The following is a 56,008-nucleotide window of genomic DNA, read 5'->3' as shown; positions in this document are numbered from 1 at the left end:
TCAGATGTATCACGGCGGACTCAATTGCTGACATCACTGCTAATTGGACAGGCTCGTTAGCTGTAATCCCTGCCTCGGCTTCTAGCAAACGGCTAAAGTCGATAAATCGATACACACCAGCACGCAACTCTTTGGAGTAAATGGTTTTGGTGGTGGTGACGTTGGCTAATATTTCACCGGTTGATATTTCTACCGCGCGTAAATTAACCGTGACTTGATCTACCTGGTACTGACCAGACGCCCCAATGCCAAAATATTCTGCCCCAGCGCCGCCAGTACGTACGTTTGATTCGTAGGCAATAATGCCGCCTTCTAACATAACCGATGCAGCCCTCAACGATGGCAGCGTATCGGGTTGGCCAAAGCGTTCAAATTCCGCACGGATAATACGCCGCTCGGTTAATAAGTTTTGTAGACCGACACGCTCAAGCGGTGTGAACCAGCCAGAATCAGCCAGTGATCCCGTGAGCATTGCGGCTGCTCCTTGTGTTACCGCGGTAGAAAAGGTGCTCGCGGGCGCGGGGCGGTATTGGCCCGTTTGGTCGCGAAAATCATACACAGAGACAAAAATCTTACCGGCGGGTGCAGGGAGCGATATAAGATCTTGATACGTAGCCCCCCTTGGGGTGAGTGTGGCTTCAGCGCCTTCTAAATTCTCTGATGTTGCCACCATTCCTGCACAGCCACTCAGCAGGCTAGCGATGACAATTGAGGCAATAATTTTCATGTTGATCCCCTGACAAACTGAGAGCGGTAGTCGTTATTTTGCTCATTAGTGGTCGATGCTTTTTAATGTTAAGGGTTGAATAGACCACCAACGCTGATCTCCGTTACATCTCCTGTGAGCTTATCAACGACCCTAACAACCAACTGTCCGCTGGTATCACTAACCACAACGCCAAACTCATCGCTGTCGAAACTTCCCTCACTAACTTCACCCCGGCTTACATCAGAAATGAGTTGCGATATTAATCGGCTTTCTAGGCTTTGTAATAAGCGTTCAGTTGAAGAGATTGTTTGGCCACTTCGTACATTGGGATCAGTAGTGGTGTCTTGTGTTTGCGCTTTACCTAGTAGATAACTTCCTACAAATGGGTCGCCACCAAAAGAGGGATTAATTGGCTGATAGATCAATTCACCCGCATGCGCATTAGTTGCTATTCCCATTACGGCGGCAAAAGCTGCGCAGCTAATCTTTACGCTAGTTTTCATTAGAATAACTCCTCTCTTCCCAAGTCTTTGTCTGGAGTGAGGGTAGCTGCCAGCTGCTGCCGGATGAGAGCTTCCTCAACTGTTTGCACGGCTTCTCCCGCGACCCGATCAGCTTCGCTAATTTTGGGAGAAAGCTGCGTTCTGAAGTACATTCGATTGCCTTCCATAATGGCTATTTGACTACCCCAACGGGCGTCGGGGCGTTCTTGAATAGTGATCGTGGCATTACCGATAATGAGGTTATCCATAGCCCGCTGACTAAAGGCGCGGTAGAAGGTCTTGCCTGCCATGGTGATGGTGCGATCAACCATGACACCGGTTAATTCGCTACCGCCTGGAGTAGGTTGTTCTGCTTCGGCGCCATCAGGACCAGAAAGCTGATTGATTGCATCTATAGCCGCTTGTTCTTTGGCAGCAGATGCTTGCTCACCGGCAGAGGGAGATACAGGCTCTGTGTTTTCTTCGGCAGATGTAGGTAATACATATACCCCAAAAAAGAAATAACAGAAGATATAGCGCAGTGTTTTCATAATCCTCCCCCCAGCTACGCTCTATGCATGACGTTGTAAACTTCGCGCGGTTTCAACATTGGGCAAAATGGGGCCCAAGTTTTGATGAATCCAATTGAGTGCCTGAATACGGTTATGAACGTTGATTTTGCGAAATATATTGTAAAGATGAGACTTAACGGTGTGTTCGCTTACAAATAGCTTTTCAGCAATTTGTTGATTGGATGAGCCGGCGCTGAGTAGAGAAATAATCTCCATCTCCCGGTTAGTTAGCCCGCAGGCTGGACGGAAAGCATTACTTTGGTATTTGCGATAAAACAGAATCAAACGGGCCATTAAATCACGCGACATCCATAGCTCCCCTTCGAGCAACGCGTGTATACCTTTACAGATGACCTCCAGACTTTCATTGCGATAAAACACGCCTTTTAACTGAGCGCATGAAAGTGCTTCGAGGGCATGATCCATATCATGAATATTGAAGGCTGCCAGGGGCGTTTTAGTTAACGCATCGGGTAAGTTGTCTTGCCACTCTGGCAGTGCATCAATCCCAATATGATCACTATCAATAAGGATCAACACGTTGCCGGACACGGAAACAGGTAATATCACTTGGGGGGAATGGATACTAATTTGACAGCCGGTTTGCTTGTTCAAGTACTCAGCAAATAGTTGAACTTGCGGACTTTTTTCGGTAACCAAATACACCGCACCGATAGGCTTTTCCTGCGACATTGATTGATCCTCGTGAACAGAAAGAGTGAGCAGGTAACTCTTTAAGTGTTGCTCATAAGATACGTTTCGTAAAGTTTTGTTATTAGAAAATTGGTAATAAAATGCTCTAGACTCGTCAGCATTCGCGCTTAAATTATATAATTTCATTTAAAACAAATGCTTATATTTTAATAAGCATAAAGTTAAGTAGCATATCAAGATACACTTAGTAACATTTTGGCAGCTTTTGATACGATCTATGAGCGCGTAGACTGGAGGTCTTCTGTTTGGAGTACGTACTATGGCTGCCGTCAATACCTTTGTTCTTGCCAGTGGAAATGCTGGAAAATTGAGAGAATTCAATCAACTACTCTCTCCTTTAGGTTTCGATGTCCGGGCCCAGGCGGATTTTGGTGTTATCGAAGTAGAAGAAACGGGGTTAACCTTTGTCGAGAACGCACTGTTAAAAGCCCGCCAGGCGAGCCTTGTTAGCGGTTTACCAGCTCTCGCTGACGATTCAGGGCTCGAGGTGGATGCGCTGAACGGCGCACCAGGTATCTACTCGGCGCGTTATGGCGGCGAGCCTAGAAGTGATGAAAAAAATAATCAGACACTGTTAGCTGCATTAAGCGATTGCGCAGAAGGACAGCGTAGTGGTCGATATTGGTGCGTACTTGTTTATTTACGTCACCCGAAAGACCCAGTGCCGGTGATTGTGCAACGCAGTTGGGAAGGCGAAATTCTCGCCCATCCACGGGGGAAAGAGGGGTTTGGTTATGATCCGCTTTTCTGGCTACCCGACCAGGGCATGAGCGTTGCCGAGTTGCCGAGTGACAGTAAAAATCGCCTTAGTCACCGTGGACGCGCGCTGCAAGGCTTGGTGGAGTTACTGCAGGTGGCGCATGGTTGATACGTTGCCGCCGCTATCTCTTTATATCCACACACCCTGGTGTGTACGTAAATGCCCGTATTGTGATTTCAACTCCCATGAGCCGGGTACACACGGTTTTACGCCTCGCGATTTACCTGAAGCCGCTTACCTTGACGCATTGTTACAAGACCTGGATAGCGATCTAGCCTTAGCGGCTGGGCGAGAAATTCAGACAATCTTTATCGGTGGCGGGACACCCAGCCTGCTGTCGCCTTGGTTTTATGAGCGTTTACTGAGCGAGATTGAAGCCCGTTTGCCGTTTGCTGATGACATCGAGATTACCTTGGAGGCAAATCCCGGCACCACGGAACAGGCGCGATTTATCGGTTACCGACAGGCAGGCATTAATCGTTTATCGCTAGGTATTCAAAGTTTTCAGCCCGATCAACTGCATGCCCTGGGACGCATTCATAGCGGTGACGAAGCGGTCACTGCGGTCACGCAGGCGCGCCAAGCGGGTTTTACAAATATTAACATTGATCTTATGCATGGCTTGCCTGGTCAGACGCCTCAACTGGCGATGGATGATATTGTCCAAGCGCTGTCGTTAGCGCCGGAGCATCTCTCCTGGTACCAGCTTACCCTCGAGCCGAATACGGCCTTTCACTCCCATCCACCGACGTTGCCTGAGGAAGAAGCACTCTGGGATATCCAAGACAGCGGTCATCGGCTTTTGGAGCAGGCCGGGTTTAAGCGCTACGAAATTTCGGCCTATGCAACCGCTGGTCGTCAGAGTCTGCATAACCTTAATTATTGGCAGTTTGGCGACTACCTTGGGATTGGCGCCGGGGCCCATGGCAAGCTAAGCCATATTGACCCAGATGGTGAGTGGCGTATTGAGCGGCGTTGGAAAACCCGCCAGCCGGATGCTTATTTAAAGCGCATGGATGACCTGCGTGGCTTTATAGCGGGTAAGCAGGTTATATCAGCGGACGAGCTACCGTTGGAGTTTGCTATGAATGCTCTACGACTCACTGACGGGGTGTCGCTAGAGACATGGAACGCCAATACCGGGCTCTCTTCTGATATGTTACTTACGCGTTTACAAAGCGCCGAGAAAAAAGGACTTTTGATGCAAATGCCTGAAAAACTGCGTGCATCGCCTCAAGGTCTATTATTCTTGAACGAGTTGCTGGCTTTAATTAGTGAAGATTGACCAGTAATGGATAAACAGATGTCCCGAACATAAACAAGGAGTGAGTGATGCGTATTTCTCGACTACTGACACCGCTGGCAGCCGCTATTTTATTAGCAGGTTGCGCCACATCGGACCCTTACGGTGGCCAAACGCAGCGCTCCAGCACCGCGATGGGCTCTGGTATTGGTGCTGCTGTGGGTGCCGCTGCCGGTGCGCTGTCTGGCGACGGTAGTACTAGCCGCCGTGACCGTGCACTGATTGGTGCGGCTGTCGGTGCGGCAGCCGGTGCTGGCATTGGTGTTTACATGGATCGCCAAGAGCAGCAACTGCGTGAAAACTTGCAAGGATCGCGCATTGAGATTGATCGCCGTGGCGACGATATCGTGCTCAATATGCCCAGTGGCGTTACCTTTGGCTTTGATTCTGCTGAGCTGACCAGCGAAGCGCGCGGCTCTCTTAATGAAGTCGCTAATGTTCTTACTCAGTACCAAGACACCCGCGTTAGTATCGCAGGCCACTCCGATAGCACCGGCGATGCTAGCTACAACCAGCGTCTCTCCGAGCGTCGCGCTCAAGCCGTATCGAGCTACCTCACCCAGAATGGCGTTTCGTCCACGCGTCTTAATACCTCGGGCTATGGCGCTACTCAGCCAGTGGCCAGTAATGACAATGAGCAGGGTCGTGCCCAGAACCGTCGCGTTGAAATTACCCTAACCCCTACCGGTAATGGTCAAGGTTAATACGTTCTTGAATTAACCTGGCTGTTGCCGACTAAAGCCCGCTATGCTCACATAGCGGGCTTTTTTATTCACTTTCTGATGAGTCTCCATGCTGTCCTATCAACATGCCTACCATGCCGGTAATTTTGCGGATGTGCATAAACATCTGACACTTTACGCGGTGATTGATTATTTATTACGTAAAAAAACGGCTATTACATATATCGATACTCATGCGGGACGAGGGCTCTATCCCCTTAATGCGCAAGAGACACAACGCTTGCAAGAGTATCGCGAAGGCATAGGGCCGCTGTGGCAAGCCCGCAATGAGCTAAACGATCCGTTGCTGATAGAGTGGCAAGCAGCGATAGCCTCTGCTCAAGGCTCCTCAGCAACCCTGACGCACTACCCAGGCTCTCCCTGGTGGCTGAGTCATTCGTTGCGTGAGCAGGATCAACTGCGGCTGTTTGAGCTGCACCCCGGCGAGCACGAGCAACTTTCTACCCAGGAGTTGCCAGCTAACGCCCAGCGTGTGTTTGGCGATGGACTGGCGGGGCTGGAGGCCATGTTGCCCGCGATAACGCCACGGCTATGTGTGCTCATCGACCCCAGCTATGAGCGCAAAGTGGAATACCTGGAAGTAGCCGATACCGTCGCTTATACGCTGGAGAAAGCGCGCCATGCCGTAGTATTGATCTGGTATCCGCTGCTACCCGCTGGTCACCATCACACGCTATTAGATGCCTTGCAAGAGAGCGGTCAGCGCAAAATATGGCGCAGCGAACTGCTGCTGCGTGAATCCGGTGAGCAGGTTCACGGTATGTTTGGCAGCGGTATGTTGGTGATTAACCCACCCTGGGGTTTGGATGAACGACTAGCCGCAGCAATGGCTGAAATTACCCCGTTACTAGGTTCTTCTAGTCGCTATCAGGCGGATTGGTGGGTGGGAGAGTAGTGTTGGTAACGAGAGTAAAGAGCAGTTCTCTTATTTACCGATGCAGAAACTGCCGAAAATCTCGCCCAATAAATCATCGGCGCTGAATTCACCGGTGATTTCGCCCAATGCCTGTTGGGCGTCGCGCAGATCTTCCGCTAACAGCTCGCCTGCGCCGTAGCCATCAAGCTGAGTGCGGCCTGTATCAAGGGCTGCCATAGCACGATCTAAGGCATCTAAATGCCGTCGGCGGGCAGAGAAGCGACCCTCGGTGGTGGCGGCAAAGCCCATGACATCTTTTAAATGTGCTTTTAAGTTATCCACACCCTCGCCCGTTTTAGCGGATAAACGTACGGTGAGCGGCGTTGTGGATAAATCTAATCCAGGCGGTTCAGCACTGGTATCAATCTTATTGCGTACTAACGTCAAGCGCTTCTGATCGGGCAGGCGAGCGACAAACTCGGGCCAGATGGCCATGGGGTCGGTCGAGGCGGTCGTGCTGGCATCCACTAACAGCAGTACGCGATCAGCTTTCTCTATCTCGGCCCAGGCGCGTGCTACACCGATCTTCTCAACAGCATCGGGTGTATCGCGCAGTCCGGCGGTGTCGATGATATGCAGCGGCATACCGTCAATATGGATATGCTCACGGAGTACGTCCCGGGTCGTGCCTGCGATATCCGTCACAATGGCGGTATCTTGTTCGGTCAGCGCATTCAGCAGGCTCGACTTACCCGCATTGGGCCGCCCGGCAATGACTACGCTCATGCCTTCGCGTAACAGTGCGCCTTGGCCTGCTGCCTGGCGCACGTCGATTAACGTTTGCTGAACATTGTTCAAGTGCTCAGCCACATGGCCGTCGGCAAGAAAGTCGATCTCCTCTTCAGGGAAATCAATCGCCGCTTCAACGTAAACACGTAGCTCGATCAGCCGCTGCACCAACGCTGACACGCGCTTCGAAAACTCCCCCTGGAGCGAGCGCACGGCATTTTCGGCCGCTGAACGGGAAGTGGCATCGATCAGATCGGCGATAGCTTCTGCCTGGGCCAGATCAAGTTTGTCGTTGAGAAAAGCCCGTTCAGAAAACTCGCCAGGGCGCGCTAGACGTGCGCCGAGAGCCACACAGCGCTCCAACAGCATATCCATAATAATGGGGCCGCCGTGGCCCTGTAATTCCAGGACGTCCTCACCGGTAAACGAATGGGGCCCATTGAAGAACAGGGCGAGGCCTTCATCAATAATGCTGTCAGCGCCCTGGAAGGGGCCGTAGTGGGCGTAACGCGGTGAGGGGCAGTGACCGAGCATGGCCTCGGCGATAGCGCGGCAGGCAGGCCCTGAGACGCGAATGATACCAACACCACCGCGTCCAGGAGGGGTAGCCAATGCGGTAATCGTATCCTGAGTATAAAGTCGTTCAACCATGGCGAGCCTCTTTAATGGATGCGTACAGTGTGAGTTTGTCGTCTTTAAAACGCCAGACCCCCGCACTGGGCGGGGGTCTGAAGGCTTCAAATACCACGGCAGGCTATTTGGTCTTCATGCCTTTGCCGATGGTCGGGTCATTCTCGATTTTGCGCGTAATGTAGTACTGCTGCGCCACCGAAATGATGTTGTTGACCACCCAGTAGATGACCAGACCCGCCGGGAACCACAGGAAGAAGAAGGTAAAGATGATGGGGAGCATCTTCATGATCTTCGCCTGCATCGGATCCGGGGGCGTCGGGTTCAACATTTGCTGAACAAACATCGAAATACCCATCAAGATCGGCAGAATGAAGTACGGATCTTTCACCGATAGATCCTGAATCCAGAAGATAAAAGGTGCGTGTCGCAGTTCGACCGATTCCAGCAACATCCAGTAAAGCGCGATGAAGACCGGCATCTGAATCACAATAGGTAGACAGCCCCCCAGCGGATTGATCTTCTCCTTCTGGTAGAACTTCATCATCTCTTGCGACATCTTCTGACGATCGTCGCCATACATCTCTTTCAGGCGCTGCATTTCAGGGCCAAGCTTACGCATACGGCCCATGGATTTGTACGCTTTGGCGGAAAGCGGGAACAGTACGGTCTTAACCAGTACCGTTAGCAATACAATCGACCAGCCCCAGTTACCGACGATGTCGTGGATCTTATCCAGCAACCAGAAGAGGGGGTTGGCGATAAACCATAGCCAGCCGTAATCCACAGTTAAGCGAAGGTTAGGTGCCACCTGCTCTAGGTAGTCCTGAATCTTCGGCCCCATATAAAGGGTAGCACCTAACGTGGCTTCGCCTTCTGCAGCAATACTGCTAGTCGGGCCAGCAAAGGCTACGACGTTACGATTACTTGAGTCGGTGGTAACGTAGTAAAGGTTTAGCTGATCCTGTGGAGGTGCCCATGCCGATACAAAGTAGTGCTGAATGATCGCAATCCATCCGCCCAGGGCTTCGCGATTTTCAAAGTTACTGGCTTGAATATCCTCGAAGTCGATCTTTTCGTAGCGTGCATCCGGCGTTGAGTAGGCAGCCCCCAGATAGGAGTTCATACCCATTGAAACGCCGCTTGAAGGATCCGGGCTATTATCGCGTGCTAACTGGCCAATAAAGCGCGCACTGACCGGTGCATCGGTGTTATTGGCTAGGTAGTAATTGACGTTGACCGCATAACTGCCGCGCTCAAACGTGAGGCGCTTAATCACCTCGACGCCGTTAACGTCGGCGGTCAGATCGACGCTCAGTTCTTCATCGTTATCGCCTAACCGATAGTCGGTATTTTCGGGCGTGAACGCGATGCGGCTTGCCTGGCCATCAAGCTGAAGGCCTGAACGGGCCACGTAGCTACGGCTGCTGTTATCCGACAACAACACGTAGTTCCGCTCTGAGTCGAGGGAAAGTTTGTGTTGCGGTAAAGCGGCATAAACAATATCGCCACCGTGTGGATCAATGCGTACATCAAGAACATCGGTCGTTACGGCAATGAAATCACGGCTAGACGTTTCGCTTTCAGTATCGCCAGGAATACCTTCACCAACCGCATTTGGCTGCGATGTGGTACTCGGAACGGCTAAGCCGCCCTCGCCATCGTCAACATTGCTGGATGGTACTGAATTGCTAGATGGTGCTGAATTACTGCGTTGAGTCGTTTCAGGCACTGAATCGTAATTCGGCTGCCCGTAATCCTGATTCCACTGGACGACTAGCAAGTACGCCAGTACGGCTAGTGGAATCAGTAATAAAAGTCGTTTTACGTCCATGAGGGTTCTGCCCGCTGGGTGGTGAACATGCTAATGGCGCAGTGTCATTTACTCGACCCTTGACACACGAAAGCCTGCCAGGCGGCAGGCCGAGGTCGAGCGGCGAGGTGTGCACCAAAGGTCACGTGTCACGCTCTGGCGTTGGTGCTGCGATCACCGCCTGTGCGTCACGCTGAAGTCGCTTCCACATGCCGTGTAACTGGCGATGCAAGGTGTCGTTGTCGATATCCTGAACGCCGCGTCGGGCAAGCACCACGATATCCACAGAGGGTAAGTGATCTTGACGAAGACGGACAGATTCTCGAACGAGACGCTTGAAACGGTTGCGATCTACGGCGCGTTTGACATTTTTTTTGCTGACTACCAGTCCAAGGCGGGGGTATCCCCGAGTACTCAAGCGAACTAACGCCATCATACCTTTGCCATGCACTTTCAGGTCGGCTTGCTCAAACACGTGACTGAAATCCCCAGCATTTAGTAACCGTAATTGCCGGGGAAAGCCTTGCTGCGGCACACGCAATCCGAGATCAGGCGCTCAGACGCTTGCGGCCCTTGGCACGGCGACGTGCGAGGACGGCGCGACCGTTTTTGGTTGCCATACGAGCACGGAAGCCATGCGCGCGCTTGCGCTTGAGAACGCTAGGTTGAAAAGTGCGTTTCATAACTCGTTATTCCCACGTGGTTTAGGACGGAAAGTGAATTCCAAAAAGCCCGGTCCAGTGAGGAACTAGCCGGGGAGATTCAATTCAAGACCGGAAATTGTAGAGACTTCCTTTGCTGGGTGCAATTTTTCCTTGCATAAAAAGCGTTGTGGCGTCATTGCGGCCATGCTGGCAGCGATGGATATAGCAAACAACACTCTCGCTATTATTACTAATAGGTAGTTCTAAACCTGTTGTTATTAATAGTGGGGATACTATTTGTGGATAAGTTGTTTTAATTATTATTTATCAATAGCCTATAATCATAAAAAATCTGTGTGTAAGTTCCGTATAAACAGTCTACAAGATGTTAACTAGATGTGTTTAACCCAAACGTAAGTCGCTTTCTTGTTAATTATCCCCGTTCCTCCACACGGTTTTCCCGTAGGCTCACTGCAAGTTGTCCACAGGGCAATATTCAAGCTTAAACCCGTGTGGATAACCGAAGCTTTGGGCGCTACAATGGTCGGCCGTTTTCAACCGATGGTGAGATGAGTGTCACTGACGCTTTGGCAACAGTGCCTGGACAACCTGCAGGATGAGCTGAATTCACAGCAGTTCAATACCTGGATACGCCCGCTGCAGGCAGAAGAAGGAGAGTCCAACGAGCTGCGCTTATTGGCGCCGAATCGCTTTGTGCGCGATTGGGTGAGCGATAAGTATGCCAAGCGTATTAGTGAACTAATGCGTGAGCTCGCGCCAGCCAAGCCGCCGAAAGTGAGTTTGACGGTAGGTAGCCGCCGCCCGGCAACGCAAGCTCCTCAGCATCGCGACTTAGGCAACCCCGTATCGGCTTCTCCATCGCGTCCTTCGGCACCGGCTGTTCATACGCCTCCGCGCGGCGATATTGCCGATGAGCGTGAAATAGACAGGCTGCGTGATGAAGCTCCCAGTCGGCGTAACAATGAGCGTCAGGTACAGGTAGAGGGCAGCCTGAAACATGGCAGTGGGCTAAATCCTAATTTTACTTTCGATACGTTTGTTGAAGGTAAATCGAACCAACTGGCTCGCGCTGCCTCACGCCAGGTGTCTGAAAACCCCGGCGGCGCCTATAACCCGCTGTTTTTATATGGCGGCGTGGGCCTTGGTAAAACTCACTTGATGCACGCCGTGGGTAATGCACTGGCAACGCGGCGCGAAAATGCCCGCGTGGTTTATCTGCACTCAGAGCGTTTTGTCGCCGATATGGTCAAGGCGTTACAGCTCAATGCGATTAACGACTTTAAGCGCTTTTATCGCAGTGTTGATGCATTACTTATTGATGATATTCAGTTTTTCGCCGGCAAAGAGCGTTCCCAGGAAGAGTTTTTTCATACCTTCAACGCACTGTTGGAAGGTGGCCAGCAAATGATCCTTACCTCTGATCGCTATCCGAAAGAGATCAGTGGGGTAGAGGAGCGCCTTAAATCACGCTTTGGTTGGGGGCTCACGGTCGCGATTGAACCGCCGGAACTTGAAACCCGCGTAGCCATCTTGATGAAAAAGGCCGACCAAGCTAAGGTCGATTTGCCTCACGATGCAGCTTTCTTTATTGCTCAGAAAATTCGTTCCAACGTGCGCGAATTAGAAGGTGCATTGAAAAAGGTCATCGCTGATTCGCACTTCATGGGCAAAACAATTACCCAAGACTTTATTCGCGAATCGCTGAAGGATTTGTTGGCCCTTCAAGACAAGCAGGTGGGCGTCGATAATATTCAGCGCACGGTCGCGGAGTATTACAAGATCAAGGTAGCGGACTTGCTCTCCAAGCGCCGTTCACGCTCGGTTGCCCGCCCTCGTCAGGTGGCGATGGCGCTTGCCAAGGAGCTAACCAATCATAGTTTGCCCGAGATTGGCGATGCCTTTGGTGGGCGTGACCACACCACGGTGTTACACGCTTGCCGAAAAGTGAAATCATTACAGGAAGAGAGCGCGGATATTCGTGAGGATTACAAGAATCTGCTGCGCCTGTTGACCAGTTAACCACCCTATGGGACGGGCCTGTTACGCGCAGGTCTTTCAGGATATAGAACCGGAGTATTGATGAAATTTTCGATTTCCCGAGAGGCGCTGTTACGTCCGCTGACTCTGGTCGCAGGTGTTGTCGAGCGCCGCCAAACGCTACCTGTACTTTCGAATGTACTGATTCAGGTAGAGGGCGACCAGGTGTCGCTTACCGGTACTGACTTAGAGGTTGAGCTTGTTGGGCGCACGGTGGCCAGCCAGGTTGATCAGGCGGGTGCAGCAACGGTGCCTGCTCGCAAGCTGATGGATATTTGTAAATCACTGCCTGATCAATCCGATATTCAGCTAGCCGTTGAAGAGGGTCGTGCGGTCTTACGCAGTGGCCGTTCACGCTTTACCCTGTCGACGCTTCCGGTAGCCGAGTTCCCCAATATAGAAGATGCGGACGGCAGTCAGGAAATCAGCGTACCTCGCGGTACCTTAAAGCACCTGATTGAAGCCACCTCATTTGCGATGGCGCAGCAAGATGTACGTTATTACCTCAACGGTATGCTGCTGGAAATCCAAAGCAACCTGCTGCGTACGGTCGCGACTGACGGTCACCGCTTGGCGATGTGCTCACGCCCGATTGAAGTGTCTGTTAGTCAGTCACAAAAGCTGATTGTACCCCGCAAGGGTATCCTTGAGCTGTCGCGCTTGCTGGATGACAGTGATGAGCCTGTCAGCTTGACGCTGGGCTCCAGCCATGTACGTGCTCACACGGGCGATTTCACCTTCACCTCTAAGCTCATTGACGGCAAATTCCCTGACTATGAACGCGTAGTGCCGCGCAACGGCGATAAAGTGCTGATTGCAGAACGCGCCGCGCTGCGCCAAGTGCTTTCGCGTACCGCTATTCTCTCTAATGAAAAATACCGTGGCGTCCGGCTATACCTTGAGGAAAACAACCTTAAAGTAATGGCCAACAACCCGGAGCAGGAAGAAGCCGAGGAAAATATCGCTGTTGAGTATAACGGCGGCGCGATGGAGGTCGGTTTTAACGTTGGCTATCTAGTCGATGTGCTGACGGTGCTGAACGAAGAGCGCGTGCAGATTACCCTGGCCGACCCCAATAGCAGTGCACTGCTTGAAGAGCCAGGCGGTGGTGATGCACTCTATGTCGTTATGCCGATGCGCCTGTAAAAGGTCTTTGGATCATAGCATTGCATATGCAAGCTACATTAGCGGCGCTTCTGGTAGCAGAAGCGCCGCTTCCTCATTGGGTGCAATACTCTCTATTTGCGGACTATTTTAAGTGGTGATAATAGGATGAGCCTGACACTGCTTAATTTCCATGGTTTGCGTAACCTCCAGCCAGTCGAAATGACGCCCTCATCACGTATTAACGTTATTAGTGGCGCCAATGGCAGTGGTAAAACCAGCCTTCTCGAAGGCGTGCATATTCTAGGTATGGGGCGTTCGTTCCGTACGCGGCAGTTGAAACACGCCATTCAAGCCGATAAGCCGCATATGACACTGTACGGACGGTTAAGCGGTGAGCCTGAGATTACCCTTGGCGTGCGCCGTTTGCGTGCCCAGAGAGAGCTAGAGCTTCGTCTGAAGGGAGATAAAAACGCCCGCTTGGCAGAGCTAGTCGAAGCGATGCCGTTGCAGCTAATCAACCCTGACGCTTTTCGACTGCTTGAAGGTTCTCCTGCTGGTCGCCGTGAGTTTCTCGATTGGGGAGTGTTTCACGTGAAACATGACTTTTTGGGAATCTGGAAGCGTAACCGGCGTGCGTTGAAACATCGGAATGCACTGCTCAGGCGTGGTAGAATACACCCTCAGGAAATGGTGGTGTGGGAGCAGGAGCTCGCCATTTGGGGTGAACAGATGGATGCGTTGCGCCGTGCGTGGTTCAGTGACTTTTTGCCAGTCTTTGAAGAGACACTTAAAGTGCTACTTCCACTACCTGGGTTGTCGATTCATTACGCGAGGGGCTGGGACAAAGAGCGGTCTCTTTCAGCAGTGTTACACGATAGCCGCCCCACTGATCAACAAATGGGCTTCACGCAGCAAGGCCCGCAGCGCGCAGATTTACGTATCAGAGTAAATAAGCAGCCTGCTATTGAAGTGCTTTCCAGAGGCCAGCAAAAGTTAGTGGTGAGCGCTTTGAAACTCGCCCAAGGGCGGTTTCTGGAAAGAACAGCACAGCGGCACTGTATTTATCTCATCGACGATTTGCCAGCAGAACTTGATGAGCAAAATCGGCATCAGTTTTGTGGATTACTTGAAGACATGCAGTGCCAAGCATTTATTACCAGCGTCGAACCTTCTGCGTTAAGTAGTACCTGGCGGCCTGATACTTTGGTGAAGATGTTTCACGTGAAACATACTGAACAAGGGCTGAGCCAGTTAGTGCTGGCTAGCTAGCGCGAAGGGTAGACGATACGGAACGAGACAGACTTCACGACGGAGTGGTCAATGAGCGAGCAGGCTTACGATTCATCAAGCATTAAGGTGCTCAAGGGGCTGGACGCAGTGCGTAAGCGTCCAGGTATGTATATTGGTGACACCGACGACGGTACCGGTCTGCACCACATGGTCTTCGAGTTGGTGGATAACTCCATCGATGAGGCCTTGGCTGGGCACTGCAGCGAAATTCGCGTTGTCATTCACCCGGATGAGTCAGTCACCGTTAGTGATAACGGCCGCGGCGTACCCACTGAACTTCACGAAGGGGAGGGGGTATCCGCTGCTGAAGTTATCATGACGGTGCTGCACGCAGGCGGCAAATTCGACGATAACTCCTATAAAGTTTCCGGTGGGTTACATGGCGTTGGTGTTTCTGTCGTAAACGCATTGTCTGCCGAGCTGCGCTTGACCATTTGGCGCCAGGGCGAAGTGTTTGAACAGATGTACCATCACGGTGTGCCTCAAGCACCATTGAGCGTTGTAGGCAAAACCGAAAAAAGTGGTACCCGCGTTCATTTCCGCCCCTCTCCAGAAACGTTTGGCAATATCGAGTTCCATTTCGATATTCTTGCCAAGCGGTTGCGTGAACTCTCTTTCTTGAATTCCGGTGTTGCTATCCGATTGCTGGATGAGCGCAGCGGTAAAGAAGAGCTATTCCATTACGAAGGCGGCTTAAAAGCCTTTGTTGATCACCTCAATACCAATAAAAGTGTCATTAACCCGGTATTCCACTTTAACGCTATTCGTGAAGATGGCGTTGAAGTTGAGGTGGCCATGCAGTGGAGCGAAGCCTTCACTGAAAATATTTTCTGTTACACTAATAATATTCCTCAGCGAGACGGTGGCGCGCACTTGGCGGGCTTCCGAGCGGGGCTTACCCGCACGCTCAATAACTATATTGAAGCTGAAAACCTGCTCAAAAAAGCCAAGGTAAATACCACGGGTGACGACGCCCGTGAAGGCTTGACTGCGATTATTTCGGTCAAAGTACCAGATCCTAAATTTTCGTCGCAAACGAAAGATAAGCTAGTCTCCAGCGAAGTTAAGACTGCCGTTGAGCAGGAGATGAGCCGCCTCTTTTCTGAGTATCTGGTTGAAAAGCCTAACGAAGCCAAAGCGATCGTTAATAAGATGCTGGATGCGGCGCGTGCTCGTGAAGCCGCCCGCAAGGCGCGTGACATGACCCGCCGTAAAGGCGCGCTGGATATTGCTGGCTTGCCCGGTAAGCTGGCGGATTGTCAGGAAAAAGATCCAAGCCAGTCTGAACTCTACCTTGTGGAGGGTGATTCGGCAGGTGGCAGTGCCAAGCAGGGCCGTGACCGGCGTACCCAAGCTATTTTGCCGCTCAAGGGTAAAATCCTGAATGTTGAAAAAGCGCGTTTTGATAAAATGCTCTCTTCAGCTGAAGTAGGCACATTGATCACTGCACTTGGCTGTGGCATTGGCCGTGAAGAGTTCAACCCCGATAAGCTGCGTTACCACTCCGTCATTATCATGACCGATGCGGACGTGGATGGCTCGCATATCCGTACGCTGCTGCTGACATTCTTCTTCCGTCAGATGCCGGAACTGATCGAGCGCGGCCATATCTTTATCGCCCAGCCGCCGCTATATAAAATCAAGCGCGGTAAGCAAGAGCTCTACCTGAAAGATGAGCAGGCGATGGTGGACTACTTGACTACCACAGCCCTGGATGGTGCTGGCCTGCACGTTAATGCCAATGCACCAGGCATCTCGGGTTCTCAGTTAGAAACGCTAGTAAACCAGTACCGTAACGTCATGAAACGGATTGATCGCTTGTCACGGGTTTACCCCAATGAAGTGCTCAAGCAGATCATTCATACGTCCGCGCTTAAAGGTGAAGAAAGCCTGAAAGATCGCGTAACCATGCAGAACTGGATTGATGAAATTCAGAAGACCATGGATGACATGGTTGCCTATGAAGGTGGTCCGCGTTATCACTTCCACCTTCAAGAAGATTCTGAACGTGGACTTTTCCTACCTACCGTATCGCTGGTGGCTCACGGTGTGACCACAGAGTACACGTGGGGACTCGACTTCTTTGAAAGCGCTGATTATCGGGGCATCGCTGAGTTGGGCGAAACGCTGGATGGCTTCCTTGAAGAGGGCGCATTTATTGCCCGGGGTGAGCGTCAGAAGCCTGTATCTCACTTCTCCGAAGTGCTGGCATGGCTGATGCAAGAGGGCCAGCGTGGTCTATCGGTGCAGCGTTATAAAGGTCTGGGTGAAATGAATCCGGATCAGCTGTGGGATACGACGATGGATCCTGATAGCCGCCGTATGCTGCGTGTGACGATCGAAGATGCCGTGGGTGCTGACATGATGTTCAACACGCTGATGGGTGATGACGTTGAACCACGTCGCGACTTCATCGAAACTAATGCGCTGGTGGCTAACCTGGACGTATAAGAGACGTTTGCTACTACCGTCATGTGTTTCACGTGAAACATATGACGATCATTAACGAAAAGCGCCGCTAATCTCTCCTAGCGGCGCTTTTTTATTGCAGATCGGTATCTACTGCTTCGTGGTGATCAGCCAGTCCACAAAGTGGGCTAAATCATCGAAAGCATGTGCTTTTTCAAGCCCAATACCCTTGGCTTCTGTTTTTGCTCCTTTTCCAGTTCTAACCAGTACGGTACGACAGCCAACTGCTTCGCCTGCTTGTAAATCTCGCAGGCTGTCTCCTACCATCCAGCTCCCTGCCAAGCTTGCCAGCCCCAACTGCTGCTGAATCTGATGCAGCATTCCAGGCAATGGTTTACGGCATTGACATTTATCGCTAGGCCCATGGGGGCAGTAGGCGATGTGAGCGATGCTTCCGCCTTCCTTTTCCACCAACGCTAACAAGCGATCATGCATGCTCTGGAGCGTTGCTTCATCATAATAGCCACGAGCGATGCCCGACTGATTGGTCGCCACCACTACCGTAAATCCTGCATGACTGAGGCGACCAATGGCGGCAATTGAAGAAGGGTAGGGCACCCATTCATCAAGGGATTTTATATAGGCATCAGAATCATGATTGATGACGCCGTCACGATCCAGGATGACAAGTTTTTCGGCACTCAGCATAGAAATCCTATTGGTACGGTTGTCGGCGATACTTTCTGTCCGCTATTTATATCGACTATCTTACTTCGGACTCGCAACAGTGTTTCACGTGAAACACGTATTACCAGTCAACAAAAAAGCCCAGTCGTCTAAACGGCTGGGCTTGTGAGCGACCAATCAAGCAATGGCTACTGGGGCAGAAGTGAAATATCGGCCACTTCTAAGAATAGCGCTTGAAGGCTAGCGAGTAGGGCCAAGCGGTTGCGCTGAATAGCGGGGTCATCCGTCATCACCATGACCTGGTCAAAGAAAGCATCTACCGGTTCACGCAGGGTGGCAAGAGTATCCAATGCTTGCTGATAGTTGCCTGCAGCAAACAGCGGGGCAACCTGTGTCTGGCTTCCGCTCACCGCATCGAACAACGCTCGTTCGGCATCTTCCTGCAATAAGTTTTGATCGACCTGGGTACTGCCATTGTGCTCTTGCTTAGCCAAGATGTTAGAAACACGCTTGTTAGCGGCTGCCAACGCGGCTGCTTCGTCACGCTGGGCAAAGGCCTTCACGGCCCGCAGGCGGCGAGCGAAGTCGAGAGGATTGGTCACCGGGCGAGCGCGTACCGCAAGGTACATTTCAGCACTGATGCCTTCTTCCTGGCCCCAGGCGCGGAAGCGATCCAGCATATAGGTCAGCACATCCTCAACTAGGCCATCGGCTTTGGGTAGACGTTGGTGCTGCTCAGCGGCTACGGTGAGCAGCTCGCGCAAGTCAAGGTCCAGCTCGCCTTTGATCAGAATGTTGAGCACGCCAATCGATGCACGGCGTAAAGCAAAGGGATCCTTTGCGCCGGTGGGGCGTTGTCCAATACCGAAGATACCTACCAGGGTATCCAGCCTATCAGCCAGGGCTAACGCCTTGCCGGTCGCGCTCTGGGGAATGACATCCATAGCGAATCGCGGCAGGTACTGCTCTTCGAGCGCTTGGGAAACCTCTGCAGGCTCACCATCCTGCTCGGCGTAGTAGCGCCCCATGATGCCCTGTAGTTCGGGGAATTCGAGCACCATTTCGGTCACGAGGTCACATTTGGCAAGCGACACGGCGCGCTGAGCATGCGCGACATCGCCACTGATTTGCTCAGCAATGAAAGAAGCAGTGGCGGTGCCACGACGCGCCTTGTCAGCCAGAGTGCCCAGTTGCTGTTGAAAGACCACGCTTTCCAACTGCGGGATACGCGAGGCCAGTGTATGCTTGCGGTCGGTATCGTAGAAAAACGCTGCGTCGGCGAGGCGAGGGCGAATGACCTTCTCGTTACCGGCAATGACCTGGTCGGGGTCGGCGCTATCGATATTGGCGATGGTGATAAATAGCGGTTTTAGCTTGCCCTGGTCATCTAGTAAATGAAAATATTTTTGGTTGGCCTTCATCGAAGAGATCAGGCACTCGGCAGGCACTTCCAGGAAGCGCTCATCAAAACTGCCGGTCAGTGCTACCGGCCATTCCACCAAGCCGCTGACTTCGACCAGTAGGTCTTCATCAATAACCGCCATGGCTTCTTGCACTTCGGCTTCTGCCAGCACCTGCTCACGTATGCGTTCGCGACGCCGCTCGCGGTCCACCAGCACGTAAGCATTTTCCAGCGTAGCCACGTATTCATCGGCATGGGTCAACTGAATGGCATCAGGGGCGTGGAAGCGATGACCGTAAGTGGTACAGCTTGCCTGTAGGCCTAGCGCCTCAGCAGCCACGACATCGCTACCGTAAAGTGCTACCAGCCAATGAACCGGACGCGAGAACTCAACCCGTGAAGCGCCCCAGCGCATGTTTTTAGGCACCGGGAGGGCGCTGATGGCTTTGCGGATAATCTCGGGCAGCAGCGCTTGAATAGACTCACCCGGCTGCTGCTCGCGGTAGCCAAGCCAAGTGCCTTTATCGGTTTCCAAATGAATCAGCTCATCGACGCTAACCCCGCAGGAGCGGGCGAAGCCTTCTGCAGCTTTCGTGGCAACGCCATCCTTAAAGGCCGCCGCCAGCGCGGGGCCACGGCGCTCAACGTCGCGGTCAGGCTGTTTATCGGCCAGCTCACGCACTTGAACCGCTAAACGACGCGGGGTCGCAAAGGCTGTCACGCTGGCGAAGGGAACGTCGGCTTCTTGCAGGCCTTTCTCAATGCCTGCGGCAAACGCATCGGAAAGCGCATCCAGGGCCGTGGGCGGTAGCTCTTCTGCACCCAGTTCTAGTAAAAGCGTATTAACAGCCATTAGTCGTCTCCCTGATCGGCGAGTAGCTCTTGTAACAGTTCTCGGCGAAGTGTTTCTGGCGCCATAGGGAAACCTTCGGCCTTGCGCGACTCAAAGTAGGCGGTGGCCACATCGCGGGCCATGGTGCGAACGCGTAAAATAAAACGCTGACGCTCGGTCACCGAGATAGCGTGACGGGCGTCCAGCAGATTGAATGTATGCGATGCCTTCAGAACTTGCTCGTAGGCAGGTAGCGGCAGGCTGGCGGCGAGCAATTTGCCACACTCTTTTTCCTGATGGTCAAAGTTAGCAAATAGCTGATCCACATCGGCATGTTCAAAGTTGTAAGTGGACTGCTCGCGTTCGTTTTGCAGATACACATCGCCATAGGTGACCTTGCTACCGTCTGGGGCAATGGCCCAAATCAGGTCATAGACGCTATCGACGTCCTGCAAGTACATGGCAATACGCTCAAGCCCATAGGTCAGTTCGCCGGTAACCGGGTAGCACTCAATGCCACCTGCCTGCTGAAAATAGGTAAACTGGGTGACTTCCATGCCGTTTAACCAGATTTCCCAGCCCAGGCCCCAGGCGCCTAGCGTTGGGGATTCCCAGTTATCTTCGACAAAGCGGATGTCATGGATCAGTGGGTCGAGACCGAGCCGCTTGAGTGAGCCCAGATAAAGATCCTGCAGGTTGCTTGGCGATGGCTTCATCACCACCTGAAACTGGTAGTAGTGCTGAAGGCGGTTAGGGTTCTCACCATAGCGGCCATCAGTAGGGCGCCTTGAAGGCTGCACATAGGCCGCGTTCCAGGTTTCGGGGCCAATCGCCCGCAAGAAGGTGGCGGGGTGGAAGGTGCCCGCGCCGACTTCCATATCGAGCGGCTGAAGGATGACACAGCCTTGTTCTGCCCAGTACTGCTGCAGAGCAAGGATCAGGCCTTGAAAGGTCGACACATCAGGTGTCGATTGGTTTGTCGAAACACTCATCGCGGAAAGCACCGTTGGCCATGAATTCATAAGGCGTCAAGTATACAATCCTAGGCAGATGGGTTATAGGCACGTATGCCAACAAGCCGCGTTAGGTAAGGAGAACAGTATGATTGTGGTAACAGGCGGTGCCGGTTTTATCGGGGCCAACATAGTGAAAGCACTGAATGCCCGTGGCCGAAACGATGTAATGGTGGTCGATGATCTGCGCGATGGCACCAAATTCGTCAACCTGGCCGACTGCACGCTGGCGGATTATCTGGATAAAGATGATTTCCTTGCCAGGATAAAAGCTGCCTTGAAAGGGGAAAGCGTCGACTTGCCTACCATTGACGCCATTTTCCACGAAGGCGCCTGCTCAGATACCACCGAGTGGGATGGCCATTACATGATGGAAAATAACTTCGAGTACTCCAAAGTGCTGCTTAACTACTGCGAGCAGCAGGGTATCCCCTTCTTGTACGCGTCATCGGCGGCGACCTATGGCGGCAGCGAGGTTTTCAAAGAGGTACCGGAATGCGAAAAGCCACTCAACGTTTACGGCTATTCCAAACTGCTGTTCGATCAGCACGTGCGTGCGCGGTGGAGCGAGTTGACCACACAAGTGGTGGGCTTTCGTTACTTCAATGTCTACGGCCCCCGGGAACAGCACAAAGGCAAAATGGCCAGCGTGGCGTACCACAATCATCTGCAAATCCGTAACGGCGAAACCCTGAAGCTGTTCGGCGCCTATGGCGGGTATGAGGCGGGTATGCAGAGCCGCGACTTCGTTTATGTCGGTGATGTGGTCGATGTGAATCTCTGGTTTCTGGATCATCCTGACCAGTCGGGCATCTTCAATCTTGGTACTGGTCGTGCAGAGCCTTTCAAAGCGATTGGTGAAGCCGTTATCGACTTTTATGGCAAAGGCGAGATCGATTACATTGCCTTCCCTGAAGAGTTGAAAGGGCGCTATCAGAGCTATACCCGGGCGGACATTAACCAGCTACGCGCCAGTGGCTGCGATGTGGAGTTTAAAACCGTTGCTCAAGGGGTTAAGGCCTACTTGGGGTGGCTAAATGGCTAACTCAGCTCAGCGCTTGCTGGTAATTGGCCCTTCGTGGGTCGGTGATATGGTCATGGCACAAAGCCTGTTTATGACTTTAAAAGCCCGCCAGCCAGGCGCGACGATAGGGGTGGTCGCGCCCGCGTGGTCGCAGCCTATTTTAGAACGCATGCCCGAGGTGGATGAGGTGTTGCCGCTGGCGGTTGGTCATGGCGAATTTGGTTTGGCCAGCCGCCGCGAACTCGCCAGCCGCCTAAGGGGGCGATTCGATCGCGCGATTGTATTGCCGCGTTCTTGGAAGGCCGCGCTGGTGCCCTTTCTTGCCCGCATTCCTGAGCGCGTCGGCTTCGTCGGTGAGCATCGCTATGGGCTTCTCAAAGAGCGTCGTAAGCTTGATAAGCAGGTATTGGATCAAACGGTAAAGCGCTTTGTTTCGCTCGGCCTACCCCTTGAAGAGGCGGCTAGCGGTGATTTTGCTCTGCCCAAGCCACGCCTGCAGATTGACCGCGATAATCTGGTTAATTTACGCCTGACGCATTCGCTTTCATCACGTACTGCGATTGGCATGATGCCGGGCGCTGAATACGGCCCCGCCAAGCAGTGGCCGATCAGTTACTTTCACACGTTAGCAAAACGCTTGGTAAACGAAGGTTTTGAAGTGCGGGTGTTGGGCGGCGACAAGGATCACCCAGCAGGCGAGGAAATAACGCAGGGGCTTGCCCATGCCCATAACCTGTGCGGCAAAACACAATTGGCCGATGCCGTTGATTTGCTGGCGGACTGTCGGCAAGTGGTCACCAATGACTCGGGCTTGATGCATGTGGCCGCAGCGGTAGGCGTTCGCATCCATGCGCTATATGGCTCTTCATCGCCCGCCTACACGCCGCCGTTGACCGATAATGCGGTGATTCACTATCTAGGGCTTTCCTGTTCGCCGTGCTTTCAGCGTACCTGTCCTTTGGGGCATACCAACTGCCTAAATGAGTTAAGTGTCGAGCAGGTATACCAACAGATCCATGCGTCTCATCCTCGGGAAAGCATCATTACTAATGGCTGAGCTCCACTTCATCGGCGAGATCGGCGGGCGTTTCCACGGTTTGCTGTTGCGAAGAGAGCTCGTCGGTTTCACGGCGCTGAGGAGAGATGCCTTCCCAGAGGCGGTGCTGCAGCGCTGTCTCTTCCCTGAGGCGCTCGTTGAGTACTTCGATGCCATGCGCTTCGACCAGCGTTCGTTGATCACTAAACAGCGACGTGCCTAAGCCCGCCCGGCTGCGTTCTAAGCGAAAACCTAGCGCATCCAACAACGTGGGGAAGACGTCCAGCATGGTGGCATCGCGACGAATACGTTGCGGCTGGATATCATCACCTATCATGATGAGGGTGTTGTCGCGATCAAGCGCCGTTAATTGATCCCACACTGACACCCGCATAGTTAGGTGGTCGCTGAGTATTACCACCAGCGTATTGTCGAGTAACCCTTCGCTCTTCAAGCGGCCAATTAAATCTCGGGCAAGCCATGTGGAACACTTGACCGAGTAAAGAATATCCTGCCCGTCAAACTCTCCCTGCTGCTTTACGCAAGATTGGGAAGGGTATCCATTGGGTGCATGGCCTGCCAAATTAAGCGTTACCACCCCCCAGGGGCCGTTATCCTCTTTTTCCAATCGCCGGATTTCGTCAGCGGTAATGTCATAGAGGGTGTCATCGTACAGCCCCCAACTATTGACATACTCTGGATCGCTCAACTGCGGCTCTAACTCTTCACGTCCTTGAACGGTATTGAATTGGTGGCCGCGATAGAACAGTCCTTTACCCGCGAACTGAGTGCTAGCACCGCCTAGATAGCTTAGTTGGTAGCCCTGTTCAGCAAGGATGTCGCCCAAACAATCGACGCCAGGGACAACCTTGGAAAGAGGCTCAAACTGGCTGTCATGAAGGAGCCCTGCAGGCATCAATGGCACGCCGCACTGGCTGGCAATCATGCCCGCCATCGTCCAGCCCGTATTATCCATCTGGCGCACGCCCTCAAAGACGGTGCCCTGTTTCCCCAACTCGTTGAGGCTGGCGTAAGCATCCCCAAATATGTCATTGGAGTAGGTGCGCTCTATGCTTTCCAGATATAGGATGAGTAGGTTAGGTGCGTCCCTTAGATGTTCAGTGGGGGGTGGCTTATAGCGTCGGTCTAGCCAGGCGCCATCATCAGTGACTATCGCCGCGCTGCGCTGGCCTAGGCCATAAAGTAGCGGGTTGCTAGCCAGCAACAAAATAGCGAAAAAGCGCTCGGCTAACCGCCAGCGCTGGTCGTGGCGCGACAGCCACGTCACGGCTGCTAGTACGCCGATCATTATCAGTGTATAGAGCACCGCGGAAATCATTTTGCCTGCGCCACCATGCTCTGCCATGCCTGCCTGGAGGTGAAAAAACACCGCACCCAGATCGACAATGCCAAAGCTATCCGCCAAGTAAACGTAAACACCCCAAAGACTTAACGGTACCAGTGACCAGGGCCACATTTTACGATAACGGGCGTTGGCAGGTCGGCCCCAGCGTAGCTTATGCCCTACACCAATCCATGCCGCGGCTACAAAAAATAGCGTCCACCAGGGCAGGCGGGTCATTACCGTGACGGTATAACCCAGGCAGAGGCCGATTGTAACCAGCGGTAGCCAAGGGGTGCGTTTGAGTGACATTAATGCAGGCATGCGTCTCCAAATAAAAGCTCTTAAAAGCAGTTATTCTATTATTTTAGGATTTATAAGCTCTTTTGGGTAGTCGTTTCTTCACTACTTTTTATTTTTATAAGAGCGAATATAACTGTTTTTTATCAAAAGCTAAATTTTATTAGCTAGGGATCCTAAAATTTTCTCTGAAATTATTATTAATGATATTAGAGAAAATCCATATTTAAAAAAATTATCAATTAAGATAAAGATGGCATGCAAATATGTAATACAGAAGTAATTCGTAGGTTAGGTTAATGTAGATAAAAGCAGGAAGTTTTTCTGACAAAACTCAACGTGTTTATGATTTGGTGTTGTCCGTGCTTTCTGGGCGTATGACTCGTATATTGCGCTGTTCCTTATTCCATTTGCCTTGTGGTTTATCAATATACTGGAAGTGCTCATTGGTAAAATTACCCTGGTTCACTGCATAACGATAGGAAACGGTCGGTACTTGCTCACTATCCAAAAGCATATTAAATACGCCTGGGCCTGTTATGTGAAACACATTTGTCAAAGTATTCTCTTTAATATTCTTTACTATTTGCTCAACTAAATTAGCAATATTGGGGTTGTTAGGAGCACTTGCAATAAAGTAGTTGCTAAATTCACCTTGACGTGTGCTAACATAGAGTTCTTTATTTTCTGAACCAATTACTTGAGAGAGTGGCCAGATTTGGTGTGCATCGATATCCAGGTAAACACCGCCAAACTTATGAAGCACCAATAGTCGCCACAAATCAGCTTGGGCTGCACCAATCTGTAAACGATTATAGTGAGGCAGCACATCAGGGTAATATTTATTAATAAATTCACGTCGCGCTTCAGTACTCATGAAGCGATACTCAAAGTGTGGAGCCATCATACGGTTGAACAGGTAATTGAGATAGATAGGTAGAGTTACTTTATTGGTGAAATTAGTTTGCCAAATAATGCGCGATATACTCTTTGTTTTATTATTTTTAAACAGCGGGTTAGCATGTTCTGGCAGAGTAAAGCGTGTTTTTGGGAAAAGCCAATAAAAAGGATAGTTTAACATTTTTAAAGTGTTTGCGAAAAGTTTTATTAATCGGCTTGTAGCTAAAATTAGTAATTTTTTAAAAAGGTTCTTCATGGTTTTTTACCGGTTTTGGTATGAAGTTGTATTATTTGCTGGTGGTTTTTTTATACAATTCATTAAGCTTTGCATACTTCATATAAGCATGGAAGGCGGTGGTAATTGCTACTAAAAAGCCATCTGCTCCTTGGAAAAGCCCCCCTTTGAAAATCAGCTTTCTTATGAACGCATTAGCGCTGTGAAGTATAGGATTGAAGAAAAATGGCTTCTTTCCACTTTCTTTCATTGCCCAAGCATCCCTAGTTGATAATACATTGATGCGAGAAACCCAATCTGATAAGTCTCTATAGGTTAAGTGTTCTATATGTGTTTTTGTTTGGCAAATGGATGGGGCTTTTACAGACGAGTGTGCTTTTTTATTGAGATAGCCTGAAGTCGTTCTGTTATATAGCCTTACAACACTGTCTGGGTAAAAACCGGCAGCTTTTATCCAGTGCTCACCAACATAATTTTTACGGTGAAAACAGTAAGCTATTTGAGGGTCACCCAGTTCTAATGTTTTGATAATACTTACAGCATCTTCACTTAAACGCTCATCAGCATCTAAAGAAAGAATCCAATCATTTTTTGCATACGGCACGCCAAAAGCTTTCTGTGGCCCATCACCCAGATAGTTTTGGGTGTAGATTTTTGCTCCATAGGCTTCGGCTATTTCAACAGTTTTATCATCGCTACCTGAGTCTACTACAATAAGTTCATCACATACTTTGCTAAGTGAAATTAAACATTCGCTTATGTTATAGGCTTCGTTTAAAGTGATGACAATTCCGGTAATTGGCTTCATTTATATTCCTGCGCTTATTAAAGCTTTCACTATTCCTTGGGCCGCTGCATCAATATCAATCGCGCGCATATCCTGCTGGTCAGCACCCACGGGGGGACTAAACGCGAGACGTTTCTCCGCGCTGTTACAAGTTTCCCAGCGCAGTGGCGTCGCGGAGCGCTTGGCAGGGTAAAAACCGGCTGTCGCAAGATTGAGGCAGCCAGCGATATGTAATGGCCCCGTCGAACCTGCAATCAGCATATCCGCACCTCCTAATTGTAGGGCAAAGGCGTCCAAACCTGTTGTGGCAGGAAAGTGATCTGCCGTTATTCCGTTGTCGGCCAGCTGGTCAATCAATGTTTGAGCCTCTGGCTGTTCGCTCGGTCCGGCGCTTATCAACCAGCGAAGAGGCAGGTTAAGGCACTGCTGATTGATCTGAGTAATGAGGGTCGCATATTGCGAAATTAACAGGTTGACGGCTGAGCCGCCACTGCCTGGGTGAACTACCACCACATACTCTGACGACTCGCGGATAAGCGTTTGTCGTTGAGTATGGTACTGAGCGTCACTCAGCGGCCAAAAAGGCGGCGAGGGCAGGGTTGGAAGCTTCAGCGATAAATGTGCCAGTAACTCGCAGGCCAAATCGATATTGTACTGGTACTCCGGCTTAGCAGATAGTGAGCGACGCTGGCGCACCCGAACATTATAGAATACCTGACCCCACTTAGTGGCGGGGGCTACGCGCAATGGAATGCCCGCTCGAACACCTAACCAGCCAATACGCGGTGTTGAGAAAAGTGTCAATAGCGCATCAAACTTCGCTTGTTTCATGTGGTGAAGTAGTGCCTGCTGCGCTGCTTTATTCGCTTTGCTGCCTGGGTCAACAATAACATCGTCCACCCAAGGACACACCTTGGCCAGCGGAGCCGTATAGGAGGGAACTAAAACGGTAATGTGGAGGGCAGGCGAGGCCTTTTTTAAACACGCTAGGGCTGGCCAAGCCAGCATAAAATCGCCGATTTTGTCGTTACGCACGACAAGCAGTTTCCGCGTCATGATTTAGGCCCCATTAATAGCAGCCTGTATAATACAAGAGATTGCATTGATTGTTTAACGGTGTGCGGCTGAGTAGAGAAAGCTATGAAAAATAAGGTACTGCAACTGTGTCTTTCTGATGGTAAAGGCGGAATGGAACTATATGTAGACCGTGTAATGGAAGACCTGCAGGCAGAGGGGTGGGATGTCATCGGTATCTGTTTGAAAGGCACAAAGGTGGAAGCCTATATGCAGCGCAATGGCGTGCCTTACAAAGCTTTTGCCAGCAATGGTCAGGCTCTGGCCAATATCTTCTCGCTAAGGCGTTGGCTGGTGGAAAAGGAGGTCACCGTTATTCATTGTCATAAATCGAGTGATTTGCGCTTGACTACGCTGTTAAAAGCGCTACTGCCAAAATTAAATATCTTTTATACTGATCATGTGGGCGGGCAGCGACCTAAAAAGAGCCTTTACCACCGAATTGCTTACGGTAGCGTGGCCCGCGTGTTCTCCATTAGTCAGGCAACGCATCAGCGCAATATTTGCAATTTACCTGTCCCGCGTGAGCGGGTGGTCTGCTTACCTCATGGGGTGGATATTGTTAAGTACCGACCCTGTCATGATTTTGCTGCCATTCGTGCCAAGCGAAAGGCCTTGGGCGTACTGACTGATGCAGTGCTGATTGGGCTACCCGGACGTGTTACCCCAGGCAAAGGGCAAGATGTATGGGTGAATGCGCTGCTTAAGCTAGACCCCATGTTAAACTTTTATGCGCTCTCCATAGGAGGTACTGACCATGCCACAGGTGGCGTTGAATCGTTTTATGCTCAGTTAGAGCAAGCCGTTGCGGGCACCTTCTTAGCCGATAAAATCACCTTTTTAGGGCACCGCAACGATCTAACTGAAATCTTGCCGGTCTTGGATATGGTGTGTATTCCGTCGAAAAATGAAGCGTTTGGCCTTACCATTATTGAGTCGATGGCCTGCGGAATGCCAATCATTGGTTCAAATACGGGGTCGCTGCCGGAGTTGGTAGATGCGGATTCAGGCGTGCTAGTGGGGGCATTTGATGTACACGCGTGGCATGATGCCATGGATATCATGATTCGTGATGCTGCCAAACGTCAAGTAATGGGAGATGCTGCTCGACTTCGAGTTGAGCAGCACTTCAGCAACAAGCAGCATGTAAAACGTTTAATTGAGTATTATGCTGCTCCAGCATAGCTTACATTACATATAGGGGGATCTTGATGGCGTAAATCGGGCCGGGAAATGCTCTGACCAAGAAGCCGCTTCCAATTTTTTCTGGACGCGCTTTCAGCTCGGTATCGCACGTTGGTAAGAAGCTAGCTGCTGTTCATTAGTGATTCTGTCAGAATGGCTGCCTTTCACCTTCCCGTCTCCAAACGGAAATATTTATGGTTTCATTGACATTCTCTTCCGCTTCTTCCCCGGTTTCTCTATTACGTATGTACACCTCCTTAGCTGTGCTTCTTTTAGGCGCCATTGCGCTAATTGTACCCTCCGGCTATTCAGTAGGCGCTGTTCTTTTGCTGCTTGGCACTTTTGTGCTCCCGTTCATCCGTACAAGCGTTCGTTTTGGCCGTCAAGATTGGTGGGTTATTGGTGTATTGGCTTTTTACGCACTGGTAGGGTTATTCGAAGCCTGGAGAGATGGGCAGGGACTTCGAGGCGTAGATAAACCCTTGCGGTTTTTATTGGTAATTCCTGTATTAGCGTTGATCTTGGCCCATCCACCGCGGCTGAGCTTCTTATGGGGCGGTTTGGCCCTGGGTGGGATAGCGGTCGGAAGCTGGGGGGCTTGGCAAAAGCTGTTTTCCGGTGTGGATAGGGCTGGCGGATATACCCATGTTATCCAGTTTGGCAACATCAGCATGCTGACAGGCGTTCTTTGTTTGGCGGGGATGGGTTGGGCAGTTAAATGTAACAATCCCAAGCGCTGGGTATTGTTACTTGGATTGGGTGCCATAGGCGGTGTCCTAGGGTCACTATTTTCCGGCAGTCGTGGTGGGTGGGTCGGGTTACCTATTGTGCTGTGGGTGCTATATCGTGGCTATGGTCATGAATTGGCTCCTCGCGCGAAGATAGGCGCTTTAATAGTGATCGTTGTAGGGGGGTTAACTGTTTATTCGGTACCGCCGTTAGGGGTTAAACAGCGCGTTCATCAGGCAGTAGATGATATTCAGCGCTATGTTTCTGGTGAGAGTCGAACCTCGTCTGTTGGCGCTCGTTTTGAGATGTGGAAGGGAGCTTCTCAACTAATTATTGAAAAGCCCATACTTGGCTGGGGTAGCAATGGTTATCAACAAGGGATGCATGCGCTGGGGGAGGCTGGAATAATTGATGCGGGTGTTGCGCACTATGGACATGCCCATAATGATTTCATTGATGCTACGGCTAAACGCGGAATACTGGGACTTATAGCCTTAGTGTTACTTTATTTAGTGCCTATGCAATTATTTATGCGACAGCTGCGCACATCTAATCTTGTGCTTCGTTCATTAGCAGTAGCGGGTGCTTTACTGCCTGTCACTTATATCGATTTCGGTCTCTCTCAAGTATTTCTGGTTCACAACAGTGGGGTCATGATTTACACTTTTTGGCTGGTGGTGCTTTGGGGGAGTTTCCGAGCTTGCCAGCTTAAGCTAGGAAAAGATACCTCATAGCTCAGGACGAAAGTGTGGCCTAGCAAGTCTCTATATTAGCTGCGATATCCATGATAAATAGTTGGCATAAGCGGTGCTTCGGTGAACTTCTTGATGGAGCGCTCCAGCCTGTCCAGGTTACCTGCCTGCCACTTTCCTGCCGCACGCAGGCGGCAGCGATCAAAATCAATCAACCAAGGTGCGCCACTGGGGTCGATCAAAATATTGCGGGCGTTCAGGTCAACATGGTCAAGTCCCGCTTGATGAAAGCGGTAAATCATGGCACCTACACGTTTTAACAACGCTTCATCCGCCAGATCGTTGACGAGTAACTCAGCGAATGCTTTGGCGCCAGCAATGCGCACGGTAATCAACGCGGCTTCATAAGTAAGCCCATAGTGGGTAACGCAGCTCGCTACGGGGCGGGGTACCGGTAGGCCTTGCTCAAAAAGCTTGGCGGTTAAGCGCAGTTCACGAAATGCGCGGGTGCGCTCTGCGCCAGTCCATAAATAGCGTTTTGTACTTAATTTGGCCACCATGCCACCACGGCGATAAGGTCTTAGCGCCCACTGCTCGGCCGGCGTTGCCTGTACAAACAGGCTACTGCCCCGGCCAGGCGCTTCGCCCACAATTAAGCCCTGCTCACGCCAGTATTCGGCAGTGAATAGAGTAGGATCAATTTGGTGTGTGCCCGGCGCGTCACATAAACTGTCTGCATCATGTAAAATGAGCCCATTTTTCTGCCGGAGTGCCGCTAAGCGCATGAAGCCCTCTCTGCCTGTTCAGCCTAACCACATTGCCATTTTGCGCCTCTCCGCCCTCGGCGATGTGTGCAATCTCGTGCCCACGGTGCGGGCGTTGCAGCGCCAGTGGCCCGATGCGCGCATTACCTGGATTATCGGCAAGGGGGAGCACAGTCTACTGGCGGGGCTTTCCGGGGTCGAGTTCGTTGTCTATGACAAGTCGACAGGTATGGCTGGTATGCGGGCGCTTTGGCGGCAACTCGCCGATACGCGCTTCGATGTGCTGCTACATATGCAGCAGGCCATTCGCGCCAGCGTGTTGTCCCTTGGACTTAAAGCCACGGTACGCGTGGGCTATGACAAGGCACGCGCCAAAGATGCTCAGCACTGGTTCACTCAGCATCAGCTTGCGCCGCATCCCAATGCCCATGTGCTTGAGTCATTCATGGATTTCGCGCGGGTGCTCGGGGTTGAGGATAATCGCTTGGAGTGGAACCTGCCGGTCACCGACACGGCACGTAATGAAGCACTGGTCATCAGCGGAGAGGCGCCTTACTTGGTGATCAACCCTTGCAGTAATGTTCGCCTGCGCAATTTTCGCAACTGGTCCGTGGAAGGCTATGCCAGCGTCATCGAACACGCCTGGGTGCAGTACGGACTCAAAAGTGTGTTGACCGGGGGCGGCAGTGCCCTGGAGCGGGAGATCGGTGATCAAATCGAAGCGCTTTGTCAGCCGGGCAGTGTAATTAATGCCATTGGGGGAACCTCCCTAAAAGGGGTGTTGGCGCTGATTGATAACGCCCAAGCGGTGATTGCACCGGATACTGGCCCTATTCATATGGCCAATGCCATGGGCACACCGGCATTGGGGCTCTATGCATCGACCAATCCCCAGCGCGCCGCGCCCTATTTGTGGCGTGAGTTTGCGGTCAACGCCTATCCCGAGGCGGTGCGCACTTATCTGCATAAATCGGTCGAGGATGTGAGTTGGGGGCAGCGGGTACGCCACCCCAGCGCCATGATGCTAATTAAAGCTGACGACGTCATTAATAAGCTGGATACACTGTTGGCGCATGCTGCCTCTAACACCAGCGCAGGGAGCCTGCATGAAAATTGATTTAACCGCCTTGGAACACGCTCGGGTACTGGTCATTGGTGATGTGATGTTGGACCGCTACTGGCACGGCGGCACGTCGCGTATCTCGCCAGAAGCCCCTGTACCCGTGGTGCGAGTGGAAGATGTGGAAGATCGCCCGGGTGGCGCAGCTAACGTGGCATTGAACATCACTTCGCTAGGCGGCCATGCCGTATTGGCAGGCGTGGTTGGCAACGATGAAAACGCACAGCTGCTCGAAGCGAGTTTATCTGCTTCTGATGTAAGCACTCACTTCCAGCGCAGCACAGAAATACCCACTATCACCAAGCTTCGCGTGATGAGTCGCAACCAGCAGCTGCTGCGTCTGGACTTCGAGCAACGCCTCGACAGTGTCGATACCCGTGAACTACTGACCGAGGTAGAAAAGGTGCTGCCTGACTGCGATGTGGTGATCCTTTCCGATTACGGTAAAGGCACGCTGAATCAGGTGGAGAGCCTGATTGCCAAGGCACGTGCCCATGGCAAACGGGTGTTAATCGACCCGAAAGGGCAAGACTTCAGCAAGTACCGCGGGGCGAGCTTAATCACTCCCAATCTGACGGAGTTTGAAGCCGTGGTCGGCGTGTGTGCCACCGATGCGGAGCTATCCATTAGAGGCGAGGCGCTGCGTGCCGAGCTTGAGCTGGAAGCGCTATTGGTTACTCGCAGCGAAAAGGGCATGACCCTGATTCGTGAAGGGCACACGCCGCTGCACTTGCCCACCCGGGCGCAGGAAGTCTTCGATGTGACGGGGGCAGGGGATACGGTGATTGGCCTGATGGGGCTAGCGCTAGCGGCAGGGCATGCCTTCCCTGAAGCGATGATGCTAGCCAATCTGGGTGCCGGGTTGGTGGTGGCCAAGCCGGGCACGGCCACGCTCTCAATTGCCGAACTCTATACCGCATTACACGGTGATAAGCTGGCCGAATTCGGAGTGATTGAGCCTACCGTGCTGGTGGAGGCCGTGCGCGCCGCCCAACTGCGTGGTGAGCAGGTGGTCATGACCAACGGCTGCTTCGATATTCTACACGCGGGCCACGTCGCTTATTTGGAGCAAGCCAAACGGTTAGGTGATCGATTGATTGTCGCAGTAAACGATGATGCCTCCATTGGTCGCCTGAAAGGGCCTAAACGGCCAATCAACCCCCTGAACCGTCGCATGCAGGTATTGGCGGGGCTGGGCGCTGTCGACTGGGTAGTGCCGTTTAGTAACGACACCCCCCAGGCGCTGATTGAAGCGGTATTGCCGGATATTCTGGTTAAAGGTGGCGATTATCGGCCAGAAGATATTGCGGGAGGCGCGGCGGTGGTGGCCAACGGTGGCGAGGTCAGGGTGCTCGGCTTTGAAGACGGTGTTTCGACCTCGGCGATGATTAGCTCCATTATTGATCGCGAGCGCTAATGGCTTTATCTGCCTGGTCCCGCCTTGTCTACTCAGCGATACTCTATGGCTTGGCACCATTGATCGCTTGGCGTATTTGGCGTGAGCAAGTGCCCACTTACTCGCGCCTTCAGCGGCTGGGGTTGCACCTTGGGCCGCTGCCTCACGCGCCACGCATTTGGCTACATTGTGCCTCAGTGGGAGAAGTGCGCGCCGCTCGACCGCTGATCGAGAGGCTATTAGCGAGTTATTCCGCGCATAGCCTGCTGCTCACGACCATGACCGCCACCGGTGCCCAACAGGCCCAAGCGCTGATTAGTGAGCAAACCGCAGCAGATCAGGTGCGCCTCGCCCATCGTTTCCTACCGCTGGACTTTCCTGGCGCCGCGAAGCGCTTTGTACGCCATGTTCAGCCCGAACTCGCCATCCTGTTTGAAACCGAGCTGTGGCCCAACCTGATTCATGCCTGTCGCCAGCAGAGAGTGCCTGTGGCGATAGTGAATGGTCGCTTATCGCCCCGCGCTTTCAAACGCTACCAGCGCCTGCGCCCATTGATGGCCAGTATGCTTGCCGAAGTTAGCTGGCTCGCCGCCAAATCCTCGGCAGATGCCGAACGCTTTAATGCCCTCGGCTGTAACACGAAAACCACCCGCAATGTTGGCTCGCTGAAATTTGAGCTGGCCAGCCAAGACAGTAGCACTAAAGAGGGTGAGCGCTTACACCAGGAGTGGGGTGAGCGACCTACCTGGGTGGCGGGCTCGACTCGTGACGGCGAAGAAGCGCTGCTGCTGGAGGCCCACCGCCAAGTGCTTGCGCGCTACCCCGACGCGCTGTTGGTGCTGGTACCGCGTCACCCCCAGCGCTTTGATGAAGTCGCTAAACTTTGTGAAACGCAAGGGTATGCATTAAGCCGCCGCAGCCAACATCAGCCCGTCACAGCGCAAACCCAAGTCTACCTGGGAGATACGCTCGGTGAGCTGGCGATACTATATGCCGCAGGCAGTGTAGCCTTTGTAGGGGGCAGCCTGGTGCCTCTGGGCGGACATAATGTGCTTGAACCAGCGGCGTTAGGCAGGCCCGTGCTTAGCGGCTCATCAATCGAAAATTTTGCCGATGTGGCTGAGCCGCTTGAGCGCGCCGGTGCCCTAACGCTGGTCGATAGCCCTGTCGCCCTGGCAGATGCCGTGGTGGGCTGTTTTGCCAACCCTAAGCGCGCCCAACAGGCGGGGAGTGCTGGCCGCGCGGTGATTGAGACACAAAAAGGCGCACTGTATCGCACCCTGACAGGCTTGGCGTCGTTACTGACGCCTTAGCTAGCGCGTAAGCCAGTGCCTGTATCGAAGAATGTTTACTTGAACGCTATGCGTTCCACGCCATCATCTTTGCCGAGTAGCAGTACATCAGCGCCGCGGGCGGCAAAAAGGCCATTGGTGACCACACCGACGATAGCGTTGATGCGCGCTTCCATGGCCACCGGGTCGGCGATCATACAATCAAAACAGTCGATTATCTGGTTGCCATTGTCAGTGACCACTCCTTGGCGATAAACCGGTTCAGCTCCAAGGGCGACAAGCTCACGGGCGACATAGGAGCGAGCCATCGGGATGACTTCAACGGGCAGTGGGAAGTGACCTAACTGGGACACATACTTAGAGCCATCTGCGATGCAGATAAAACGCTCGGCACAGGCAGCCACGATTTTTTCACGGGTAAGCGCTGCACCACCGCCTTTGATCATATGTAAGTTAGCATTTACTTCGTCTGCACCATCTATATAGAAAGGGACAGTGCCGACGCTATTGAGCTCAAATACTTCAATGCCCAAGGCTTCAAGGCGTTTGGCGCTCGCTTCTGAGCTAGCCACCGCGCCTTTAAAAAGATGGCGCAGCGGCCCAAGGCGATCAATAAACAGATTGGCCGTTGAGCCAGTACCGATACCTAAGATGGTATCCTTTTCCAGCTTAGGTTTAATTTCTGCAATGGCTGCATCCGCCACGGCGGCCTTCAGTTCATCCTGGTTCATAAAGAGTAAGCCTAGTGAGTCAGTCTAGTGTGAGTCAGTAAAGAGTTAATGGCGCTAGTATAGCGACCTAGACGCGACTAGGCGTAATCTGCTACCAATAAAAGCTTTTGTCCGTTCACGTTCTTCCCTTGGGATACCCGCATGCTCGAAGCAACCGTCAAAAAGATCCTCCAGGCCCGCGTTTATGAAGCCGCTTGTGAGACCCCGATTACCCCTGCACCCTTTTTGTCGCGTCGTTTCAACAACCAGATTTTGATTAAGCGCGAAGATCTACAGCCGGTGTTTTCATTCAAGATCCGCGGCGCTTATAACAAAATGGCGCAGCTCACCCAGGCGCAAAAAGATAAAGGCGTGATAGCCGCCTCCGCCGGTAACCATGCCCAAGGGCTGGCTATGGCCGCCAAGTTGATGGGCGTCAAAGCCGTCATTGTGATGCCGCGGATTACCCCGGATATTAAAGTCCAGGCGGTACGCGCCCGGGGTGCCAAGGTCATCCTAAAAGGGGATGCCTTTGCGGCGGCGGCCGAGCATGCGCAAGAACTCATCAAAGAGCACGGCTATACCTATATTCCGCCATTTGACGATATTGACGTGGTGGCTGGACAAGGCACCATCGGGGTGGAAATCTTGCGCCAGCATGCGGGGCGGCTGGATGCCATCTTCGTACCGGTGGGCGGTGGTGGATTGATTGCGGGGGTGGCGGCTTACGTCAAGTACCTGCGTCCGGATATCAAAGTGATTGGTGTCGAAGCCGAAGACAGCGCCTGCCTTAAAGCTGCATTAGAGGCGGGTGAGCGTGTGATACTCGACCAAGTAGGCGTGTTTGCCGAAGGCGTCGCGGTTGCGCAGATCGGCGAAGTACCGTTTTCACTGATCCAAGGCCTGATTGATGGTGTTATTACTGTCAATACCGATGAAATGTGCGCGGCGGTGAAAGATATTTTTGAGGATACCCGTGCCGTGGCTGAAACCTCCGGCGCGCTCTCGCTGGCGGGGCTGAAAAAATATATCCAGCAGACCGGTGCCGAAGGCGAGACGCTGCTGTGTATCAATTCGGGGGCCAATACCAACTTTGATCGTCTGCAGCACATCGCCGAGCGCACGGAGCTGGGTGAGCAACGTGAGGCAATTCTGGCGGTAACCATTGCCGAGAAGCCCGGCAGCTTTAAAAAGTTTTGCCGTACCCTGGGCAAGCGCATGGTGACTGAGTTCAGCTACCGTTATGCCGATAGCAGTGAAGCGCATATCTATGTCGGTGTTCAGGTCAAGCCCGGTGGCGAAGATCGCCAGGCGGTGATTGATAAGCTGCGTGAAGGCGGCTACCAGGTGGAAGACCTGACCGATAACGAGTTGGCGAAGCTGCATATTCGCCATTTGAGCGGCGGTCGACCCAGCGAGCGCTTCGAAGAGGAGGTGTATCGCTTTGAGTTCCCTGAACGCCCTGGCGCATTGATGAACTTTTTGACCCAACTGCCCCACGATTGGAATATTTCGCTGTTTCATTATCGCAACCATGGTGCGGCGTATGGCCGAGTATTGGTGGGCATGCAAGTGCCTAATGGCGACCGAACCCATGTGGCAGAGTACTTAGACGCTATCGGTTACCGCTATTGGCGCGAGAGCGATAATCCGGCTTATCGGCTGTTCATGGCCTAGTGCTGGTCAGTAATGAGCAAAACGATGTGTGTAAGTGGTTGCTTACCCTAGATGCCAGAGCAGCCAGTAACATAACGTTACTAAAATGTTTGAAATAAGGCTGGAAAACATCATTCAAGCTGTTGTCAGTGGTGACCATATCGCCCTATAGTCGTGAGCGAAATTAAGCAAGTTTGCCACCCTGTTGGCGACAGTAAAGGGTGGCAGATTTCACACATTCGGTAACGACAAAGGTGTTGGAGAAGCGGCATGCGGCGTAAGAAGCCTGATATGGTAATGGCGTTGATGGTGGTGTTTGCATTAGGGGTGCTCGCGACCGGTTATGCACAGGCGTTGTCAGGTAGTTAATCCCTGACAACTGCGGCAGCTCCACTGTTAATCCGGGTAACAGATATCAGATGAGAAAGGCTGATCCTTGATGGGGTCAGCCTTTTTTGTGGGCGGCTTATTGGCGGCGGACGCCGCCTTGATCGCTGACCACGGCTTGTAAAGGCACGTCCCATGGCTCCACAGGCAGAGATGCCACCTGCTGGCAGGCATGGGCGACGCCGATCAGGGTAGGCGACGGCCCAGGGCGATGCATGAACGCCAAGCTACGGTCGTAAAATCCGCCCCCCATGCCCATGCGGTTAGCATTACCATCAAAGCCAACCAGCGGCACAATCAGCGTATCTAGCGCCCAGGCCGGTAGCCGGTTGCGCTGCTGAGCGCTAAAGCGTAAATCGGGCTCCCAAATACCAAAGCGGTTTTTTACCATTGGGGTATCGGGCCGGTAGGCGACGAACCAGAGGGTATTCGTGCTGAAAGGACGTAAAACAGGTAAATAAACCTCGACGTTACGTTTGCGCAGCCAGGGAAGCAGCGGCATTGGGTCAATTTCACCGTTGACGGGCAGGTACAGGCTTATACGCCGTGCGCGGCGGATTTCAGGCAGGGTTTTCAGGTGCTGACACAAGCGCTGGGCCGCAAGGCGCTGCTCATGCTGAGAAAGGGCTTGGCGTTGGCGACGTAAAAAGCGGCGAAGTGCGCGCTTATCCTCGTCGTGATGGAGGCTTTCCATGCATAGGTTCTCTCTTGCAGGGGTGTTCTCCAGAGTGCCGCTGTCGTTCTGGCCCTGAACCTACTGGTTCAGGTGGGTGGCCGCAGCCAAACCGTCAGGCTTTCCGACGCACGGACATGCACACGGGTCTGGCTAGCATTTGGCCCCCTGGGTATTACGCATAGGCTCGAGGGACTATAACGACTGGCGCACACCCCAGAGAACCCCGCCATCCTAACAGAGCGATGGCTAATGCCAAAGGGCTGGGTGAAACGTTCGCTGAGTTTTTAGGCCGTTTGTAGCGCTTTTAAACAATGTCCAGGGGAAACAACGTATGGGTAAACAACGCCTGAGGTAAACAATGACTAGGGCTGGCGTGTTTTGGCCAACGCCCGTTCAAGGCGATCATTTAACCGATTCAGGTTCGCCTCACCGGCGCGGTGTTCGTCCATGGCTTCAAGCAGCTCATGGGTGATATTGAGGGCCGCCATGATAGCAATTCGCTCACTACCCAGTACGCTGCTTTGGGCATTGATACCCTGCATAGCGCGATCAAGATAGCGCGCGGCGCGGTCAAGTTTGGCTTCTTCGCCCGTGTCGCAGGCAATGATATAGCCGCGCCCTAACAGGGTTATTTCTTTGGTTGGCCGCTTGGCATTACTCATCAAAGACTCCAGCACGGGCCAGCAGGGGGCCCAATGCGTTAACATCACAGCACAGGAAGATAGGTGCCACTCACTATAAGAGAGGCGCTTGTGCGCGGTCAACGCGCAAGCCCTATCACCCATACTCCCAGTGCCACAAATGAATACGAGGTTATCAAATACTATGTCATTGATTGATGAGCGTCAGGACTTTTCTGACGTCGCGGATGTTTTTCTACTGCATGGCAGCATGCAATCTCCGGCTTTCTTGGATGGCCGTTTGTGCGCGCTGCTGGCGCTGCGCGATGTGAGTGCTGAGGACTGGTTGGACGAAGTCTGCCAGAGCTTAGGCGTTGAACAGCCACGCGATCAGCCAAGTGCCGAGCGGCTATTAGGCTGGCGGCGGCAAACCGTAGAGGCGCTCAGCGCCAGCGACCTGGACTATACGCCGCTGCTGCCGGATGAACTGTTCTCACTGGCCGAGCAGGCGCAGGGCCTGAAAGAGTGGACGCTAGGCTTTATCGAGGTGGTCGACGAGGTAGCTGACAGTGAATTGCGTGAGCGTTGGTCACAGGCGCTGCGCGAGGCACTGAGTGACCTGGAAGGGTTAGGCCGCATCGATACCGATATTGATGACAGCCCCGAGAACGAAAATGACCTGTTTGCGCTGACTGAGCATGCTCGTATGGCCGCCATGCTGCTGTATACCGAGCAGCACCCCGGCATGCCGCAAGTAGAGCAAACCGACGCCCCCGTTCATTAATCACTTAGCCTGGAGCCTTTATGCTGTCAGAGACCGTGCTGCCCGAGATGTTACCTCGCCCCCCCGCCATTAGCGTAGCGGAGTATCGCCAGCGCCGTGATGCCTTGATGGCGCAGCTACCGGATAACGCCGCGGTAGTGCTTCCCGGCGCTGGGCTGATGACCCGCTCACGGGACAGTGAATTCGCCTTCCGTCAGAACAGTGATTTTTACTACCTGACCGGCATTCGCGAACCGGACGCGCTGCTGGTGCTGCTGCCGGGGCGAGCAGAAGGCGAAAGCGTGGTGTTCTGCCAGGACCGAGACCCCACCATGGAAGCGTGGACAGGGCGTCGGCTGGGAGCCGCTGGCGTGGTGGCCGAGCATGGGATTGACCAGGCATTCGAAAACGCGGATCGCGATGAGCAGCTGGTCGAGCTGCTGACGGGGCGCGAATTGCTCTATCTACCCCTTGATAATGGTGAGGCAGTCGCCGTGGCTGAAGAGGCCCTACACAGTGCTCAGGCAGGGCTTAGGCGCGGGCGGCCAGCGTTGAAGGGCTGGTTGGACATTAGTCCATTGATCCACGCCATGCGGCTGATCAAGAGTGAGGCCGAGATTGCCCTGCTCAAGCATGCGGCGATGATATCCGCACGGGCTCATCGGCGTGCCATGCAAGTATGTCGCCCTGGGCTCAGCGAATTCCAGCTCCAGGCCGAACTAGAGCATGAGTTTGTCTGGCAAGGCGCCAGTGGCCCGGCCTACAGCACGATTGTCGGCAGCGGTGCCAACGCCTGTGTCCTGCACTATATTGAAAACAGCGCGCCGCTGTGTGATGACGGTCTGGTATTGATTGATGCGGGCGCCGAATTTGAGCTGTACGCCGGCGATATCACCCGTACGTTTCCGGTCACTGGGCGGTTCAGCGATGCTCAGCGGGCGCTGTATCAGGTTGTACTCGACGCCCAGGTGCGCGCCGTTAGCGCTGTCCAGCCGGGTGCCACACTGGCGAATATTCATCAGGGCGTGGTGCATGACTTAACCGCTGGGCTGATTGAACTTGGCCTGCTGGAAGGTGACGTTCAGGCGCGCATTGATGATGAGAGCTATCGACGCTTTTATCTGCACTCGACGTCACACTGGTTGGGGCTGGACGTACACGATGTTGGTACCTATCGCCTGGACGAGCAAACGCCGCGCCCCCTTGCTCCAGGCATGGTACTCACCGTAGAGCCCGGCCTCTATATTCCCAGCGATGACGATATTCCTGATGCCTATCACGGTATTGGCATTCGTATTGAAGACAATGTGGTTGTGACGAAGGATGGGCATGCTGTGCTGACGGCGGACGTGCCCAAGCAGGTGGCTGATATTGAGGCCTTAATGGCTAAATAATAACCAGTATTTAGAGCATTAATTGTACGTTATGTAAATTACGTTACGAATTATTAGTTGCCTCTAGAGTGCGGCGGTATGGCGAGGGAGAAGCCGATGCAACGGGCTAAACAGATGACTGATCATGACACTGCTCAAGCGCTGACCCATGACATTGTGATTGTGGGCGGTGGGTTAGTGGGGGCGAGCCTAGGCTGTGCTCTTGCGCCGCTGATTGAGCGCTACGGCTGGCGGGTAGCCGTGATTGAATCGGCACCGTTAACGGCGCAGTCGCTGGAAAGCGCCTGGCAACCCAGCTTTGATGCACGGGCCAGCGCGATCGCCGAAGGCTCTGCTCAGCGCTTCGAGCAGTTGGGTGTGTGGGAAGCGATGCGTCATGAGGCGACACCGATCAAGCGTATTCATATCAGTGAGCGTGGACGCCTGGGGGCGACACGGCTGAGTGCTGACGAGCTGGGCGTCGCGGCACTGGGCCACGTGATTCCCAACGCCTGGATGGGGCGTGTACTGCATCGGCATCTAGCCGAGCTACCGCTGGAGTGGCACTGCCCCGCGAAGGTGGAGCAGCTAACCCCCGTAGCGGGCGGGCATCATCTCAAGCTCTCGGATGGTAGCCAGCTTACTGCTGGCTTGACGGTATTGGCAGATGGGGGGCGGTCTGGGCTTAAAGAGCAATTGGGTATTGGCAGCCGCCGAGAGCCTTACCAGCAGACAGCTTTGATCGCGCATGTGGGCGTTAGCCAGCCTCATGAGGGGGTCGCTTACGAACGCTTTACCGCCCAAGGGCCAATGGCCCTGCTGCCACTGCCGGGTCAAGCCATGGAGTTGATATGGACGCATCCTAGCGGTAGCGAAAAAGCGCGTATGGCACTGCCGGAGCGTGAATTTCTGCTTCAGCTACAGCAGGCGTTTGGTGATCGAGTGGGCCGGTTTACGCAGCTGGGTGCCCGACATGCTTATCCGCTCTCACTGGTAACCGCCGAGGAACCGGTACGGCCGGGGCTGGCGGTATTGGGCAACGCTGCCCACGCTCTGCATCCGGTCGCGGGGCAAGGGTTTAACCTAGCACTGCGCGGGGTGATGGATCTGGTCGATGCCTTGGAGCAGGGGGAACTGGCGAAGCGACCGCTGGGGGATATGGTCACACTGCAGGCCTTCGAGAAGCAGCGCTCACGGGATCGCGCCAATGTGATTCGCTTTAGCGACGGCCTGGTGCGGCTGTTCGGGCTCTCCTTTCCGCTGTTGCCCCATGCTCGTGCGGCTGGCTTGATTGGCCTGAACCTGGTGGGGCCGTTAAGACGAGGACTGGCCAGACGTGCCATGGGCCTGGAACGCTAGGCTATCTACAATCAATAGCTGCGCTCGCTGGCGCTAGTTAAAAGGATTTCTATGCAGACTGACTCAGCTACTGCAAAGCCGCCGGTTGAGCGCTTTGAGGCCATCATTGTCGGCGGCGGCATGGTCGGTACCGCGCTCTGTGCGCTGTTGGCACAAGCGGGGATGAAAGTCGCGTTGGTCGAGGCAAGGCCTGCGCCAATAGGTCTTGATAAGGCCACTGGCCCGCTACCTGCTCCGCGCGTTAGCGCATTAACGCCGGTTTCCCAGCGCTTGCTGGCGCATGTGGGCGCTTGGCCCGCCATGCAGGCAACCCGGGTAACGCCCTACCGCGGCATGCAGGTGTGGGATGCCGAAGGCAGTGGCGAAATCGCTTTTTCCGCTGATGAGGCGGGCGTGGCGGTGCTTGGCCATATCGTTGAGAACACGGTCACGCTGGCCGCACTCAATCGTCAAGTGCTAGACCATCCCAACGTCACGACGTTTTTTGGTGCTAGCCCGCAAGCGCTGCAGCGTGCCAATAGCCATGCTGTCAATGGCAATCGTGCTACTAGTGGGGATTGGCTCATACTTGACGATGGGCGCCAGCTACACGCGTCGCTTATCGTGGCCGCCGACGGTGCTCACTCGGTGCTGCGTGAGATGGCGGATATTGAGGTCGCCAGCGACGATATGCAACAGCATGCTGTCGTGACCACGGTACAGTGCGCCAAGCCTCATGGTGGCACGGCACGGCAAGCGTTTATTGATGGCCGGCCGCTGGCATTCCTGCCTTTAACCGTGGAAGGCAATGAGCATTACTGCTCTATTGTCTGGTCAACCACCCCAGAGCACGCCGATGAGTTGAGCGCGCTGTCTCGTGACGCACTGGGGGAGGCGCTTGGGGAAGCGTTTGGTCATCGCCTAGGAGGCGTTACTGCCTGCGACAAGGCCCACCGTTTTCCGTTAGTGCAGCGCCATGCCCGCCACTATGTGCAGCCGCATTTCGCGCTGGTGGGGGATGCGGCCCACAGTATTCATCCGTTGGCGGGCCAGGGGGTCAATCTGGGGCTGATGGATGCGGCGGTGCTGGCCGAAGAGGTGGTACACGCCTGGCAGCGTGGCGCTCCTTGGGGAGAACTGAGTACGCTAAGGCGCTATGAGCGGCGTCGGCGCTTTGATAACAGCGCCATGCTGGGGTTGATGAAGGGCTTTAAAGTACTGTTTGGCAGTCACGATCCGGCATTGACGATGATGCGCAACCTGGGCATGAGCGGCATGAATCAGTTGGTGCCACTGAAGCGGGTATTGATGCGGCAGGCGACCGGAGAGCGCGGCCGCCTGCCGCTTACTTGCCGTTAATTAACCCCGGCGACGATCGACGACGTTGAGAGCCTTCAGTAGGTTAAGCGCTTCACTGAGCTGGTAATCATCAAGGAGCCGCTCGGCCATCTCCTGTCGATCACGGGGCGCCTGCTGGGCGCTTAGGTGGCCTTCAAGGTCGGCTTCGCGAATTTCACGACGGCTCTCGGCTACTTCCAGGCGGCCGCGTACCACCTCTACATCGGGTTCAATACCCTGGGCCTGAATAGAGCGCCCGTTGGGGGTGTAGTAGAGCGCCGTCGTCAGCTTCAAGCCTTCGCCATTGCCTAACGGCATGATCTGCTGCACCGACCCCTTGCCAAAGCTATCGGTGCCCATAATCACACCGCGTCGTTGATCCTGCAGTGCACCGGCGACAATTTCTGCCGCTGATGCACTGCCGCCGTTGATCAGCACCACCAGGGGAACATCATTAGCCGGCGTGGCGGGGGAGGCAGAGAACGACATTTCGGTATCCGAGAGACGACCCTCGGTATAGACGATCAGCCCTTCGTCCAGGAACAGGTCGGTAATGCCAACGGCGGCCTGCAGCACGCCGCCGGGGTTATTACGTAAATCAAGTATTAACCCTTCCAGTGGCTGACCCTGTGCCATGCGCTCCAGCGCTTCGCGGGCCTGGTCAGGCGTGCGCGATTGGAATTGGCTGATGCGTAGGTAACCGTAACCCGGTTCAAGCAGCTCGTGCTTAACGCTCTCGCTGCGAATAATTTCGCGGGTGAGGATGAACTCACGCGGCGTGTCTTCCCCTGAACGCAGCACGCTAATGCGAATCTCGGTATTGGGCTCGCCGCGCATCAGGGTTACCGCTTCCTGCAGCGACATGCTCTCGGTAGGCGTACCGTCGATGGCCACGATAATGTCGCGGGACTGTAAACCGGCGCGTGAGGCCGGGGTGTCATCGATAGGCGTGATGACCATCAATTGGCCGTTCTCGGTGCCCACTTCGATACCAATACCGCCAAATTCGCCCTGGGTCGACTCTCGCAGGCTTTGGTACTCTTCCTCATCCAGGTAGGCGGAGTGGGGGTCAAGCTCGCTCAGCATGCCGCGCATGGCGTTGCGCAGCAGCGTGCGATCATCAACCTCTTCAACATAAGCACGTTTGATGCGTTCAAACACCTCGGCGAAGGTCTGGATATCTTCAAGGGGGAGTTCGTTAGAGACAGGCTCATCCACCACGCTGCTACTGGCTGGTTGAGCAAGTAACGGTAGCGGGGCCGACAGTAAAACAATCGGCAGCAGGGTAGCCAAAAGGCGCTTGGCGGGGGTGGATACCCCGGTAACAGATAGCGTCATGCAGACTCCGCAAGGCGATAGGTGGCGTCGTAGTGCGTCACCTTGAAATAGTAGCTGGAATAACATTAACAACTGAGTCATTTATAAACTGAGATATTTATAATAGTGCAGCTTATCCCGTCAGCGGCGCGCAATCCAACGCTGCGGATTAATGGGTTCACCGCCGCGGCGCACTTCAAAGTAAAGCGCGGCGCGGTTCTGACCACCGCTGACCCCCACACGGCCGATTTCATCGCCGCGGCTGACCTGCTGCCCAGGTCTAACGCTGAACTGCTGCAGATGTGCGTGCAGCGTCATGATTTGGTCGCCATGATCGATAATGAGCAGGTTGCCAAACCCCCGCATCCAGTCGGCAAACACGACGCGGCCGGTATGAACGGCGGTCACCGGCGTGCCTGCGCTGGCTTGAATGACAATACCGTTGTAGTGCACACCATCGCGATGGTGGAAATTGCTACTGATGGAGCCCTGTACTGGCCAAGGTAAATCACCTTGGGTACTGACAATATGCGTAGTGGGCGATGGTTCGGCAAGTTTTGCCATTTCGGCTTGGATATTGCGCAGCACTTGCTCGGCTTCTTCACGGCTTTGGTTGAGGTCGGCCAGCCGCTCTTCTTCACTTCCGTAACGGTCATCCAGGTTAGAAACAACGCCACGCCGTTCGGTAGTGCGCTCGGCAAGCAGCGCGCTTTGTTCTTCTAACTCGTCGGCCAACGTATCGAGGCGGGCCTGGCGCTCGCTCAGCTCTTGCTGGGTCTCAGCCAGGGCGGTGTCTAGCTTGGCGATAGCCTCTAAGCGACGATTACGTGCTTCCGTTAGCCGGTTCATGTAGGCCTGCATACGGTCAAGCTCAGCAGGGTCGCCCTGGTTAAGCAGCAGCTTGAGCTGTGGCGTTGGGCCAAGCCGATAAAGCGCTGAAAGCTGTTGGCCCAGGGCCGCATACTGATCGGCGCGCTCGCTCTCTAGCCGATCGCGGTGCTGGCGTAGCTGGGTCGTTTCGTCGTTTAGCTGGCGGCGCTCCGCTTGCAGTGTGTCTAAGCGCTGATGCGTTTCGGCAAGCTCCGTTTCGACTTCCTGAAGCTCGCGCTCGGCATCATCGCGGGCTTGACCAGTGGCGCTGAGGCGTTGGGCGACGGACTCGATCTCCTGGCCAATCGCATCCAACTGCTGGCGCGCCGCGCTTTCATCCTGCTGAGCGAAACCCGCTGGCGTGTAAACTAACGCCAGCAGGAGCGTCACTGCTAAATACCACCGCATGGGCACTACTTGTAATGAATCAGTGGTTTTCCGGTCATTGCCTCGGGCTGTTGTTGATCCATCATGGTCAGCAGTGTAGGGGCCAGGTCGCATAGTTTGCCCTCTTCAAGCGAGGCTGGGCGCTTGCCAACGTAAATGAGCGGTACCACAAAGGTAGTGTGAGCAGTTTGCGGAGCGCCTGTTTCAGGATGCACCATCTGTTCTGCATTGCCGTGATCGGCGGTAATTAAGCAGGCGCCGCCAGCGCGCTCGATGGCTTCGACCACGCGGCCCACGCAGGTGTCGACAGTTTCAATGGCTTTTACCGCGGCGTCAAAGTCACCGGTGTGGCCGACCATGTCACCGTTGGCGTAGTTGCAAACGATCAGGTCGAAGCGGCCGTCATCGATGGCCTCTACCAGTTTGTCGGTGATCTCAAAGGCACTCATTTCAGGCTTTTCATCGTAAGTGCGCACATCACGGGGTGAGGGCACCAGGATGCGTTCTTCGCCCTCGTACTCAGCTTCATTACCGCCTGAAAAGAAAAACGTCACGTGAGGGTACTTTTCGGTTTCGGCAATACGCAGCTGTTTCAAGCCGCGCTTGGCGACGACTTCCCCCAAGGTGTCGTTAAGATCCGATGGCGGGAAGGCGGCGGGGGCGGGGATATCAGCGGCATACTGGGTCATCGTCACCAGCCCCTTGCCCGCAAGCTTAGGACATACACGCCGCTCGAAGCCCTTGAAATCCGGTTCGACGAAGACGCGGGTCAGCTCACGGGCGCGGTCGGAGCGGAAATTAAGGAAAATGGCGGCATCGCCATCCTGTAGGGTTACTGCATGCTCTTTGGTGCCGTCTTTCTGCGGTATGCTACTCGCCGTCACGAATTCGTCGGTTTCACCGCGCTGGTAGGCGTCGCGTAGCGCGGCTTCAGCGCTGGTGGCGTAGTGTTCCGCATGGCCATCGGTCAGCAGGCGGTACGCTTGCTCTACTCGTTCCCAGCGGTTGTCTCGATCCATGGCATAAAAGCGGCCAATAATTGACGCTACAAAGCCGTTATCAGCGCCTACCAGCTCTGCTAGCCGAGCATTGGCACGCTCTATTGAGGATAGCGCGCTTTGCGGTGGCATATCGCGGCCATCGAGAAAGGCGTGAATGAAAATACGCTGAGCACCGCGGCGTGCGGCCAATTCGGCCATGGCAATAAAGTGCTCTTCATGGCTGTGGACGCCGCCGGGGGAGAGCAGGCCAATCAAGTGTACCGGCTTGCCGTTGGCGACGGCTTCGTCAATCGGCTGGGTAAGATTTTCATTGACATCCAGGTCGCCGTCTTCAATCGCTTTGCTGATGCGGGTGAAGTCCTGATACACGATACGCCCGGCACCAATATTCATATGCCCAACTTCCGAGTTACCCATTTGGCCTTCGGGGAGCCCCACGTTAAGACCATCGGTATGAACGAAGGTGTGCGGGCAGGTTTCCCACAATTTATCCATCACCGGTTTATGGGCAGCAGCGACGGCATTATGGTCGCTGTCGGGGTTGTGGCCGTAGCCATCGAGAATAATCAGCGCCACTGGGCGCGGGGTACGCGAAGTATCCATAAAAACCTCGTTAAGATTGGCAAGCCGAACGACTCGAAAATTCGGGGTCGCGACGGACGCACGCTTGGGGCATCATAACGCAGGCAACTGCCAGGCGTCATGAGTTAGGAGCCTGCCCGGCTTAACACTGATCTACTGCGAATCCCGGTATTTTGGCCAACTTTAGTCGATCAATTTCGTTAAATAGCGCGCTATTCGCCTCAATTGATCGATAAATTTGGCTCAAAATCCGTGCTTCTCGCGACGATCGGCTAATCCGGACAGGCTCCTAGGCCTGCGCGGGAAGCTATCTGACGTGTATACTTGTCGCGTTTTGGCAGCGGTTAGGCCGCTTTTTTCTGCATTGACCAAGAGATTGTGTTCGCGATGATCGATCAGGTGTTCGAATTCGTACAGAACCACCCCCTGCTAGTCGGGGCATTTTTGCTGGTGCTGTTAGCGTGGATTATTTATGAAACGCGCAGCGCCTCTACAAATGCACTGAACGCCTCGCAGGCCACTCAGCTTATCAACCGCGAAGATGCGGTGGTGCTGGATATCCGTGAAAGTAAGGACTTCAAAGCCGGGCATATCGCGGGGGCGCGCAATATTCCGCAAAGCAACCTCGATAGCCGCATGAGCGAACTGGAAAAAGTAAAAGCCCAGCCGATCATCGTGGTATGCAAGCACGGTCAGAGTTCTGGCGCCGCACAGGCCAAACTCGCTAAAGCAGGCTTTGAGCGCGCTTATAAGTTAAGAGGCGGTATGGCGCAGTGGCAAGGCGATGGCCTTCCGGTGGTTAAGAAGTAAGCGACGTTATTTTTATTTAATGAACAATTAGGAGTTTTATCATGGCGGAAGATAACAATACCCCACAGGCCGGTGCCGCAACGGATGAAAAGCCGCAGCTGAAGTTTTCACTGCAGCGCATTTATGTAAAAGATATTTCGTTTGAAGCGCCGAATTCCCCGTCGGTATTTAAGCAGGCGTTCAAACCCAAGGTGAACCTGGATCTGAATACCACCAGCACCAAGATTGCTGACGACCAGTACGAAGTCGTTGTCAAAGTGACCGCTCAGGTGAACGATAACGAAACAGGCACAACGTCTTTCCTGGCCGAAGTTGAACAGGCCGGCCTGTTCCGGATTGCCGGTATCGAAGGCGCACAGCTGGAACAAACCCTGGGTGCATTCTGCCCTAACCTGCTGTTCCCCTATGCGCGTGAATGCGTGGATAACCTGGTCAACCGCGGTGGCTTCCCGCCGCTGATGCTGGCGCCGGTTAACTTTGAAGCGATGTACGCCCAGCGCAAGCAGCGCGAAGCCAAGCAAGCCGAAGAGAACACCCACTAAGCGATGTCAAACGCCTTGTCAGCAACCCACGCCGCTGATTGGTATGCCCAGCACGGCAAAATGCCACGCCTCTATGTGCCTGCTGCTTTTGTGGCAGGGAGTGAGCTGGCACTGCCGGAAGGGCCTGCTCGTCATGTCACCCGTGTATTGCGCATGGGTGAAGGCGCGCCGCTGGTGCTATTTGACGGCCAGGGTCTTGAGGCCGGGGTGCGCTTGGTGGACGTTAGCCGCAAGCAGACGCTAGCGCGAGTCGAAGCGGTGTGGCCGGGCAGTGGTGAATCGCCACTGTCCGTCCATTTAGGCCAAGCCATCTCTAAAGGCGACCGAATGGATTATGCCATTCAAAAAGCTGTCGAGCTGGGCGTGGCGGCCATTACGCCGCTCTACACCGAGCGTGGCGATGTGCGATTGAAAGGCGACCGTGAAGATAAAAAGCTGGCGCACTGGCAAGCGGTGGCTGCCAGCGCCTGCGAGCAGAGCGGTCGAGCGGTAGTTCCGCCAGTGCATCCACCCATGGCACTCCAAGCATGGCTTGCAGAGCGCCGGGAACCGCTGCGCTTGATGCTGCATCTAGCGACCGGCAATGCGTTTGATCGTCAAGACCGGCCGGCGTCGGTGGCACTGCTGATTGGTCCGGAAGGCGGTTTGAGCGAAAGCGATATTGCGGCTGCCCAAACCGCTACCTTTACGCCGCTAACACTCGGTCCACGGGTGTTGCGAACAGAAACAGCACCTATAGTGGCGCTTTCCCTGCTACAGCATTACTTTGGTGATTTGTAAGCGCTTACTAACTTTAAGGCGCCCTCAAACTGCCTTTTCACTTCGTTCGCTTGCCCCTGCACTTGTTGTCGCTGATGCCTGCCCGCTTTGATATACCTGTTGAAGCCCCTTAAGCACGATGGGCTTAAGCATCGGTAGTGTTTCGCCCGATAATCCACTGAGTACCGTTAAACGAAGGTGTCGGCCACGTGCGTATCCCAGCCAGCAGGGCAGCCATATCGGTACAGGCGTGCTATCCAGCATCTGGATTCGCCAGTGGCGCGGGGTGGCTATGCGTTCCCATAGCCACAGTCGGTCCAGCGCTTTTGGCGTTGGCGGTGAACCGCTATCAATTTTAACGTCTGCACTGGGTTTTTCTTTTTGAGTGGGTAGTTCAGCACCCACCAGTAGCAGTGCGCGGCGCATGTCTTGAGCAGAGAGTAACCACGCCCCTGGCTTGCCATCAGCCACGCCTAAGCCAGTGGCCCACAGTCGAATCCAGGCCGGTTCGCAAGCATTGGCCCCAAGACGCTGTAGCCGCTTTTGAGCCGCTGTCGTATCAATACGCCGGGCTAGCGTTAAGCACTCAACCATTCGCCCACCACTCATTCGCCCAACCCTGTAGCAGCGCTAACATGCCCAGCATGATGCAAAACCAAATAAATAAGCCGATACAGCGTCGGCGCGTCAGGCGGGCCTCTTTGCCAATCACCTGGGCGTTATCAGCTCTGGATGCCAGCACGGCCTGCATGTCTGGCGCGGCTTCTGCCATCATCACATCGCTTAACTGTTCTTGGCTGGGGGCTGGCGCTGTCAGGCTAACGAGATAGCCAACGGTCATCGACACCGCTACGCCGACCGTGTTGTTGTACAGCCAGGAGATATCGAGTAGCGCAGAGACTGCCCATACGGCAAACATGCCGGTAATGAGCCCAGCCATTGCGCCGCGAGCATTGGAACGGTGACTGAAAATAGCCAGCAAAAAGGTACCGAGCAGTGCCCCATAGAACCAGGAGCCAATCTGGTTGACCGCCTCGATCACGGGCCCTAGGTTACCTGCAAAAAAAGCAAACAGCGTGGCATAGAGCCCCCAGAAAATAGTGGCTAGCCGTGAGGCTTTTAAGTAATGGGCATCGCTGGCATTGGGTTTGAGATAGCGGCTATAAAAATCCCGTACGGTCACCGCCGACAGCGAGTTGAGCGCCGAGTCGAGGCTCGACATGGCCGCAGCAAACACCCCGGCAATCACCAGCCCGGCCATGCCTGAAGGGAACGCGTTGACGACATAGCGGGGCAACAGCTCATTGAGGTCATCAGGGGGCGTTAGCCCATGCTGCTGGTAATAGGTCGCCAAAATGACGCCAATAAATAGAAATAGCAGCATCTGTGGAATCAGTAGATAACCGCCAATCAGCAACGAGCGCTGGGCATCGAGCACCGAAGGGCTGGATAAGACACGCTGTATCTGGCTCTGATCAAAATCAACACGATCATGGCCAAAGGTACATTGATAAACGTCACCAAGCGTTCAAGGCCGCCCTCGAAGCCCCAGCCAGGTGCTCCGATAAAGGTGATGGCACTGGCTTGGGTTGCCATGACCGACAGGCCGATGGCCCAACCGGGAATTTTGCGACCGCCTAGAAAATAGTCCTCAGGGTTATGCTGATCCTTACCGAATCGTGAACCAATCCAGGCGATTAAACTGATGTAACCAATCAAAACGACCGTATCAAAAAGCGTGAACCCTTCCATGTTCGCTCCCCAATGCCTAATTTTGTCTAGTGTTTTGATAGTAGCAGGTTGTGCGCCGTTTGCTTTTGCATAAGTCTTAAGGGCTTTTAGCCAGTGAAATGACAACTCGCTTTGCCCTGCGTGTGCCAGACACACATAATGGTGTTCTATCTTTCTTGAAGGACGACAGCCATGGTGCGTGAGTCACACTCATCCCCACGATCCGCCAGTGATGCATCCGCCCAGTTGGGTGAAGTGGCGTACCTGACGGTGACAGCGGTCAATAACATCGGTGCTTTTTTGCAGTGGGGGCAGCCAAAAGATGTGCTGTTGCCCTTTAGTGAGCAGCATTTTCGACCTGATGCCGGTAAGCGCGTTCTGGTGATGCTGTATGGCGACGACCAAGGGCGACCTGTGGCGTCGATGAAACTTGATCGTTTTCTAACGGATGATGCCTGGGCGTTGGAAAAAGGTGATGAGGTCGCCGTGGTAGTGGCTGATCGTACCGATTTGGGTATGAAGGTGGTGGTCAACCATCGTTACTGGGGGCTTATTTACCAGGATGACGTGACTCAACCTTTGCGCCGTGGCCAATCAGTTAAAGGCTATGTGAAGCAGCGTCGTGAAGATGGCCGCCTCAATATCTCGCTGTTACCGCCAGGCGCTGCACGATTAGACGTAGTCGGTGACAAGGTTCTAAAAGCATTGCGCGAAAGCGGTGGCTATTTGGCGCTGGGAGATAAAAGCCCTGCCCATGAAGTTAAAGCGCGCTTAGGGGTTAGTAAAAGTGCTTATAAACAAGCGATTGGCCGACTTTATAAGCAGCAGTTGATCACGTTAGAGCCTGATGCTATTCGCTTGGTGCCTGGCGCACTTAGCGAGTAGTTAGCGGGGGCAGTTGGAGCCGGGCGGGCAGTGCGTCATACTGCGGCTCTATTGTTCATGTTTGGATAGTGCCCCCGATGAGCCAATCAAATCTGCATCTCGGCGTTGTGATGGATCCCATCAGCGACATCGCTTACAAGAAAGACACCACCATGGCCATGCTATGGGCCGCCCAGGAGCGAGGCTATACCCTGCACTATATGGAGCAGGAAGATCTTTTCTTGAATGCGGGGCAAGCCTACGCGCGCATGCGGCCGTTAACGGTGCACCGTGATCCCAATCACTGGTATGACCTAGGCGAAGCGTCGGCCCGCCCACTGGTTGAGTTGGATGTGGTCCTGATGCGTAAAGATCCGCCCGTCGATGCTGACTTTACTAACGCCGTGCATCTGCTGGGTTTTGCCGAGCGTGAAGGGGTGCTGGTGGTCAACCCCACGGCGGCGTTGTTGCAGTGTAATGAGAAATTGTTTGCCCAGCAGTTCCCTCAGTGCTGCGCGCCGACACTTGTGGCCAGCCGCGATGATGTACTGCGCGCCTTCCACGCCGAGCACGGCGACGTGATCTTCAAACCACTGGATGGCATGGGCGGTACCGGTATTTTTCATATTGGCCCAGATGGTCGCAATATCGGCGCAGTGATTGAGCAGCTTACTTTTCGCGGCCAACGCCAAATTATGGCGCAGCGTTATCTTCCCGAAATTAAGGATGGCGATACGCGCATTCTATTGGTCGATGGTGAACCCGTACCCTTTGGCCTGGCGCGTATTCCGTCAGCGGGCGAAACCCGTGGCAATTTGGCTGCTGGTGGGCGGGGCGTCAGCCGTGAACTCACCGAACGTGACCATTGGCTTATTCAACAGGTGCAGCCAATGATTCGTGACAAGGGCTTAATGTTCGTTGGTCTCGATGTGATCGGTGACTATATTACTGAAATTAACGTCACCAGCCCCACCTGCGTACGTGAAATAGATGACCAGCGGGGAACAAATATCGCCGGTTTGCTGCTGGATGCCATTGAGCGTCGCTTAGCCTAAGCGCGGCTTCACTCTTATAATGACACTTATTACGTTATGCCTGTTGGAGTGCCAACAGGCAGTGGGAGACGCATGCAAAGTTTGAAACATCACTTTTTAATGGCCATGCCACATTTAGAAGACCCTAATTTTGCCGGTAGTCTGATCTATCTTTGCGATCACGATGACAACGGCTGCATGGGGGTGATTACTAACCGACCGTTAGAGATCACCCTTGAAGCCCTGTTTGATCAACTGGAACTGGGTGGTGAGGCAAGCCCGCACCGCAATGCACCGGTCTATTACGGTGGGCCGATGCACAAAGATCGTGGCTTCATTCTGCATGTCGGCGATAGCCAGCAATGGGACTCTAGTATCCAGGTGGAAGATGGCATAGCCCTTACCACATCCTTGGATATTCTCCAGGCCTTTGCTGCCGGCGATGGCCCCGAGCACTTTCTAGTCTGCTTGGGTTGCGCGGGCTGGGAAGTGGGGCTGCTAGAAGAAGAGCTTAAAGAGAATAGTTGGTTAACTGTAGAAGCTCAGAGCAGCGTGCTATTCAACACGCCCCCCGTCGAGCGGTTAACGGCGGCGGCAGGTTTGCTCGGTATCGACCTTAACCTAATGACCCGAGATGCGGGGCACGCTTAATGGCTGAAGCGGGGCAGCGCTTAATCCTGGCCTTTGACTACGGCACTCGGCGTATCGGTGTGGCGGTGGGCAACGAGCTGCTGCACAGCGCGCGGGAACTCACACCGCTGACGGCGCGAGATGGGATTCCAGATTGGAACGTCGTGTCACGGCTGCTTAAAGAATGGCAGCCCGATCTGTTAGTGGTGGGGCTGCCGCTGAATATGGATGGTAGCGAATCAGAAATGAGCACTCGCGCCCGCAAGTTCGGCAATCGTCTGCATGGTCGCTACGGCAAACCGTGTGAAATGGTCGATGAGCGTGGTACCACGCGGGAGGCGAAAATGATCGCCCGTGAGGCGGGGCATAAAGGCAACTATCGGCAAGATAGTGTCGATGGCATTGCAGCTATTCTTATCCTTGAAGGCTGGTTTGCCCACCAGGAAGGTTTACCCGGCGGGCGTCTTTCGCTGTAACGCCTATGAATCCCTTCTTTTAGCGATCTAGCGTGCCTGTTTGAGTCGGCACGTACCAGCGCACCGGCCGTAACTCCTGCTCAATTAGTTCGTCGACCTTTAGTAACGTTGCGAAAATTGCCATCCGCATGGGAATGCCGTTATCGGTTTGGCGGAAAATCGCCAGACGCGGGTCGCCGTTCAGATCCACGTTTAAATCATTCGCACCGGGGCGGCTGTCCCTAGGCAACGGGTGCATCACTATCGTGCTTTGGCTGCAGCGCTGATCCAAAAAGTCGCGGTTGACCATAAAGTCATCGGAAAGCCCCTGGAAACTCTCATTCATCTCGTCGGTAAAGCGCTCTTTCTGAATACGCGTTGTGTACACCACATCCAAATCTGCAAAGTCGTTGGCTAATGAGTCGCGCTGGTCAATGCGATGGCCGCGCGATGCCACTAGATCAATCAGTTTTGAGGGCATTTCAAGACCTGGCGGTGATACCAGCGTAATGCGCAGCGGATCATAGAGTGATAAGAGCTTGATCAGTGAATGGACGGTGCGACCGTATTTCAAATCGCCGGTGAGTAAGATATGTGCACCGGTCAGCGACTTACCCAAGCGCTGAAACTCTTTATCAATCGTATAAAGGTCAAGCAGCGCTTGGCTGGGGTGTTCGCCAGGGCCGTCGCCGCCATTAATCACTGGTACGTTAGTAGCTGCAGCAAATTCAGCCACTGAACCCTGGTCGGGGTGGCGCATCACAATGGCGTCACAGTAGCCACTCATTACCCGGCTGGTGTCGTAGAGTGACTCACCCTTCGCCATAGAGGAGAAGGTAAAGCCAGTGGTGTCGCATACGCTGCCGCCCAAACGGCAAAAGGCTGCATTAAAGCTGACCCGTGTTCGTGTACTGGCTTCAAAAAATAGATTGCCGAGTACCGCCCCTTCCAGCACGTGCGTCACTTGGCGTCGTTGAGCGATTGGCTCCATGCGCGCAGCAACACGCAGTAAATGATCAACGCTTTCACGGTTTAATGAGTCGACAGTTAGCAGGTGGTGGCTCATGGCGGACCTCAGTAAGGGGGTAGATAAAGCTAGTGTAACCGCCAATGAGGGTAGTGCCGAAGAGCTTTCATTCGCGAAAGGCTACTAATCTGTAATTTTTCTACAAAACTGCTTGCCAACCCGGCAGCAAATCCGTAAAGTACGCATCCGCTGCCGGGGACGCCTAGCGTTACCAGCGGTGAATAAGGTGTAAAAGCCTTGGTTAGTCAAGCAGTTAACGCTTTTGCGATAGCTAGCGGTTTTGGATGTAGTCAGTATCACATCGAAAACAACGCCCTTGACAACCACCAGGAAATGCGTAGAATACGCCTTCCTCGCTGCGGCAAGCCGGTTCAACGGTTCGCCAGTCAAACACAGCGAAACAGCTCTTTAACAATTTGATCAGGTAATTCATGTGGGCGCTTGCTGAC

General features: G+C 53.7%; 53 protein-coding genes and 1 other RNA gene (1 of these 54 cut by a window edge). 27 read left to right on the top strand and 27 right to left on the bottom strand.

The features are described from left to right. The 4 genes from CXF87_RS00795 to CXF87_RS00780 form a co-directional block, all read right to left on the bottom strand. Window positions 1-727, bottom strand: the 5' portion of a protein-coding gene (locus CXF87_RS00795) for a CsgG/HfaB family protein (protein WP_101145085.1). It extends 104 nt beyond the left edge of the window; the window shows 727 of its 831 coding nt (coding positions 1-727); the start codon lies at window positions 725-727; the stop codon falls past the left edge of the window. A 68-nt stretch (window positions 728-795) separates the two neighbouring features. Then, window positions 796-1,212 (bottom strand): curli assembly protein CsgF, encoded by a 417-nt coding sequence (locus CXF87_RS00790; RefSeq protein WP_101145084.1) that lies wholly within the window; start codon window positions 1,210-1,212, stop codon window positions 796-798. After that, complete coding sequence (locus CXF87_RS00785; protein ID WP_101145083.1) at window positions 1,212-1,742, bottom strand: CsgE family curli-type amyloid fiber assembly protein; 531 nt, start codon at window positions 1,740-1,742, stop codon at window positions 1,212-1,214. The genes CXF87_RS00790 and CXF87_RS00785 overlap by 1 nt, the downstream gene beginning before the upstream one ends. Before the next feature lie 21 nt (window positions 1,743-1,763). Beyond that, window positions 1,764-2,456 (bottom strand): response regulator transcription factor, encoded by a 693-nt coding sequence (locus CXF87_RS00780; RefSeq protein ID WP_101145082.1) that lies wholly within the window; start codon window positions 2,454-2,456, stop codon window positions 1,764-1,766. Between the two features lie 280 nt (window positions 2,457-2,736). On the opposite strand from CXF87_RS00780, the gene rdgB reads away from it, so the two are divergent. From rdgB to CXF87_RS00760, 4 genes are all read left to right on the top strand, one after another. Continuing rightward, entirely contained in the window at window positions 2,737-3,345 is a 609-nt protein-coding gene (rdgB, locus tag CXF87_RS00775; protein ID WP_101145081.1) for an RdgB/HAM1 family non-canonical purine NTP pyrophosphatase, read from the top strand. Further along, entirely contained in the window at window positions 3,338-4,522 is a 1,185-nt protein-coding gene (gene hemW / locus CXF87_RS00770) for a radical SAM family heme chaperone HemW (protein WP_101145080.1), read from the top strand. The genes rdgB and hemW overlap by 8 nt, the downstream gene beginning before the upstream one ends. Before the next feature lie 47 nt (window positions 4,523-4,569). Further along, on the top strand, window positions 4,570-5,244 hold the full coding sequence (locus CXF87_RS00765) for an OmpA family protein (protein ID WP_101145079.1): 675 nt from the start codon (window positions 4,570-4,572) through the stop codon (window positions 5,242-5,244). Between the two features lie 88 nt (window positions 5,245-5,332). Next, the gene (locus CXF87_RS00760) at window positions 5,333-6,178 is read left to right on the top strand and encodes a 23S rRNA (adenine(2030)-N(6))-methyltransferase RlmJ (protein WP_101145078.1); all 846 of its coding nucleotides are present in this window, start codon (window positions 5,333-5,335) and stop codon (window positions 6,176-6,178) included. A gap of 30 nt (window positions 6,179-6,208) precedes the next feature. Here CXF87_RS00760 and mnmE read toward each other — a convergent pair whose 3' ends face one another. The 4 genes from mnmE to rpmH form a co-directional block, all read right to left on the bottom strand. Further along, window positions 6,209-7,579, bottom strand: a complete 1,371-nt coding sequence (gene mnmE, locus CXF87_RS00755) for a tRNA uridine-5-carboxymethylaminomethyl(34) synthesis GTPase MnmE (RefSeq protein WP_101145077.1) — start codon at window positions 7,577-7,579, stop codon at window positions 6,209-6,211. Window positions 7,580-7,682: 103 nt separating this feature from the next. Further along, entirely contained in the window at window positions 7,683-9,392 is a 1,710-nt protein-coding gene (gene yidC / locus CXF87_RS00750; RefSeq protein WP_101145076.1) for a membrane protein insertase YidC, read from the bottom strand. Window positions 9,393-9,513: 121 nt separating this feature from the next. Then, on the bottom strand, window positions 9,514-9,906 hold the full coding sequence (gene rnpA, locus CXF87_RS00745; RefSeq protein WP_101145075.1) for a ribonuclease P protein component: 393 nt from the start codon (window positions 9,904-9,906) through the stop codon (window positions 9,514-9,516). A gap of 13 nt (window positions 9,907-9,919) precedes the next feature. Then, window positions 9,920-10,054, bottom strand: coding sequence for a 50S ribosomal protein L34 (gene rpmH / locus CXF87_RS00740; protein WP_008959105.1), 135 nt, complete (start codon window positions 10,052-10,054; stop codon window positions 9,920-9,922). 534 nt (window positions 10,055-10,588) lie between these two features. Here rpmH and dnaA point away from each other — a divergent pair. The 4 genes from dnaA (at window position 10,589) to gyrB (ending at window position 16,921) form a co-directional block, all read left to right on the top strand. Continuing rightward, window positions 10,589-12,055 carry a chromosomal replication initiator protein DnaA gene (gene dnaA / locus CXF87_RS00735; RefSeq protein ID WP_008959106.1) on the top strand — a complete coding sequence of 489 codons (1,467 nt, stop codon included), beginning with the start codon at window positions 10,589-10,591 and terminating at the stop codon, window positions 12,053-12,055. 60 nt (window positions 12,056-12,115) lie between these two features. Then, window positions 12,116-13,219, top strand: a complete 1,104-nt coding sequence (gene dnaN / locus CXF87_RS00730) for a DNA polymerase III subunit beta (RefSeq protein WP_101145074.1) — start codon at window positions 12,116-12,118, stop codon at window positions 13,217-13,219. Window positions 13,220-13,345: 126 nt separating this feature from the next. Continuing rightward, the gene (gene recF, locus CXF87_RS00725; protein ID WP_101145073.1) at window positions 13,346-14,449 is read left to right on the top strand and encodes a DNA replication/repair protein RecF; all 1,104 of its coding nucleotides are present in this window, start codon (window positions 13,346-13,348) and stop codon (window positions 14,447-14,449) included. A 51-nt stretch (window positions 14,450-14,500) separates the two neighbouring features. Further along, window positions 14,501-16,921, top strand: coding sequence for a DNA topoisomerase (ATP-hydrolyzing) subunit B (gene gyrB / locus CXF87_RS00720; protein WP_101145072.1), 2,421 nt, complete (start codon window positions 14,501-14,503; stop codon window positions 16,919-16,921). Between the two features lie 108 nt (window positions 16,922-17,029). Here gyrB and gmhB read toward each other — a convergent pair whose 3' ends face one another. The 3 genes from gmhB to glyQ all read right to left on the bottom strand — a co-directional run bounded on the left by gmhB (window position 17,030) and on the right by glyQ (window position 20,792). Next, window positions 17,030-17,587, bottom strand: a complete 558-nt coding sequence (gene gmhB / locus CXF87_RS00715) for a D-glycero-beta-D-manno-heptose 1,7-bisphosphate 7-phosphatase (protein ID WP_101145071.1) — start codon at window positions 17,585-17,587, stop codon at window positions 17,030-17,032. Window positions 17,588-17,754: 167 nt separating this feature from the next. Beyond that, complete coding sequence (gene glyS, locus CXF87_RS00710; RefSeq protein ID WP_101145070.1) at window positions 17,755-19,821, bottom strand: glycine--tRNA ligase subunit beta; 2,067 nt, start codon at window positions 19,819-19,821, stop codon at window positions 17,755-17,757. Next, on the bottom strand, window positions 19,821-20,792 hold the full coding sequence (gene glyQ / locus CXF87_RS00705; protein WP_101145069.1) for a glycine--tRNA ligase subunit alpha: 972 nt from the start codon (window positions 20,790-20,792) through the stop codon (window positions 19,821-19,823). The genes glyS and glyQ overlap by 1 nt, the downstream gene beginning before the upstream one ends. A gap of 109 nt (window positions 20,793-20,901) precedes the next feature. On the opposite strand from glyQ, the gene rfaD reads away from it, so the two are divergent. Further along, entirely contained in the window at window positions 20,902-21,858 is a 957-nt protein-coding gene (gene rfaD, locus CXF87_RS00700; protein ID WP_101145068.1) for an ADP-glyceromanno-heptose 6-epimerase, read from the top strand. After that, window positions 21,851-22,894: a lipopolysaccharide heptosyltransferase II gene (waaF, locus tag CXF87_RS00695; protein WP_101145067.1), complete on the top strand. Its 1,044-nt coding sequence runs from the start codon at window positions 21,851-21,853 to the stop codon at window positions 22,892-22,894. The genes rfaD and waaF overlap by 8 nt, the downstream gene beginning before the upstream one ends. Here waaF and CXF87_RS00690 read toward each other — a convergent pair. The 4 genes from CXF87_RS00690 to CXF87_RS00675 all read right to left on the bottom strand — a co-directional run bounded on the left by CXF87_RS00690 (window position 22,884) and on the right by CXF87_RS00675 (window position 27,493). Next, window positions 22,884-24,539: a sulfatase-like hydrolase/transferase gene (locus CXF87_RS00690; protein WP_101145066.1), complete on the bottom strand. Its 1,656-nt coding sequence runs from the start codon at window positions 24,537-24,539 to the stop codon at window positions 22,884-22,886. The two genes, waaF and CXF87_RS00690, sit on opposite strands and share 11 nt — an antisense overlap. Window positions 24,540-24,858: 319 nt before the next feature. Then, window positions 24,859-25,671 carry a glycosyltransferase family 32 protein gene (locus tag CXF87_RS00685; protein WP_101145065.1) on the bottom strand — a complete coding sequence of 271 codons (813 nt, stop codon included), beginning with the start codon at window positions 25,669-25,671 and terminating at the stop codon, window positions 24,859-24,861. 31 nt (window positions 25,672-25,702) lie between these two features. Next, a complete protein-coding gene (locus CXF87_RS00680) occupies window positions 25,703-26,458 on the bottom strand; it encodes a glycosyltransferase family 2 protein (protein WP_101145064.1) in 756 nt (251 codons plus the stop codon). Beyond that, on the bottom strand, window positions 26,459-27,493 hold the full coding sequence (locus CXF87_RS00675) for a glycosyltransferase family 9 protein (RefSeq protein ID WP_101145063.1): 1,035 nt from the start codon (window positions 27,491-27,493) through the stop codon (window positions 26,459-26,461). A gap of 84 nt (window positions 27,494-27,577) precedes the next feature. Between CXF87_RS00675 and CXF87_RS00670 the strand changes: the two genes are divergently transcribed. Then, window positions 27,578-28,696, top strand: coding sequence for a glycosyltransferase family 4 protein (locus tag CXF87_RS00670; protein ID WP_101145062.1), 1,119 nt, complete (start codon window positions 27,578-27,580; stop codon window positions 28,694-28,696). Window positions 28,697-28,890: 194 nt separating this feature from the next. After that, window positions 28,891-30,159 carry an O-antigen ligase family protein gene (locus tag CXF87_RS00665; RefSeq protein ID WP_101145061.1) on the top strand — a complete coding sequence of 423 codons (1,269 nt, stop codon included), beginning with the start codon at window positions 28,891-28,893 and terminating at the stop codon, window positions 30,157-30,159. 35 nt (window positions 30,160-30,194) lie between these two features. Here CXF87_RS00665 and CXF87_RS00660 read toward each other — a convergent pair whose 3' ends face one another. Beyond that, window positions 30,195-30,902, bottom strand: coding sequence for a 3-deoxy-D-manno-octulosonic acid kinase (locus CXF87_RS00660; RefSeq protein ID WP_101145060.1), 708 nt, complete (start codon window positions 30,900-30,902; stop codon window positions 30,195-30,197). Between CXF87_RS00660 and CXF87_RS00655 the strand changes: the two genes are divergently transcribed. The 3 genes from CXF87_RS00655 to waaA are packed head-to-tail and all read left to right on the top strand — an operon-like array spanning window position 30,901 to window position 34,710. Next, window positions 30,901-31,998 carry a glycosyltransferase family 9 protein gene (locus tag CXF87_RS00655; protein ID WP_101145059.1) on the top strand — a complete coding sequence of 366 codons (1,098 nt, stop codon included), beginning with the start codon at window positions 30,901-30,903 and terminating at the stop codon, window positions 31,996-31,998. The genes CXF87_RS00660 and CXF87_RS00655 overlap by 2 nt on opposite strands. Continuing rightward, the gene (gene hldE / locus CXF87_RS00650; protein WP_101145058.1) at window positions 31,988-33,418 is read left to right on the top strand and encodes a bifunctional D-glycero-beta-D-manno-heptose-7-phosphate kinase/D-glycero-beta-D-manno-heptose 1-phosphate adenylyltransferase HldE; all 1,431 of its coding nucleotides are present in this window, start codon (window positions 31,988-31,990) and stop codon (window positions 33,416-33,418) included. Before CXF87_RS00655 ends, hldE begins: the two co-directional genes overlap by 11 nt. Further along, window positions 33,418-34,710: a lipid IV(A) 3-deoxy-D-manno-octulosonic acid transferase gene (gene waaA, locus CXF87_RS00645; protein WP_101145057.1), complete on the top strand. Its 1,293-nt coding sequence runs from the start codon at window positions 33,418-33,420 to the stop codon at window positions 34,708-34,710. The genes hldE and waaA overlap by 1 nt, the downstream gene beginning before the upstream one ends. Before the next feature lie 35 nt (window positions 34,711-34,745). Here waaA and rpiA read toward each other — a convergent pair whose 3' ends face one another. Continuing rightward, entirely contained in the window at window positions 34,746-35,420 is a 675-nt protein-coding gene (gene rpiA, locus CXF87_RS00640; RefSeq protein ID WP_101145056.1) for a ribose-5-phosphate isomerase RpiA, read from the bottom strand. 141 nt (window positions 35,421-35,561) lie between these two features. Between rpiA and ilvA the strand changes: the two genes are divergently transcribed. Continuing rightward, window positions 35,562-37,076 carry a threonine ammonia-lyase, biosynthetic gene (gene ilvA / locus CXF87_RS00635; RefSeq protein WP_101145055.1) on the top strand — a complete coding sequence of 505 codons (1,515 nt, stop codon included), beginning with the start codon at window positions 35,562-35,564 and terminating at the stop codon, window positions 37,074-37,076. Between the two features lie 445 nt (window positions 37,077-37,521). Here the strand turns inward: ilvA and CXF87_RS00630 are convergent, their stop codons facing one another. From CXF87_RS00630 to CXF87_RS00620, 3 genes are all read right to left on the bottom strand, one after another. Further along, on the bottom strand, window positions 37,522-38,136 hold the full coding sequence (locus tag CXF87_RS00630; protein WP_101145054.1) for a 5-formyltetrahydrofolate cyclo-ligase: 615 nt from the start codon (window positions 38,134-38,136) through the stop codon (window positions 37,522-37,524). Between the two features lie 22 nt (window positions 38,137-38,158). Further along, a non-coding RNA gene (gene ssrS / locus CXF87_RS00625) (6S RNA) lies at window positions 38,159-38,341 on the bottom strand. A gap of 139 nt (window positions 38,342-38,480) precedes the next feature. Then, a complete protein-coding gene (locus tag CXF87_RS00620; protein WP_101145053.1) occupies window positions 38,481-38,780 on the bottom strand; it encodes a cell division protein ZapA in 300 nt (99 codons plus the stop codon). Between the two features lie 163 nt (window positions 38,781-38,943). On the opposite strand from CXF87_RS00620, the gene CXF87_RS00615 reads away from it, so the two are divergent. From CXF87_RS00615 to CXF87_RS00600, 4 genes are all read left to right on the top strand, one after another. Then, a complete protein-coding gene (locus CXF87_RS00615) occupies window positions 38,944-39,522 on the top strand; it encodes a UPF0149 family protein (protein ID WP_101145052.1) in 579 nt (192 codons plus the stop codon). A 35-nt stretch (window positions 39,523-39,557) separates the two neighbouring features. Continuing rightward, window positions 39,558-40,895, top strand: a complete 1,338-nt coding sequence (gene pepP / locus CXF87_RS00610; protein ID WP_101145124.1) for a Xaa-Pro aminopeptidase — start codon at window positions 39,558-39,560, stop codon at window positions 40,893-40,895. Window positions 40,896-40,991: 96 nt separating this feature from the next. Next, a complete protein-coding gene (gene ubiH / locus CXF87_RS00605) occupies window positions 40,992-42,233 on the top strand; it encodes a 2-octaprenyl-6-methoxyphenyl hydroxylase (protein WP_101145051.1) in 1,242 nt (413 codons plus the stop codon). Window positions 42,234-42,284: 51 nt separating this feature from the next. Then, window positions 42,285-43,571, top strand: a complete 1,287-nt coding sequence (locus CXF87_RS00600) for a UbiH/UbiF/VisC/COQ6 family ubiquinone biosynthesis hydroxylase (protein WP_101145050.1) — start codon at window positions 42,285-42,287, stop codon at window positions 43,569-43,571. On the opposite strand, the gene CXF87_RS00595 is transcribed toward CXF87_RS00600, so the two are convergent. The 3 genes from CXF87_RS00595 to gpmI all read right to left on the bottom strand — a co-directional run bounded on the left by CXF87_RS00595 (window position 43,572) and on the right by gpmI (window position 47,728). Then, complete coding sequence (locus CXF87_RS00595) at window positions 43,572-44,888, bottom strand: S41 family peptidase (protein ID WP_101145049.1); 1,317 nt, start codon at window positions 44,886-44,888, stop codon at window positions 43,572-43,574. 120 nt (window positions 44,889-45,008) lie between these two features. Next, window positions 45,009-46,145, bottom strand: a complete 1,137-nt coding sequence (locus CXF87_RS00590; protein ID WP_101145048.1) for a murein hydrolase activator EnvC family protein — start codon at window positions 46,143-46,145, stop codon at window positions 45,009-45,011. A 5-nt stretch (window positions 46,146-46,150) separates the two neighbouring features. Beyond that, the gene (gene gpmI, locus CXF87_RS00585) at window positions 46,151-47,728 is read right to left on the bottom strand and encodes a 2,3-bisphosphoglycerate-independent phosphoglycerate mutase (protein WP_101145047.1); all 1,578 of its coding nucleotides are present in this window, start codon (window positions 47,726-47,728) and stop codon (window positions 46,151-46,153) included. A 366-nt stretch (window positions 47,729-48,094) separates the two neighbouring features. Here gpmI and CXF87_RS00580 point away from each other — a divergent pair, with 366 nt between their 5' ends. From CXF87_RS00580 to CXF87_RS00570, 3 genes are read left to right on the top strand one after another with little or no spacing between them, the layout of a single operon-like run. Then, entirely contained in the window at window positions 48,095-48,517 is a 423-nt protein-coding gene (locus CXF87_RS00580; RefSeq protein WP_101145046.1) for a rhodanese-like domain-containing protein, read from the top strand. Window positions 48,518-48,558: 41 nt separating this feature from the next. Then, the gene (secB, locus tag CXF87_RS00575) at window positions 48,559-49,059 is read left to right on the top strand and encodes a protein-export chaperone SecB (protein ID WP_008959139.1); all 501 of its coding nucleotides are present in this window, start codon (window positions 48,559-48,561) and stop codon (window positions 49,057-49,059) included. A 3-nt stretch (window positions 49,060-49,062) separates the two neighbouring features. Next, window positions 49,063-49,839 carry a 16S rRNA (uracil(1498)-N(3))-methyltransferase gene (locus CXF87_RS00570; RefSeq protein ID WP_101145045.1) on the top strand — a complete coding sequence of 259 codons (777 nt, stop codon included), beginning with the start codon at window positions 49,063-49,065 and terminating at the stop codon, window positions 49,837-49,839. 24 nt (window positions 49,840-49,863) lie between these two features. Here CXF87_RS00570 and CXF87_RS00565 read toward each other — a convergent pair whose 3' ends face one another. From CXF87_RS00565 to CXF87_RS21845, 3 genes are read right to left on the bottom strand one after another with little or no spacing between them, the layout of a single operon-like run. After that, window positions 49,864-50,412, bottom strand: a complete 549-nt coding sequence (locus tag CXF87_RS00565) for a hypothetical protein (protein WP_101145044.1) — start codon at window positions 50,410-50,412, stop codon at window positions 49,864-49,866. Continuing rightward, window positions 50,405-51,256, bottom strand: a complete 852-nt coding sequence (locus tag CXF87_RS00560; protein ID WP_232774477.1) for a sodium:solute symporter family transporter — start codon at window positions 51,254-51,256, stop codon at window positions 50,405-50,407. Before CXF87_RS00560 ends, CXF87_RS00565 begins: the two co-directional genes overlap by 8 nt. Continuing rightward, the gene (locus CXF87_RS21845) at window positions 51,229-51,570 is read right to left on the bottom strand and encodes a sodium:solute symporter family transporter (protein WP_232774475.1); all 342 of its coding nucleotides are present in this window, start codon (window positions 51,568-51,570) and stop codon (window positions 51,229-51,231) included. The genes CXF87_RS00560 and CXF87_RS21845 overlap by 28 nt, the downstream gene beginning before the upstream one ends. A 171-nt stretch (window positions 51,571-51,741) precedes the next feature. Here CXF87_RS21845 and CXF87_RS00555 point away from each other — a divergent pair, with 171 nt between their 5' ends. From CXF87_RS00555 to ruvX, 4 genes are all read left to right on the top strand, one after another. Further along, entirely contained in the window at window positions 51,742-52,434 is a 693-nt protein-coding gene (locus CXF87_RS00555) for a CvfB family protein (protein WP_101145043.1), read from the top strand. A gap of 77 nt (window positions 52,435-52,511) precedes the next feature. Next, on the top strand, window positions 52,512-53,468 hold the full coding sequence (gene gshB / locus CXF87_RS00550; RefSeq protein WP_101145042.1) for a glutathione synthase: 957 nt from the start codon (window positions 52,512-52,514) through the stop codon (window positions 53,466-53,468). 72 nt (window positions 53,469-53,540) lie between these two features. Next, window positions 53,541-54,098 carry a YqgE/AlgH family protein gene (locus CXF87_RS00545; RefSeq protein ID WP_101145041.1) on the top strand — a complete coding sequence of 186 codons (558 nt, stop codon included), beginning with the start codon at window positions 53,541-53,543 and terminating at the stop codon, window positions 54,096-54,098. Further along, a complete protein-coding gene (gene ruvX / locus CXF87_RS00540) occupies window positions 54,098-54,553 on the top strand; it encodes a Holliday junction resolvase RuvX (protein ID WP_008959146.1) in 456 nt (151 codons plus the stop codon). Before CXF87_RS00545 ends, ruvX begins: the two co-directional genes overlap by 1 nt. Before the next feature lie 19 nt (window positions 54,554-54,572). Here the strand turns inward: ruvX and CXF87_RS00535 are convergent, their stop codons facing one another. Next, the gene (locus CXF87_RS00535; protein WP_101145040.1) at window positions 54,573-55,598 is read right to left on the bottom strand and encodes an aspartate carbamoyltransferase; all 1,026 of its coding nucleotides are present in this window, start codon (window positions 55,596-55,598) and stop codon (window positions 54,573-54,575) included. Between the last annotated feature and the right edge of the window lie 410 nt (window positions 55,599-56,008).

Origin of the sequence: Halomonas sp. MES3-P3E (genome assembly GCF_002836035.1) — a bacterium.
In the GTDB taxonomy this organism is placed as follows: Bacteria; Pseudomonadota; Gammaproteobacteria; order Pseudomonadales; family Halomonadaceae; genus Vreelandella; species Vreelandella arctica.
This window is presented reverse-complemented; position numbering and strand designations above follow the sequence as displayed.

What these genes read in the sequence shown, in the direction of transcription:
- ubiH (WP_101145051.1), top strand. Translation starts at nt 40,992, where the DNA reads ATGCAACGGGCTAAACAGATGACTGATCATGACACTGCTCAAGCGCTG.
- rfaD (WP_101145068.1), top strand. Translation starts at nt 20,902, where the DNA reads ATGATTGTGGTAACAGGCGGTGCCGGTTTTATCGGGGCCAACATAGTG.
- ilvA (WP_101145055.1), top strand. Translation starts at nt 35,562, where the DNA reads ATGCTCGAAGCAACCGTCAAAAAGATCCTCCAGGCCCGCGTTTATGAA.
- rpiA (WP_101145056.1), bottom strand. Translation starts at nt 35,420, where the DNA reads ATGAACCAGGATGAACTGAAGGCCGCCGTGGCGGATGCAGCCATTGCA.
- CXF87_RS00655 (WP_101145059.1), top strand. Translation starts at nt 30,901, where the DNA reads ATGAAGCCCTCTCTGCCTGTTCAGCCTAACCACATTGCCATTTTGCGC.
- CXF87_RS00590 (WP_101145048.1), bottom strand. Translation starts at nt 46,145, where the DNA reads ATGCGGTGGTATTTAGCAGTGACGCTCCTGCTGGCGTTAGTTTACACG.
- gmhB (WP_101145071.1), bottom strand. Translation starts at nt 17,587, where the DNA reads ATGCTGAGTGCCGAAAAACTTGTCATCCTGGATCGTGACGGCGTCATC.
- gyrB (WP_101145072.1), top strand. Translation starts at nt 14,501, where the DNA reads ATGAGCGAGCAGGCTTACGATTCATCAAGCATTAAGGTGCTCAAGGGG.
- rdgB (WP_101145081.1), top strand. Translation starts at nt 2,737, where the DNA reads ATGGCTGCCGTCAATACCTTTGTTCTTGCCAGTGGAAATGCTGGAAAA.
- dnaN (WP_101145074.1), top strand. Translation starts at nt 12,116, where the DNA reads ATGAAATTTTCGATTTCCCGAGAGGCGCTGTTACGTCCGCTGACTCTG.
- CXF87_RS00595 (WP_101145049.1), bottom strand. Translation starts at nt 44,888, where the DNA reads ATGACGCTATCTGTTACCGGGGTATCCACCCCCGCCAAGCGCCTTTTG.
- CXF87_RS00570 (WP_101145045.1), top strand. Translation starts at nt 49,063, where the DNA reads ATGTCAAACGCCTTGTCAGCAACCCACGCCGCTGATTGGTATGCCCAG.
- CXF87_RS00780 (WP_101145082.1), bottom strand. Translation starts at nt 2,456, where the DNA reads ATGTCGCAGGAAAAGCCTATCGGTGCGGTGTATTTGGTTACCGAAAAA.
- glyS (WP_101145070.1), bottom strand. Translation starts at nt 19,821, where the DNA reads ATGGCTGTTAATACGCTTTTACTAGAACTGGGTGCAGAAGAGCTACCG.
- gpmI (WP_101145047.1), bottom strand. Translation starts at nt 47,728, where the DNA reads ATGGATACTTCGCGTACCCCGCGCCCAGTGGCGCTGATTATTCTCGAT.
- rpmH (WP_008959105.1), bottom strand. Translation starts at nt 10,054, where the DNA reads ATGAAACGCACTTTTCAACCTAGCGTTCTCAAGCGCAAGCGCGCGCAT.
- CXF87_RS00680 (WP_101145064.1), bottom strand. Translation starts at nt 26,458, where the DNA reads ATGAAGCCAATTACCGGAATTGTCATCACTTTAAACGAAGCCTATAAC.
- CXF87_RS00675 (WP_101145063.1), bottom strand. Translation starts at nt 27,493, where the DNA reads ATGACGCGGAAACTGCTTGTCGTGCGTAACGACAAAATCGGCGATTTT.
- secB (WP_008959139.1), top strand. Translation starts at nt 48,559, where the DNA reads ATGGCGGAAGATAACAATACCCCACAGGCCGGTGCCGCAACGGATGAA.
- recF (WP_101145073.1), top strand. Translation starts at nt 13,346, where the DNA reads ATGAGCCTGACACTGCTTAATTTCCATGGTTTGCGTAACCTCCAGCCA.
- glyQ (WP_101145069.1), bottom strand. Translation starts at nt 20,792, where the DNA reads ATGAGTGTTTCGACAAACCAATCGACACCTGATGTGTCGACCTTTCAA.
- ruvX (WP_008959146.1), top strand. Translation starts at nt 54,098, where the DNA reads ATGGCTGAAGCGGGGCAGCGCTTAATCCTGGCCTTTGACTACGGCACT.
- waaF (WP_101145067.1), top strand. Translation starts at nt 21,851, where the DNA reads ATGGCTAACTCAGCTCAGCGCTTGCTGGTAATTGGCCCTTCGTGGGTC.
- CXF87_RS00615 (WP_101145052.1), top strand. Translation starts at nt 38,944, where the DNA reads ATGTCATTGATTGATGAGCGTCAGGACTTTTCTGACGTCGCGGATGTT.
- CXF87_RS00545 (WP_101145041.1), top strand. Translation starts at nt 53,541, where the DNA reads ATGCAAAGTTTGAAACATCACTTTTTAATGGCCATGCCACATTTAGAA.
- CXF87_RS00665 (WP_101145061.1), top strand. Translation starts at nt 28,891, where the DNA reads ATGGTTTCATTGACATTCTCTTCCGCTTCTTCCCCGGTTTCTCTATTA.
- CXF87_RS00685 (WP_101145065.1), bottom strand. Translation starts at nt 25,671, where the DNA reads ATGAAGAACCTTTTTAAAAAATTACTAATTTTAGCTACAAGCCGATTA.
- CXF87_RS00630 (WP_101145054.1), bottom strand. Translation starts at nt 38,136, where the DNA reads ATGGAAAGCCTCCATCACGACGAGGATAAGCGCGCACTTCGCCGCTTT.
- CXF87_RS00760 (WP_101145078.1), top strand. Translation starts at nt 5,333, where the DNA reads ATGCTGTCCTATCAACATGCCTACCATGCCGGTAATTTTGCGGATGTG.
- yidC (WP_101145076.1), bottom strand. Translation starts at nt 9,392, where the DNA reads ATGGACGTAAAACGACTTTTATTACTGATTCCACTAGCCGTACTGGCG.
- waaA (WP_101145057.1), top strand. Translation starts at nt 33,418, where the DNA reads ATGGCTTTATCTGCCTGGTCCCGCCTTGTCTACTCAGCGATACTCTAT.
- CXF87_RS00690 (WP_101145066.1), bottom strand. Translation starts at nt 24,539, where the DNA reads ATGCCTGCATTAATGTCACTCAAACGCACCCCTTGGCTACCGCTGGTT.
- CXF87_RS00565 (WP_101145044.1), bottom strand. Translation starts at nt 50,412, where the DNA reads ATGGTTGAGTGCTTAACGCTAGCCCGGCGTATTGATACGACAGCGGCT.
- CXF87_RS00555 (WP_101145043.1), top strand. Translation starts at nt 51,742, where the DNA reads ATGGTGCGTGAGTCACACTCATCCCCACGATCCGCCAGTGATGCATCC.
- CXF87_RS00785 (WP_101145083.1), bottom strand. Translation starts at nt 1,742, where the DNA reads ATGAAAACACTGCGCTATATCTTCTGTTATTTCTTTTTTGGGGTATAT.
- CXF87_RS00620 (WP_101145053.1), bottom strand. Translation starts at nt 38,780, where the DNA reads ATGAGTAATGCCAAGCGGCCAACCAAAGAAATAACCCTGTTAGGGCGC.
- CXF87_RS00600 (WP_101145050.1), top strand. Translation starts at nt 42,285, where the DNA reads ATGCAGACTGACTCAGCTACTGCAAAGCCGCCGGTTGAGCGCTTTGAG.
- CXF87_RS21845 (WP_232774475.1), bottom strand. Translation starts at nt 51,570, where the DNA reads ATGGAAGGGTTCACGCTTTTTGATACGGTCGTTTTGATTGGTTACATC.
- CXF87_RS00670 (WP_101145062.1), top strand. Translation starts at nt 27,578, where the DNA reads ATGAAAAATAAGGTACTGCAACTGTGTCTTTCTGATGGTAAAGGCGGA.
- CXF87_RS00660 (WP_101145060.1), bottom strand. Translation starts at nt 30,902, where the DNA reads ATGCGCTTAGCGGCACTCCGGCAGAAAAATGGGCTCATTTTACATGAT.
- gshB (WP_101145042.1), top strand. Translation starts at nt 52,512, where the DNA reads ATGAGCCAATCAAATCTGCATCTCGGCGTTGTGATGGATCCCATCAGC.
- CXF87_RS00765 (WP_101145079.1), top strand. Translation starts at nt 4,570, where the DNA reads ATGCGTATTTCTCGACTACTGACACCGCTGGCAGCCGCTATTTTATTA.
- CXF87_RS00535 (WP_101145040.1), bottom strand. Translation starts at nt 55,598, where the DNA reads ATGAGCCACCACCTGCTAACTGTCGACTCATTAAACCGTGAAAGCGTT.
- hemW (WP_101145080.1), top strand. Translation starts at nt 3,338, where the DNA reads ATGGTTGATACGTTGCCGCCGCTATCTCTTTATATCCACACACCCTGG.
- mnmE (WP_101145077.1), bottom strand. Translation starts at nt 7,579, where the DNA reads ATGGTTGAACGACTTTATACTCAGGATACGATTACCGCATTGGCTACC.
- CXF87_RS00580 (WP_101145046.1), top strand. Translation starts at nt 48,095, where the DNA reads ATGATCGATCAGGTGTTCGAATTCGTACAGAACCACCCCCTGCTAGTC.
- CXF87_RS00790 (WP_101145084.1), bottom strand. Translation starts at nt 1,212, where the DNA reads ATGAAAACTAGCGTAAAGATTAGCTGCGCAGCTTTTGCCGCCGTAATG.
- hldE (WP_101145058.1), top strand. Translation starts at nt 31,988, where the DNA reads ATGAAAATTGATTTAACCGCCTTGGAACACGCTCGGGTACTGGTCATT.